Annotated in this window: 56 protein-coding genes, 6 tRNA genes, 3 rRNA genes and 2 pseudogenes (2 of these 67 only partly in view); 34 read left to right on the top strand and 33 right to left on the bottom strand. The window is 41.8% G+C overall.

Annotation, left to right across the window (positions count from 1 at the left end; all coding sequences use genetic code 11):
• Positions 1-188: the final stretch of an alpha/beta fold hydrolase gene (locus tag LXF01_RS02270; RefSeq protein ID WP_233944975.1), read on the top strand. The gene continues 610 nt to the left of window position 1, outside the view; the window shows 188 of its 798 coding nt (coding positions 611-798); the start codon falls outside the window, past its left edge; it ends in the stop codon at positions 186-188.
• Between the two features lie 44 nt (positions 189-232).
• Here the strand turns inward: LXF01_RS02270 and LXF01_RS02275 are convergent, their stop codons facing one another.
• Positions 233-1,405, bottom strand: a complete 1,173-nt coding sequence (locus tag LXF01_RS02275) for an acyl-CoA dehydrogenase family protein (RefSeq protein WP_180173257.1) — start codon at positions 1,403-1,405, stop codon at positions 233-235.
• A 181-nt stretch (positions 1,406-1,586) separates the two neighbouring features.
• Between LXF01_RS02275 and LXF01_RS02280 the strand changes: the two genes are divergently transcribed.
• From LXF01_RS02280 to LXF01_RS02300, 5 genes are all read left to right on the top strand, one after another.
• Complete coding sequence (locus tag LXF01_RS02280) at positions 1,587-1,844, top strand: FAD assembly factor SdhE (RefSeq protein WP_078189264.1); 258 nt, start codon at positions 1,587-1,589, stop codon at positions 1,842-1,844.
• On the top strand, positions 1,837-2,223 hold the full coding sequence (locus LXF01_RS02285; RefSeq protein ID WP_078189263.1) for a hypothetical protein: 387 nt from the start codon (positions 1,837-1,839) through the stop codon (positions 2,221-2,223). Before LXF01_RS02280 ends, LXF01_RS02285 begins: the two co-directional genes overlap by 8 nt.
• A gap of 519 nt (positions 2,224-2,742) precedes the next feature.
• Positions 2,743-3,825, top strand: coding sequence for a hypothetical protein (locus tag LXF01_RS02290; RefSeq protein ID WP_180092976.1), 1,083 nt, complete (start codon positions 2,743-2,745; stop codon positions 3,823-3,825).
• Positions 3,826-3,866: 41 nt separating this feature from the next.
• Positions 3,867-4,439 (top strand): rhombosortase, encoded by a 573-nt coding sequence (gene rrtA / locus LXF01_RS02295; protein WP_180173258.1) that lies wholly within the window; start codon positions 3,867-3,869, stop codon positions 4,437-4,439.
• Positions 4,440-4,630: 191 nt separating this feature from the next.
• Positions 4,631-6,832, top strand: coding sequence for a TRAP transporter large permease subunit (locus LXF01_RS02300; protein ID WP_180103016.1), 2,202 nt, complete (start codon positions 4,631-4,633; stop codon positions 6,830-6,832).
• Between the two features lie 87 nt (positions 6,833-6,919).
• Here LXF01_RS02300 and LXF01_RS02305 read toward each other — a convergent pair whose 3' ends face one another.
• The 7 genes from LXF01_RS02305 to rnr form a co-directional block, all read right to left on the bottom strand.
• Positions 6,920-7,795 carry a DMT family transporter gene (locus LXF01_RS02305; protein WP_180103017.1) on the bottom strand — a complete coding sequence of 292 codons (876 nt, stop codon included), beginning with the start codon at positions 7,793-7,795 and terminating at the stop codon, positions 6,920-6,922.
• Between the two features lie 66 nt (positions 7,796-7,861).
• Entirely contained in the window at positions 7,862-8,299 is a 438-nt protein-coding gene (locus tag LXF01_RS02310) for a hypothetical protein (protein WP_180103018.1), read from the bottom strand.
• Positions 8,300-8,315: 16 nt separating this feature from the next.
• Positions 8,316-8,525: a YheV family putative zinc ribbon protein gene (locus LXF01_RS02315; RefSeq protein WP_171256675.1), complete on the bottom strand. Its 210-nt coding sequence runs from the start codon at positions 8,523-8,525 to the stop codon at positions 8,316-8,318.
• Positions 8,526-8,565: 40 nt separating this feature from the next.
• Complete coding sequence (locus LXF01_RS02320) at positions 8,566-10,605, bottom strand: M3 family metallopeptidase (protein ID WP_180103019.1); 2,040 nt, start codon at positions 10,603-10,605, stop codon at positions 8,566-8,568.
• A 129-nt stretch (positions 10,606-10,734) separates the two neighbouring features.
• Positions 10,735-10,971, bottom strand: a complete 237-nt coding sequence (locus tag LXF01_RS02325) for a hypothetical protein (protein WP_233944976.1) — start codon at positions 10,969-10,971, stop codon at positions 10,735-10,737.
• 6 nt (positions 10,972-10,977) lie between these two features.
• Positions 10,978-11,112, bottom strand: coding sequence for a hypothetical protein (locus LXF01_RS17500; RefSeq protein WP_257223233.1), 135 nt, complete (start codon positions 11,110-11,112; stop codon positions 10,978-10,980).
• A gap of 111 nt (positions 11,113-11,223) precedes the next feature.
• Positions 11,224-13,641: a ribonuclease R gene (gene rnr / locus LXF01_RS02330; protein ID WP_180103020.1), complete on the bottom strand. Its 2,418-nt coding sequence runs from the start codon at positions 13,639-13,641 to the stop codon at positions 11,224-11,226.
• A 268-nt stretch (positions 13,642-13,909) separates the two neighbouring features.
• On the opposite strand from rnr, the gene LXF01_RS02335 reads away from it, so the two are divergent.
• The 4 genes from LXF01_RS02335 to LXF01_RS02350 all read left to right on the top strand — a co-directional run bounded on the left by LXF01_RS02335 (position 13,910) and on the right by LXF01_RS02350 (position 14,771).
• Positions 13,910-13,999, top strand: a tRNA-Ser gene (locus tag LXF01_RS02335).
• Between the two features lie 15 nt (positions 14,000-14,014).
• Positions 14,015-14,091: transfer RNA gene (locus LXF01_RS02340), tRNA-Arg, on the top strand.
• A gap of 45 nt (positions 14,092-14,136) precedes the next feature.
• Positions 14,137-14,213: transfer RNA gene (locus LXF01_RS02345), tRNA-Arg, on the top strand.
• A 481-nt stretch (positions 14,214-14,694) separates the two neighbouring features.
• Positions 14,695-14,771: transfer RNA gene (locus tag LXF01_RS02350), tRNA-Arg, on the top strand.
• A gap of 93 nt (positions 14,772-14,864) precedes the next feature.
• On the opposite strand, the pseudogene LXF01_RS02355 reads toward LXF01_RS02350, so the two are convergent.
• Positions 14,865-16,166: pseudogene (locus LXF01_RS02355) on the bottom strand (SRPBCC family protein).
• A gap of 163 nt (positions 16,167-16,329) precedes the next feature.
• Between LXF01_RS02355 and LXF01_RS02360 the strand changes: the two are divergent.
• Both LXF01_RS02360 and LXF01_RS02365 read left to right on the top strand, forming a co-directional pair.
• Positions 16,330-16,827 (top strand): YcxB family protein, encoded by a 498-nt coding sequence (locus tag LXF01_RS02360; protein ID WP_233944977.1) that lies wholly within the window; start codon positions 16,330-16,332, stop codon positions 16,825-16,827.
• An 8-nt stretch (positions 16,828-16,835) separates the two neighbouring features.
• Positions 16,836-17,501, top strand: a complete 666-nt coding sequence (locus LXF01_RS02365) for a fumarylacetoacetate hydrolase family protein (RefSeq protein ID WP_267967533.1) — start codon at positions 16,836-16,838, stop codon at positions 17,499-17,501.
• A 54-nt stretch (positions 17,502-17,555) separates the two neighbouring features.
• On the opposite strand, the gene LXF01_RS02370 is transcribed toward LXF01_RS02365, so the two are convergent.
• Both LXF01_RS02370 and LXF01_RS02375 read right to left on the bottom strand, forming a co-directional pair.
• Entirely contained in the window at positions 17,556-18,326 is a 771-nt protein-coding gene (locus LXF01_RS02370) for a tetratricopeptide repeat protein (RefSeq protein ID WP_180103021.1), read from the bottom strand.
• Between the two features lie 96 nt (positions 18,327-18,422).
• The gene (locus LXF01_RS02375; RefSeq protein ID WP_111885935.1) at positions 18,423-19,238 is read right to left on the bottom strand and encodes an AraC family transcriptional regulator; all 816 of its coding nucleotides are present in this window, start codon (positions 19,236-19,238) and stop codon (positions 18,423-18,425) included.
• A 103-nt stretch (positions 19,239-19,341) separates the two neighbouring features.
• Between LXF01_RS02375 and LXF01_RS02380 the strand changes: the two genes are divergently transcribed.
• On the top strand, positions 19,342-20,271 hold the full coding sequence (locus tag LXF01_RS02380) for a DMT family transporter (protein ID WP_180103022.1): 930 nt from the start codon (positions 19,342-19,344) through the stop codon (positions 20,269-20,271).
• Between the two features lie 54 nt (positions 20,272-20,325).
• Here the strand turns inward: LXF01_RS02380 and LXF01_RS02385 are convergent, their stop codons facing one another.
• Positions 20,326-21,573: a YihY family inner membrane protein gene (locus tag LXF01_RS02385; RefSeq protein ID WP_180173263.1), complete on the bottom strand. Its 1,248-nt coding sequence runs from the start codon at positions 21,571-21,573 to the stop codon at positions 20,326-20,328.
• Positions 21,574-21,685: 112 nt separating this feature from the next.
• On the opposite strand from LXF01_RS02385, the gene wrbA reads away from it, so the two are divergent.
• Both wrbA and LXF01_RS02395 read left to right on the top strand, forming a co-directional pair.
• On the top strand, positions 21,686-22,279 hold the full coding sequence (gene wrbA, locus LXF01_RS02390; protein ID WP_078192437.1) for an NAD(P)H:quinone oxidoreductase: 594 nt from the start codon (positions 21,686-21,688) through the stop codon (positions 22,277-22,279).
• A 317-nt stretch (positions 22,280-22,596) separates the two neighbouring features.
• A complete protein-coding gene (locus LXF01_RS02395) occupies positions 22,597-22,785 on the top strand; it encodes a hypothetical protein (protein ID WP_180103024.1) in 189 nt (62 codons plus the stop codon).
• 108 nt (positions 22,786-22,893) lie between these two features.
• On the opposite strand, the gene LXF01_RS02400 is transcribed toward LXF01_RS02395, so the two are convergent.
• The 4 genes from LXF01_RS02400 to LXF01_RS02415 all read right to left on the bottom strand — a co-directional run bounded on the left by LXF01_RS02400 (position 22,894) and on the right by LXF01_RS02415 (position 25,782).
• On the bottom strand, positions 22,894-23,292 hold the full coding sequence (locus LXF01_RS02400; protein ID WP_180049320.1) for a hypothetical protein: 399 nt from the start codon (positions 23,290-23,292) through the stop codon (positions 22,894-22,896).
• A gap of 267 nt (positions 23,293-23,559) precedes the next feature.
• On the bottom strand, positions 23,560-24,135 hold the full coding sequence (locus LXF01_RS02405; RefSeq protein ID WP_078189246.1) for a xanthine phosphoribosyltransferase: 576 nt from the start codon (positions 24,133-24,135) through the stop codon (positions 23,560-23,562).
• 91 nt (positions 24,136-24,226) lie between these two features.
• Positions 24,227-24,940, bottom strand: a complete 714-nt coding sequence (locus LXF01_RS02410) for a DUF3108 domain-containing protein (RefSeq protein ID WP_180010540.1) — start codon at positions 24,938-24,940, stop codon at positions 24,227-24,229.
• Between the two features lie 158 nt (positions 24,941-25,098).
• Positions 25,099-25,782, bottom strand: coding sequence for a hypothetical protein (locus LXF01_RS02415; RefSeq protein ID WP_180103025.1), 684 nt, complete (start codon positions 25,780-25,782; stop codon positions 25,099-25,101).
• 258 nt (positions 25,783-26,040) lie between these two features.
• Here LXF01_RS02415 and LXF01_RS02420 point away from each other — a divergent pair, with 258 nt between their 5' ends.
• A complete protein-coding gene (locus LXF01_RS02420) occupies positions 26,041-26,898 on the top strand; it encodes an energy transducer TonB (protein ID WP_218948631.1) in 858 nt (285 codons plus the stop codon).
• Here LXF01_RS02420 and LXF01_RS02425 read toward each other — a convergent pair whose 3' ends face one another.
• The 4 genes from LXF01_RS02425 to miaB all read right to left on the bottom strand — a co-directional run bounded on the left by LXF01_RS02425 (position 26,899) and on the right by miaB (position 30,332).
• Entirely contained in the window at positions 26,899-27,189 is a 291-nt protein-coding gene (locus LXF01_RS02425; protein ID WP_111885943.1) for an antibiotic biosynthesis monooxygenase family protein, read from the bottom strand.
• A 63-nt stretch (positions 27,190-27,252) separates the two neighbouring features.
• Positions 27,253-27,735 (bottom strand): rRNA maturation RNase YbeY, encoded by a 483-nt coding sequence (ybeY, locus tag LXF01_RS02430; protein ID WP_078192431.1) that lies wholly within the window; start codon positions 27,733-27,735, stop codon positions 27,253-27,255.
• Between the two features lie 9 nt (positions 27,736-27,744).
• Positions 27,745-28,836 (bottom strand): PhoH family protein, encoded by a 1,092-nt coding sequence (locus tag LXF01_RS02435; RefSeq protein WP_180103026.1) that lies wholly within the window; start codon positions 28,834-28,836, stop codon positions 27,745-27,747.
• A 38-nt stretch (positions 28,837-28,874) separates the two neighbouring features.
• Positions 28,875-30,332: a tRNA (N6-isopentenyl adenosine(37)-C2)-methylthiotransferase MiaB gene (miaB, locus tag LXF01_RS02440; RefSeq protein WP_180103027.1), complete on the bottom strand. Its 1,458-nt coding sequence runs from the start codon at positions 30,330-30,332 to the stop codon at positions 28,875-28,877.
• Positions 30,333-30,639: 307 nt separating this feature from the next.
• Here miaB and LXF01_RS02445 point away from each other — a divergent pair, with 307 nt between their 5' ends.
• From LXF01_RS02445 to LXF01_RS02465, 5 genes are all read left to right on the top strand, one after another.
• Positions 30,640-32,616, top strand: coding sequence for a lytic transglycosylase domain-containing protein (locus LXF01_RS02445; protein ID WP_180103028.1), 1,977 nt, complete (start codon positions 30,640-30,642; stop codon positions 32,614-32,616).
• A gap of 45 nt (positions 32,617-32,661) precedes the next feature.
• Complete coding sequence (locus tag LXF01_RS02450) at positions 32,662-33,321, top strand: ribonuclease T2 family protein (RefSeq protein ID WP_233944978.1); 660 nt, start codon at positions 32,662-32,664, stop codon at positions 33,319-33,321.
• A 170-nt stretch (positions 33,322-33,491) separates the two neighbouring features.
• Entirely contained in the window at positions 33,492-34,478 is a 987-nt protein-coding gene (locus LXF01_RS02455; RefSeq protein ID WP_180008396.1) for a malate dehydrogenase, read from the top strand.
• 189 nt (positions 34,479-34,667) lie between these two features.
• A complete protein-coding gene (locus LXF01_RS02460) occupies positions 34,668-34,928 on the top strand; it encodes a DUF2789 family protein (protein WP_180103030.1) in 261 nt (86 codons plus the stop codon).
• A gap of 105 nt (positions 34,929-35,033) precedes the next feature.
• Positions 35,034-35,291 (top strand): DUF2789 family protein, encoded by a 258-nt coding sequence (locus LXF01_RS02465; RefSeq protein WP_078189234.1) that lies wholly within the window; start codon positions 35,034-35,036, stop codon positions 35,289-35,291.
• Positions 35,292-35,342: 51 nt separating this feature from the next.
• On the opposite strand, the gene LXF01_RS02470 is transcribed toward LXF01_RS02465, so the two are convergent.
• Together LXF01_RS02470 and LXF01_RS02475 are read right to left on the bottom strand one after the other, a co-directional pair.
• Positions 35,343-35,870, bottom strand: coding sequence for a hypothetical protein (locus LXF01_RS02470; RefSeq protein ID WP_180103031.1), 528 nt, complete (start codon positions 35,868-35,870; stop codon positions 35,343-35,345).
• A gap of 71 nt (positions 35,871-35,941) precedes the next feature.
• Entirely contained in the window at positions 35,942-36,544 is a 603-nt protein-coding gene (locus LXF01_RS02475) for a 2OG-Fe(II) oxygenase (protein ID WP_180103032.1), read from the bottom strand.
• A 114-nt stretch (positions 36,545-36,658) separates the two neighbouring features.
• Between LXF01_RS02475 and LXF01_RS02480 the strand changes: the two genes are divergently transcribed.
• The 8 genes from LXF01_RS02480 to rrf all read left to right on the top strand — a co-directional run bounded on the left by LXF01_RS02480 (position 36,659) and on the right by rrf (position 45,392).
• Positions 36,659-37,516 carry a 23S rRNA (adenine(2030)-N(6))-methyltransferase RlmJ gene (locus LXF01_RS02480; RefSeq protein ID WP_078189232.1) on the top strand — a complete coding sequence of 286 codons (858 nt, stop codon included), beginning with the start codon at positions 36,659-36,661 and terminating at the stop codon, positions 37,514-37,516.
• Positions 37,517-37,557: 41 nt separating this feature from the next.
• A complete protein-coding gene (gene pssA / locus LXF01_RS02485; protein WP_078192422.1) occupies positions 37,558-38,382 on the top strand; it encodes a CDP-diacylglycerol--serine O-phosphatidyltransferase in 825 nt (274 codons plus the stop codon).
• A 36-nt stretch (positions 38,383-38,418) separates the two neighbouring features.
• On the top strand, positions 38,419-39,495 hold the full coding sequence (locus LXF01_RS02490) for a DUF6670 family protein (protein WP_180103033.1): 1,077 nt from the start codon (positions 38,419-38,421) through the stop codon (positions 39,493-39,495).
• A 439-nt stretch (positions 39,496-39,934) separates the two neighbouring features.
• Positions 39,935-41,473 (top strand): 16S ribosomal RNA (locus LXF01_RS02495).
• Positions 41,474-41,534: 61 nt separating this feature from the next.
• Positions 41,535-41,611: transfer RNA gene (locus LXF01_RS02500), tRNA-Ile, on the top strand.
• Between the two features lie 74 nt (positions 41,612-41,685).
• Positions 41,686-41,761, top strand: a tRNA-Ala gene (locus LXF01_RS02505).
• Between the two features lie 413 nt (positions 41,762-42,174).
• A 23S ribosomal RNA gene (locus LXF01_RS02510) occupies positions 42,175-45,068 on the top strand.
• Between the two features lie 209 nt (positions 45,069-45,277).
• Positions 45,278-45,392 (top strand): 5S ribosomal RNA (gene rrf, locus LXF01_RS02515).
• Together the 16S, 23S and 5S rRNA genes with 2 tRNA genes alongside form the textbook arrangement of a ribosomal RNA operon.
• Positions 45,393-45,530: 138 nt before the next feature.
• On the opposite strand, the gene LXF01_RS02520 is transcribed toward rrf, so the two are convergent.
• The 4 genes from LXF01_RS02520 to LXF01_RS02535 form a co-directional block, all read right to left on the bottom strand.
• Positions 45,531-46,904: a dihydrolipoyl dehydrogenase gene (locus LXF01_RS02520; protein ID WP_180128663.1), complete on the bottom strand. Its 1,374-nt coding sequence runs from the start codon at positions 46,902-46,904 to the stop codon at positions 45,531-45,533.
• An 83-nt stretch (positions 46,905-46,987) separates the two neighbouring features.
• Positions 46,988-48,187: a hypothetical protein gene (locus LXF01_RS02525; RefSeq protein WP_180128658.1), complete on the bottom strand. Its 1,200-nt coding sequence runs from the start codon at positions 48,185-48,187 to the stop codon at positions 46,988-46,990.
• A 203-nt stretch (positions 48,188-48,390) separates the two neighbouring features.
• Entirely contained in the window at positions 48,391-48,813 is a 423-nt protein-coding gene (locus LXF01_RS02530; RefSeq protein ID WP_233944979.1) for a beta-lactamase hydrolase domain-containing protein, read from the bottom strand.
• Positions 48,806-49,141, bottom strand: a complete 336-nt coding sequence (locus tag LXF01_RS02535) for a TIGR01244 family sulfur transferase (RefSeq protein WP_111885430.1) — start codon at positions 49,139-49,141, stop codon at positions 48,806-48,808. Before LXF01_RS02535 ends, LXF01_RS02530 begins: the two co-directional genes overlap by 8 nt.
• Positions 49,142-49,265: 124 nt before the next feature.
• Here LXF01_RS02535 and LXF01_RS02540 point away from each other — a divergent pair, with 124 nt between their 5' ends.
• From LXF01_RS02540 to LXF01_RS02550, 3 genes are read left to right on the top strand one after another with little or no spacing between them, the layout of a single operon-like run.
• Positions 49,266-50,162: an alpha/beta hydrolase gene (locus LXF01_RS02540; protein WP_233944980.1), complete on the top strand. Its 897-nt coding sequence runs from the start codon at positions 49,266-49,268 to the stop codon at positions 50,160-50,162.
• Entirely contained in the window at positions 50,163-50,594 is a 432-nt protein-coding gene (gene trxC / locus LXF01_RS02545; protein ID WP_078191319.1) for a thioredoxin TrxC, read from the top strand. It abuts the gene before it with no gap.
• A gap of 21 nt (positions 50,595-50,615) precedes the next feature.
• On the top strand, positions 50,616-51,035 hold the full coding sequence (locus tag LXF01_RS02550; RefSeq protein WP_078191328.1) for an acyl-CoA thioesterase: 420 nt from the start codon (positions 50,616-50,618) through the stop codon (positions 51,033-51,035).
• Positions 51,036-51,099: 64 nt separating this feature from the next.
• Here LXF01_RS02550 and LXF01_RS02555 read toward each other — a convergent pair whose 3' ends face one another.
• From LXF01_RS02555 to LXF01_RS02565, 3 genes are all read right to left on the bottom strand, one after another.
• Positions 51,100-51,600: an ester cyclase gene (locus LXF01_RS02555; protein ID WP_233944981.1), complete on the bottom strand. Its 501-nt coding sequence runs from the start codon at positions 51,598-51,600 to the stop codon at positions 51,100-51,102.
• Positions 51,601-51,732: 132 nt separating this feature from the next.
• Positions 51,733-52,236 carry a DUF4442 domain-containing protein gene (locus LXF01_RS02560; RefSeq protein ID WP_233944982.1) on the bottom strand — a complete coding sequence of 168 codons (504 nt, stop codon included), beginning with the start codon at positions 52,234-52,236 and terminating at the stop codon, positions 51,733-51,735.
• 27 nt (positions 52,237-52,263) lie between these two features.
• Positions 52,264-52,752, bottom strand: coding sequence for a YajQ family cyclic di-GMP-binding protein (locus LXF01_RS02565; protein WP_233944983.1), 489 nt, complete (start codon positions 52,750-52,752; stop codon positions 52,264-52,266).
• Positions 52,753-52,844: 92 nt separating this feature from the next.
• On the opposite strand from LXF01_RS02565, the gene LXF01_RS02570 reads away from it, so the two are divergent.
• On the top strand, positions 52,845-53,159 hold the full coding sequence (locus LXF01_RS02570; protein ID WP_078191315.1) for a rhodanese-like domain-containing protein: 315 nt from the start codon (positions 52,845-52,847) through the stop codon (positions 53,157-53,159).
• A 44-nt stretch (positions 53,160-53,203) separates the two neighbouring features.
• On the opposite strand, the pseudogene mnmC reads toward LXF01_RS02570, so the two are convergent.
• The 4 genes and pseudogenes from mnmC to LXF01_RS02590 form a co-directional block, all read right to left on the bottom strand.
• Positions 53,204-55,151 (bottom strand): annotated as a pseudogene (gene mnmC, locus LXF01_RS02575) (FAD-dependent 5-carboxymethylaminomethyl-2-thiouridine(34) oxidoreductase MnmC).
• Between the two features lie 37 nt (positions 55,152-55,188).
• Positions 55,189-55,704, bottom strand: a complete 516-nt coding sequence (locus LXF01_RS02580; protein ID WP_180183932.1) for a hypothetical protein — start codon at positions 55,702-55,704, stop codon at positions 55,189-55,191.
• Between the two features lie 5 nt (positions 55,705-55,709).
• Positions 55,710-56,012: a YciI family protein gene (locus LXF01_RS02585; RefSeq protein WP_111885436.1), complete on the bottom strand. Its 303-nt coding sequence runs from the start codon at positions 56,010-56,012 to the stop codon at positions 55,710-55,712.
• 28 nt (positions 56,013-56,040) lie between these two features.
• Positions 56,041-56,652 (bottom strand): inner membrane-spanning protein YciB, encoded by a 612-nt coding sequence (locus LXF01_RS02590; RefSeq protein WP_078191311.1) that lies wholly within the window; start codon positions 56,650-56,652, stop codon positions 56,041-56,043.
• Between the two features lie 44 nt (positions 56,653-56,696).
• On the opposite strand from LXF01_RS02590, the gene LXF01_RS02595 reads away from it, so the two are divergent.
• On the top strand, positions 56,697-56,949 hold the beginning of the coding sequence (locus LXF01_RS02595; RefSeq protein ID WP_180183933.1) for a PHP domain-containing protein. 605 nt of this gene lie beyond the right edge of the window; the window shows 253 of its 858 coding nt (coding positions 1-253); the start codon lies at positions 56,697-56,699; its stop codon lies off the right edge, out of view.

Genomic DNA, 56,949 nt, shown 5'->3' on the forward strand with positions numbered 1-56,949 from the left:
GTCCAAGCTTGATCATCCATGGAGAACTGGATGAATACGGGACGACAGCACAAGCTCAGAAACTTTTTTCGGGTATACAAGGTGATGCTGAACTAGAGATTTTGGAAGGGCTTCATCACATGCCGCATAAAGAGCAACCCGCATTGGTCACTGCACTGATCTGTGATTTTGTGAATGATTTAAGTTGATCTCGAAAGAATGAAAAAAGCCCATCAGATGATGGGCTTTGTTGTTATAAAGAGCGGGAAATCAGCTCTTTCATAATTTCATTGGTACCGGCATAGATACGATTGGCGCGGTTGTCGATATAAGCCCGTGCAATTGGATATTCAAGCATATAGCCATAGCCACCATGCAATTGCAGACACTCATCAACGACTTTGGAGAACATCTCTGAAATTTTGTATTTAGCAGCGGCTGCCGCATCAATACCGAGCTGTTCCTCAAGTTGCAGCTCCATACAGCGATCTAGATAAGTTCGACAAAAATCGATTTCAGTGCGCAGCTCTGCCAATTTAAAACGGGTGTTTTGGAAACTAGATACGGTCTTGCCAAATGCCTTACGCTCTTTGGTGTATTGAACAGTGTGCGCAAAGGCTGCTTCTGCACCGGCTTGGCAAATAATCGCGACCAACATACGTTCCCAAGCCAATTCCTTCATCAGCATCATAAAGCCCATACCTTGCATGCCGAGTAAGTTGCTTTTAGGGACGCGGACATTGTCAAAGAACAGTTCACAGGTATCCTGACCTTTCATGCCAATTTTGTTTAAAGGTTTGCCTTTACTAAAACCGACGCGATCTGCCTCGACGATAATTAGCGATAAATTGGCTGAACCTTTTTCATTATTGCCTGTTTTGCAGACCACAATTGCCATGTCACATAAATAGCCATTGGTGATAAAGATTTTTGAACCATTAATAATATAGTCATCACCATCTTCTGTAGCGGTTGTGCGAACTGCCTGTAGGTCTGAACCTGTGCCCGGTTCGGTCATTGCAATGGCAGTCACAGTTTCGCCAGACGCCATTTTCGGCAGCCAATGCAGCTTTTGTTCTTCATTGCCAAAGTTATGAATATAATTGGCCACAATGTCGGAATGCAGTGAAAAGCCGGTAGAGGAGTCCATGGCATAGGCCTGCTCTTCAATCAGAATCATGCTATAAAGCCGGTCTACACCATAGCCGCCATAAGCTTCGGGCATGGTCGGGCAAAGCAAGCCCATGGCACCAGCTTTATTCCATAAGTCACGGTCTACATGTTGTTGTTTTTCATAGTTTTCGATATTGGGCACAACTTCTTTTTCATAAAATTTTCGTACTGTTTCACGAAATGCATCATGTTCTGCATTAAATAATTGACGTGGCAGCATGTTGTTGAGTGGGCGAATCGCTCCAGATTGCATTTTGAATATCCTATTCATTTTTATGGCTTTGTCTCAACTTATAAGATGCAGCGTGTGACTGCAATGTGCAGAACATTCAAAAGCAGTAAATGCGATGAAGCATTCGGTCAATCTTTGAAAACACTCCACTTCAATGCGGTGGATGGGTTACACTAGACGGGTTAAACGATTGGGGAAGACAATGACTGATGAAATCAGCTTAGAAGAGCGTAAAGTGATCTACCGCGCACGTCGTGGTTTAAAAGAGATTGATGTTTATTTTGATCCCTACGTCAAAAATTACTATTTACAAGCCGATGCAGCTGAAAAAGACATGTTTGCAGAACTCGTTGCTGCAGAAGATCCAGATTTGTTGGATTGGTTTATGGAAGTCAGTGAACCACCACGTCCTGAATTAAAAACCTTTATTCAAAAATTAAAACACTACGTTCATGGATAATCGGCAATTCAAACTGAAACGCAGTTTTTTATCGCATGCGTTTCAGTTTTTTATTTTTGCGGTATTGATGACGCTGCTTTATCAGTTACTAACACCCATGCTTTGGGGGATATTTTTCCTCATTGGACTAGTGGTTTATGTACTGTTTTTCCGTAAGCATTTACACGTCACCAGTCTAGATTATTTGGATGGAACTGATTGGTCTTTGCAACGGCTCAACCGTCCAGTGCAACGCGTTCAAATTAGCCATATTTTGGATCATCAAATGTATATCGTGGTGTATTTTATGCATGCGCGTGCAAAACCAGTGATTATTTGGCGCGATCAATTGTCATTGAAACAGTGGAAATCACTCAAAGTATTGGCCAAAATGATCTAATTGTTAGACAGCCTTAATTTTTAAAATTCAATAAAATGAAAATATTTCATTATCTTATATTGCAGGTAAAATAATCTTGTCTGACAGGATTGGATTTTATTGGCAAAATATTTAAATTGTCTGACAATTTTAAGCTATGCGGTGATTCTCTGCCTATATATTAGCCTTACCAACAGCCGTTAAAGGAAATCATCATGATGATGCCAACTTGGATGTTTCTGGTAATAGCGATTGTGTTAGCAATTGTTATAGGACGACGAGGAACAGTGCTGAAGGAACAGTTAACTCAAAAATAAGCAGTCAAACGCTTTCACAGTTAATAAGTAGCATGTGCCGAACCGTCGCTATGCTACTTTTTTTTGCCTAAAATTTAGTCTTTGTAAAAAATCAGTCAATTGCATTCAACGTGATTCGTGGCACAGTGTGTCGTTCAAATTAGAGCAAATACTCTTTTATTCAATTTTTGCTTCTGATATGTTTGTCGTGATGGACATAAACACAATTATAGAGGACAGGAAAATGTCGAGCGTCCAAAAAATATGCCAGGGTGTGGCAGTTGTAGCAATAACAAGTACATTATTCGCGGGTTGTTCGCAGGTTGTAAAAACCGGTGCTAATGTTGCACTCGGATTTACCGAAAAACATATTGTGCCACCAATTTTAGCCATGGAAGATGCTGAAATGGTGTGTAATTCAGGTAATTCATTAACTCCAGCCATTATGGCCACCAAAGATATGGGCGCAGACCCAACACGTGTGGCTGTGTTGATGTATTCAGCAGCAGGGATTTGTGCAGAACAAAAAGCCTTGGACGCAGAGTTACGCTATTTACGTGCATCTAAAGCCAACCAAGTGACCGAAGCACAGGATGCCCGTGTTGAGCAAAAGCGTTGGGCGGCACTTGCGGCACAGCGTCAATATACCGGCTATCAATTATTTCAAGATCGTTTTGAAAAGAAGTATAAGAAAAGTCTAGGTGAAGGCTGTCCAAAAATGAACAGCGACATTGACCAAACAGTGTATATGTTGGGAATGTTAAGTGGCTTACAGGCCATGACCAATGATATTAACTCAGGTGGGGCGGTAAACGTTCCTAAAGACATTGCTGCGATTGTTGAACGCGGTATGGTGTGTCTGAATAATGAAAAATTCTGGGGCGCACCAAATGCAACCCGCGCTGTGATCTGGACGTTATTGCCGGGTGCAGGAGATGGAAAACCTGATCCATACCAAACCTTAAAACAATCGGCGCAAATTGGTGAGCAAAAAGGCGTAAGACTGTCACATGCGTTATATGCAGTTGCTGCACAAGCCAGTGGCGATGATGCGAAAATCCGTGATGCCTTACGTACCTTTGCACAAGCGCGTAGCGATGAAAAACCTGTTAATCCACAATTTAAGCTCATCGATAGTATGGCTGAAAGCATGGTGAAAGGGATTTCAGATCGTTATTGGACTGAACATACAGGCGTTCGTACCAGCGATGATGGTATGGAACATTTCTGGGATGAAAGTGCCAATAGTTCAGAACTCGATGATTTGTTTAGTGGCGATGCTGAAACCAGTAGTGCTACAGAAACGAGTGGCGCTGCAACAAATTAATAAAGCATGTAGTCCAAATGTGAGGTACAGGAGGAGCGAAAATGAAAACACAATTTTTAATTCCGAAAATTGTCTTTCTTGCCGTATTCGTTTCGATCTGTGCCTCGCTACAGGTATTTAAGGACTATTTTATCTACTGGCAAGATGACTTATTTCATGACTTTTGGCGCTTATGGACCGCGCATTGGGTTCACGTCGGTTGGATTCATTTTGCTTTAAATATGTTGGCCTTTATCTGCTTACCGTTTATTTTTCCAAGAGTTTCGACGTGGCATTTTGTTGCCATTTTATTGATTTTATCTCCTTTAATCAGTCTAAGTTTCTATTTTTTCCTCCCCGATATTGAAGCCTATGCAGGATTATCTGGTGTCTTGCATGGCGCTTATGTTGCAGTCGCTTGCGTACATTTAATGTATAAGCGGGAGCGAAATTTTGCAGCCTTTGTTCTCTTGCTGATTTTGGCAAAATTGGTGTGGGAAAATACCGTGAGGAACACCGGAACGGCTGAATTAATAGGAAGCCCCGTTTTAGTCGAAGCTCATTTATTGGGGGTGATTTGGGGCATTGTCATCGCCGTGTTTTATCTTATTGGTAATTATTTCTGGGATCGCTAGCGCACTTTAGGTGATTGGGTTGACAAAAAAAACCGAAAAGAAAATACATATTGTCATTTTAATGTTTTGAATATTGATGCAAATTTAAACGTAATAATAAAACAGTTAGGTCAGGGAAAGGAACTTCTCGAGCCGATAAGGAAAAGGATGCTTGGCCCCGCTAGGCTCCAAAATAAAAAATAGGAAGACTCATGCAAAATGATACACAAAACAGATCCGGCATCGTCGGGCTGTTAAGGTATGTCTGGACAGAATGGATTTCGACTCTAGTCGTGTTGATCTTGCTTCTGCTTACATTGATTATCGGGACAGGGGAGATGATTCATGGTCAGCTTCTGCGTACTGGTGAGCGTTTGTATGGTAATGAAAGCATTGGGATGCAGTATTCATTTTTACGTGCAGAACCGACCAAGCCAGATTGTGACCGCCACCCAGATGTAGAAAAAATGGTGCAAACACAAATGAAAGCCAATGCGGCTGACGAATTTGCTGACATTTTTGGTACAGCATCTGAATCCGATGTACGTGCATCAGTCATGGCAGGTGTACAGCAATGTGAAGAAAAATTCCAATTTTATGACAAAGCAAAAGCTTATTTAGATGAGCATCCAAGTATTCGTACTTATCGTGCGATTGAAACGACATTCTTTGGCATCTTTAAATTTGGTTCTGAAAACCGTGTATTGATTCTTTTATTGATGGTCTTGGTATCTGCCATTACCGCTTCAGTGAAATTTCACCATATCGGTCTACGTGCGCCAACAACACGCTTGGATTATAAAGTCTATGCTTTATTCATGGCGATTGGTAATGGCCTATTAACCTTCTCGGTATATAGCCAATTTAATTCAGTCCTGAATTCTGGGGTGAAATCGACCACAGAAACTTTGGCGGTATATTGGTTGTGGTTAGCCCTGTTTGGTATTGTCACCCTCATCAGTATTTATCAGTTCTTTAAACCACCTGCGGCGAAAGAGCAGGGGGCGGGGAATATTGGTTTTGCGCTATTGAGTGTACCGTTGTATGCCTTTATGGCGATTATTACGGGTGTAGCATTTACCTTCTTTATGGACTACCCAATGGGTCAGGGGATTTACCTCGGACAATTGGTCGAATTCTCTGGGATTTTCCTGAACCTTGCACTGTTTATTTGGGCCGGGATGTTATTGACCCAAACGCGTGTGATGGATTTGTTCTTGGGGATTTTACGTCCATGGAACTTAGCACCTGAGACCTTGACGTGGTTAATTCTGATTGCCGCGGCGATTCCAACCGCTTATACCGGTGCTTCAGGGATTTTCGTTGTGGCAGCCGGTGCAATTATTTATAAAGAAGTGTGGAACTCTGGCTCTCGTCGACAGTTCGCACTCGCTGTATCTGCAATGTCAGGTTCCTTAGGTGTGGTCATTCGTCCGTGTCTATTGATTATCTTGATCTCGATGCTTGATAGCCGCCATGTCACGTCAGATGAACTATTTGATCACGGTATCTATGTGTTCTGGCTAACAGCATTCTTGTTCTTGGGTATTTCACTATTCTTGGCAGAAACACGTTTCCGTGTGGCATCGCCGAAAGTGGCTATTCCGGGCATGCTCAAAGCATTCATTCCCGTGATTCCGTATATTGTACTGACCTTGCTTGTGATTGCTTTCTACAAGTACGGTTTAGATACACAAATGGATGAGTTCACCGCGCCTGTGGTTCTACCGATTATTCTGATTGTTTACATTATGTTTGACCGTTGGTTTGCAGATCGTTTTACTTCGCAAACTGTAGATGCACATGAACAACTCAGCTTACAACATGAGCAAAGTTCTGAGTTCATGCGTGAACATGGTGGACATGGGGCTAACCGTCGTGGTTTCGGTAGTTCAATTTGGTTTGCTTCTTCAGAAACGGTTGGACACATTGGCGCATTAATTATCTTAATGGCCTTGTCGGCAAGTGTCGGCGGTTTGATTGAACGGACAGAGATCGTTGAATTATTACCAACGCATTTGGGCAATATCTATATTTCGTTGGCCTTTATCGCATTGTTGTTGGCGATTATTGGTATGACGACAGATCCATTCGGGGCAGTGATTTTGGTTGCAGCAACGATTGCACCAGTAGCTTATGAAAATGGTATTCATCCGATTCACTTCTGGATGATCGTTTTGGTTGCCTTTGAGCTCGGTTATGTTTCGCCACCTGTAGCGCTGAATCACTTATTGACACGACTCTCCGTCGGGGATGAGGAGGTGCGGGCAGCAGATGCAGAAGCAAAAGCCCAATACACCAATTTCTATTATCGCTATGAACGTTGGATTTTACCGATCCTTGTATTGTTCCCAGCTTTGGTGATCGTGACTTATGCTCCTTATATTCTGAAACTGTTTGGTTGGTACCAATAAATTCGCAGTGAGCTATACAAAAAGCACCTTCGGGTGCTTTTTTATTGAATAAGGGGCTGTGCGATTGATGGTAAGTGAATGAGACTATTATGACTCTTTAAATTTATTTTGTAGGATCGGACTACAAAGCAAAATCGCTAAAAATATAAAAGCAAAGCCGAATAGGCTGTAAATATCTGGCAATTCTTGCCACAGTGTAAAGCCCCAAATACCGGCAAAAATAATCGCGATATAGTTGACGGGACCAATTTGACCTGCGGGTGCAAGCTTATAGGCATTGGACATAAAAATTTGACTGATATTGGCCAAAAGTCCCGCTGTAATCAGAAAAGCTAACTCCTTTAAACTATAAGGACGCCAGAGCCAGAGCATCGGGATCATCGATATGAGCGTGCCAAAAAAGCAGAAATAAAACACGATGCGTTCAGGTGGTTCAGTTGCTGTAAGGGCACGGACAGTGACAAATGCCATGGCTGCCAAGAAGCTTGCGGTCAGTCCGATCAGTGATAACTGATTGAACATTCCTGCATCGGGCTTTGCGACGAAGAGGACGCCAATCAAACCAATGACTGCGGCAATGAGCATACTCAGGGTCATTTTTTCTTTTAAAAATAACCATGCAATTAAGGGGATGAAGATCGGCGAGGAATAGGTGAAGACCATGGCATTGGAGAGTTTTAAGTGGGCAATGGCATAAAAAAAGCCATACATTGCCACCAAGCCTACAATTGAACGCCATGTATGCATCCACAATTTTTCAGTTCTAAAAAATGTGCTGCCCTTTTGTAGGATCAAAGGTAGAAAGATCAATAAGCCAACCGCATTGCGAAAAAAAACGATGGTGGCATTATCTACTGTGTGAGATGCGAAGCGTATACAAACCCCCATAATGGAAAAAAGCAGCGCTGATAGCATGAGAAAGCCAATTGCTTTGGGGATATTTTGTGGTGTAGTAGTGGACATAACAAAAAGGCTAGAATATCTGATGATATTCTAGCCTATAAGTACGCATGGTGTAGCAGAGGTCGGTTATTTTGCTTGTTGTGCTAACTGTGCTTCGAGTAATTTAATTTGTTCTTCTTTCAGTTTAATCAGCTCATCTGCATCTGAATGTTGCTGTTTTAAGCTTTGCTCCTGATCATTCAATTGTTGTTGAATGTCATCTAATTTGGCAATTTCCTCTTTGGCTAAAGAGGCATTTTCAGGTACAGCTGCATCTAAAATGTCTTCTTCGACCAATTTAAGGGTTTCAGTCTCTGCGACAGGGACTGATGCTTCAGTCTCAGATTGGACAGGGGTTGCAACAGGCGGTTTAGCCGGTGCAGCGACCAGTTCTTCTTGAAGTGCAGATTTATCTGCTGTACTGCTGCTTAACCATTGATATGCAAAAAAGATAGCAATCAATAACGTTAAGCCCCCAATGATTCCAACTAACAATTTTGGATTATGTCTTTGATCTTCTGTCATTGCTTGACCTTAATTTTTATTTAGGCTGACGTGGCTTAAATTGGATCACACCGATATCGTCTGGCACGGCAGGTTGTTCAGGTTGATCGACATGAGTCGGTCGATTTTCACTGTAACCACAATCAATGCATTCGATCCATTCGTCTTCGCCAGAGGTCAGCATGACAACCCGGTCCATCGCTTGGCATTTTGGACATTTTGCACCTGCAATGAAGCGTCGTTTAATGGTCATCATACTTACCTTGAATCTAACTAAGGTCTCTAGTTTAAGCGTTTTTAGATGCGTTCGTCCAACCTTGATGACGCAGCAAAGCATCTATTTTTGGCTCGCGTCCGCGGAAATTGATAAATGCGTCAAGTGCCGTATCTTTTCCGCCAACTGCTAGAATAAATTGTCTAAACGACTTGCCAGTCGAAGTATTAAAAATTCCTTCATTTTCGAATCGGTCGAAGGCATCACTTGCCAAAACCTCTGCCCATTTGTATGAATAATAACCAGCAGCGTAACCACCTGCAAAGATATGACTGAAACCATGTTGGAAACGGTTGTACGAAGTAGTGGGTGCAACTGCATATTTTTGACGAATATCGTCTAAGGTTTGTTGGATGCCTGCAGCGTCCAAAGCAGGGTTGGCCTTATGGATATTTAAGTCAAACATGGCAAATTCAATTTGACGTAATGTTTGCATCCCAGACTGGAAGAAACGTGCATCTTGCAGTGCTTTTAGCAGATCGGCTGGTAAAGTTTGTTTTGATTCGATATGTTCACTGAGTAAATCTAAACTTTCTTGATCCCAAGTCCAAAATTCCATGAATTGACTTGGTAGCTCTACTGCATCCCACGCCACGCCATGTGTACCAGCCACAGCAATATTATCGACTTCAGTGAGCATGTGATGTAAGCCATGACCAAATTCGTGGAACAACGTCGTTACTTCATCATGGGTAAGTAAAGCAGCTTGCTCACCGACAGGTGGGGTAAAGTTGCAGACCATGTAGCAAATTGGTTTTTGCAGACCATTTTCAGTTTGCATGCGTGAACGGAAGCCGCTCATCCATGCGCCGCCACGTTTACCGCTTCGTGCATACAGGTCAAAGTAAAAACCGCCAATCACGCTGCCTTGATCTTCAAGTTCAAAATAACGTGCATCAGGATGCCAAACAGGCGCTTCACGCTCGATTACATTGATGCCATAGAGACGATTTACAATGCTGAACAAGCCTTGAATAATTTTAGGTGCAGGGAAGTAGGGCTTCAGGTCTTCTTGTGACAAATTAAACTGTTTAACTTTGAGTTTTTCTGAATAGAAAGTGGCATCCCACGGTTGCAACTCAGTGATACCGTCTTGCGCTGCAATGGCTTTCAGTTCAGCGATTTCTTTCTCTGCTGGTGCACGCGCATGTTCTGCCAATTCAATCAGGAACTGATCTACTGTTGCCACATCGGGTGCCATTTTGCTTGCTAAAGACAATTCGGCGTAGTTGTTAAAACCAAGCAGGCTAGCCATTTCCTGACGTAGTTTCAAGATTTCTTCCATGACCGCTGTATTATCAAATTCAGCAGAGTCTGCCTGATCAGAAGCACGTGTGGTATAGGCTTTATAGAGTGCTTCACGCACTTCGCGGTCTTCTGCATAGGTCATAATGGCAATATAAGACGGGAAGTCGAGTGTGGCTACAGCCTGTTCGAGTTCGCGTTGCTGACCATATTGTTTCAGAAGTTCAATACTGCCTTGAGGTAGTCCTTTGAGCTGCGCTTCAGTTAAAGGTTTGAAGTAGGCTTGGGTGGCATCCAATACGTGATTGGAAAAGTCTGATGATAACTGTGAAAGTCGTGCAGATATTTCTGCATAGCGTTTTTTCGCTTCACCTTCTAAGGCTACGCCTGAAAGTTTAAAATCTCGTAACGCAAGTTTAATCGCGCTTTGCTGTGCTGCAGGAAGCGTGTCGAATACACTGTTGTCATGTACATGCTGATACGTTTGATACAACACTGTATGTTGACCTAGCTGCGTATAGTACTCACTCAGGCCAGGTAATAAAGATTGATAGAGTTCACGAGTTTCAGCATTATTCATCACAGCATTTAGATGCGAGAGCACACCCCAAGCTTCACTCATATTATTTTCAAGGTCATCGACCTGTTCTAACGTATTCAGTTGTTTTTGTACCGAATCTGGAACAACCGTCAGTTCATTTAGAAATTGTTGACCGTGTTGAATCGCATTTTGAATTTTTTCTTTGAGTTGATCTAAGGTAATTTGATCAAATTGAGGAACGGGCAAAGTTGCCTTTTCTAAAGTCATATTTTCTACTTCATATAAATCCTGAGTTATTTATAGATGTAGGGTTTGTTGCAGGTTAAATCAAGGTTTATATTTTTATTCTTTATTATGAAATAAAAAGCCTACATGTAATGCAGGCTTAATGATGAATTAACAATCAGGATCAATCACAAAATTTGTTTGATTGAATTTCTGCCACGAGCCTGTTGCCGCACCATCAACCACTAAAATAGAAATAATTCCCCAGTCGACTAAAACCCCGAGAAGGGTTGTAGGGTCAAACGTTTTTGTAGGAACGACTGTAGTCGTTTTACAGCCTGTTTTTTCAGCCTTTAAAACATAGTTTTCTTTCTTTTTAAAAGTATAAACAGCATTGTTTTTACCCATATACTATTAATTTACATAGAGTTTTGCATCGGCATCGTTACTACGAATGTTGACCGTTTGAGATGAACCATTAAACATGGTTGCACACCCTGTGCTGAATAAAATTGAACATGTTAGTAGTACAGTAAATATTGTTTTCATAATAACTGCCGTTAAAAGACGGCTAAAAGATAGTAATATTAGTTGAAATATCAAGCATTTAATTTTAATTTAAGAATCAAAAAGAGCGCCGAAGCGCTCTTGATTTAAACCTTAATCCGCAGATGATTTTGCATTGGATTTTTTCTTTTTCGGTTTAGATTTTTTCTTCACTTTATCTTTAGCCTTCGCTTCAGATTTGCTTGCAGATTTTTTAGCAGGCTTTTTACCGAATGAACTGGGCTTAGATTTCGATTTTTTGCGTCGTATGGGCTGTTCTCCATCTTCAGCAGCGTTGGTTTTACGCTCTGAAAAGACTTCTTCTTTGGCTGTAGGCTTTGCAACACGAGGGGCACGCGCTCGAATAGCACGACCTGCATGACTCAATTGTTGAATCAATTCAAAGTCGATTTTGCGCTCTTCTAGATTTACACCAGCGACTTTAATTTTCACTTCATCGCCGAGACTGAAAACTTGACCTCGAGATTGACCAATTAAGCTCTGACTCGGTTGGTCATAGATAAAGAAGTCATCACCCAATTGGCTGACGTGGATCATGCCATCAACATATAAGTCTTTGAGCGTTACAAATAGGCCGAATTCAGCAGTCGCACTGATGGTGCCGACAAACTCTTCACCTAAATGCTGCTGCATGTAATGGCACTTCAACCATGTAGTGACAGAACGAGAAGCTTCATCTGCACGGCGCTCGGTCGCAGAGAAGTGTTCACCTGCATCATCCAGCGAAGCGCCAGAAATTGGGTAAGGTTTTTTCTTCAATTGTGCTTTGATGGCACGGTGAAGTAACAAGTCTGGATAACGACGGATTGGAGATGTGAAATGCGTATACGCTTCATAAGCCAAGCCAAAGTGACCTGCATTGTTCGCGCCATAATAAGCTTGCATCATTGAGCGGAGTAAAACGGCATGAATGCTTGGAGCATCAATACGGTCTTTGGTGGCATCAATCACGGCTTGATAGTCAGCTTGAGTCGGCTGTTCAGGGAATGGTAGCCCCAATAACTTCACAAAATCACGAACCTTTTGAATGCGTGAAAACTCAGGTGGCTCATGCACACGGTACAGCATTGGAATTTCATTTTTTAATGCATATTCTGCCGCTGCGACGTTTGCCAGCAACATACATTCTTCAATCAGTTTGTGTGCATCATTACGGCTACGCGGTAGGATTTCGTTAATACCGCCTAGCTCATCAAAGGTCATATAAGTTTCAACGGTTTCAAATTCCATCGCGTGGCGTTCAGCACGTAAGCCTTTCAACACTTGATACAATTGGAATAAGGTATTGACCGATTTACGTACATCACGGTCTTCAGGAATGGCTTGACTATTACCCTCAAAATATTCGGCCACTTGAGTATAGGTCAAACGAGCTTTTGAATGCATTACACCCGGATAGAACTCAAACTTAGTGACACGACCCGCGCGAGATAAGTTTAAATCACAGACCATACATAAACGGTCTACGTGTGGGTTCAAAGAACATAAACCATTCGACAGCGCCTCAGGCAACATCGGCAATACAAAATGAGGGAAGTACACCGATGTACCGCGCTCTTGAGCTTCGTCATCGAGCGGTTTACCCGGACGTACATAATGGCTGACATCGGCAATTGCCACCACAACACGATAACCACCACCCGGACGTTTTTCCGCATACACGGCATCATCGAAGTCACGGGCATCTTCACCATCAATGGTGACAAGTGCTAAATCACGTAAATCGACACGACCTTCACGGTCTTGTTCTGACGGTTCTTTAAAGCTGTCGGCTTCTTGTTGTACTGCTTCAGGGAATTCGTAAGGTAAACCAAATTCTAAAATGGTTTGCGGAATAATAATTTCAGTGTCTGCTTTATCAGCCATCGACTGAACAATATGACCTGTCGCAAATTCTTCTTTGGTTGGGTAGCTGTCAATCGCAATACGTACAGAGTCACCGAGTTTGACTTTGGCATGCTCGATTAATTCTCTTTCTAACGTAATCGGTTGGTGTGCATTGGGATTTGCCGGCTGAATAAAATATTCACCTTCATACTCAGACACTTTACCAATAATTTCTTTGACACGATGCTGTAGAACTTCAGTAATAAAGCCCCATGCTTTGCCTTTACGGTCTACCGAAGTTTGGCGGACTTTAACACGGTCACCATTAAACACCTGACGTAACTCACGCTCAGGAAGTAAAAGGTCATCTTCACCGCTAATATTGGCTGTGCCTAAACCTTTTGAGTTGATATAAACCGTTGCTTCATGAGTCGGTTGCTCAGCTGCAAGCTGGAACTTAAATCCATCTTTCATCAACTGACCATCTCGAACCATCGCAATCAGACGATGACTCAGTGCATCAATACTTTTTTGATCGGCAATTTCAAAATGTTCTACAAGATCGGCATGCGACATTGCAGTTTTCAGTTGTTCAATCGTCTCTTGAATCAGAGTACGGCTTGGAATTGGATTGTCATAACGTTCGGCTTCAGCTTTTGCTTCAGGGTCGACCCAGTTTTTCATATGTATTTGGCTTCAAATCAGAAGATTAGGATTAGCATAAGTCATGCAAGCAGATACTGCACGCAATTGATTGCAATAAAGTGTTTTATGCCGATATTTTATAAGGTTTAAAGCTGAAATGTAGGGGACAGCAGTGTGCGCTGAACTAATTTTGCACTAATTTTTTGAAAATCGTTTAAAAAATATCTAATTGAGTAAAAAAATGAAAAAAATATAACGACTGTGCTTGCAGTCGTATCATGATCTTTGTATTATGGCGGCACGTTACGGTGAGATGGGTGAGTGGCTGAAACCACATCCCTGCTAAGGATGCATACGGGCAACTGTATCGAGGGTTCGAATCCCTCTCTCACCGCCACGATTTACTTATGTCGCGCTCATAGCTCAGCTGGATAGAGCACTTGGCTACGAACTAAGGGGTCGGGAGTTCGAATCTCTCTGAGCGCACCAATAAGTAAATCTGAAAACGTAGTCTTTTAAGACGACACAAGTTACGCGCTCATAGCTCAGCTGGATAGAGCACTTGGCTACGAACTAAGGGGTCGGGAGTTCGAATCTCTCTGAGCGCACCAACTTGAACAAATTACCGCACATGTTGCGGTTTTTTTGTGCCTGTGATTTATCGTTTTGATGCAGCCTGTCTTTTGTCTTTTGTCTTTTGTCTTTTGTCTTTTGTCTTTTGTCTTTTGTCTTTTGTCTTTTGCTTTTATAAAGCGTTCTATTCCATTTGCTTTCTTCAACAGATTAACGCTTATTTCAGATGTTCATGGTGATGCATTTTTTTTAAAGCTAAGATAAAGAAAAGTTGGGTGAGTTAAAGCCGTGATTCAATGAGGGCAATATATTTTTTATCCATTTTGAGCATTTATACGTGAGTATTGCTAAGTTTAAATTTCAAACTTGTGATTCAAAAGCCATTAAAAAAGTAAATCTAGCTGATTTTTAGCGTGTTTAAAGGGTAATTGTTTATTTGCTGTGCGTTTGGTTAAATTTATATGAAAAAGCTCTTAACAAAAAATAAAAATCACGTATAATGAGCCTCATCAAGACGTCGCGCTCATAGCTCAGCTGGATAGAGCACTTGGCTACGAACTAAGGGGTCGGGAGTTCGAATCTCTCTGAGCGCACCAACTTGATCAAGATTGAAAAAACCGCACATGTTGCGGTTTTTTTGTGTCTGAAATATAGCTAAAAACAATAAATTCAGCTCATCACTCGAGGTTCTAACTTAACTTCTGTTTAACTTTGAGTGCAAAGACCGTATTTCCGCCTAAAGCCGGCAACATGTCGTGATACGGCATACTGCGCATAGCACGAAGTAAAAACGGTGCTTTGTCATCAATCTTCACCGCACTGGTCAATTGTAATAACGACCCTTGTTGTAAGGGGCGAATATGCATTGCACCTCGGACAAACTTTAGGTCTCCACCGGTTGCGGTATATTGATTTTGCAGTAAGTCGGGATAGTTAAAACGCATCTTAAAATCAAAGGGAATATTGATCACACCTAAACCCACCGAAATTTTATAGTCGGCATCCATGAGGTGCGGATTAATTTTCTGTACTTGCATATGTTTGACTTGTCTTGGAAATAAGTGCTTGAACGAAGACACATTAATCCAACGCTGTAAGCTCGAAGGCTCTTGTGCATAATATTGAAAACTGGTGCTAAAGCGCATCAATTCATAATTTTGCCCAAAGGGAACGCGCTGCGCTGTCAAAATAAAGGACACAGGTTCTTTCGAGCTTTGACTTAATTGGGTGACTTTGTCGAGTTGAGAGGCATTTAATTTGAGTTCAGGCAATTGATTTGCAGCGAGAGTTTCGCTGCTAAAGGCTTTAAATCGGCGCTGTAATGATTCGAGTAAAAAACCATTGGTTCCCGCAGGAATCCCTAATTTAGCATCGGGTAAGGCATTTAATATTTTGCTAAACAAAAACCTTTGGGCTGATTTAAATCGCCCCATTGGGTCACACTAATCAAGGTGTGTTGCATCGATCTCAAACCATTCAATTTTTCCTGCACCAAAGGGCACCGGTGCTTGCAGAACCAAACTATTAATGCTGTTGTGATCAATTTGGTGCTGCATCACCACGGTTTCTTTAAAGTTTAAAACCGGAATTGGTGTTGGAATATGGATGCGATATTCAACTTGGCTGGTTGAACCTTGCTGTTGCAAAACCTCAGCAGATTTTAGCGTGGGAAATAAGCCGGCATAGTTTGGATAATTACTGAGTAATCTCGCCACATTTTTGCTGTTGGTGGGGATAACCACGGCGGCACTTTGAAATTTACCAATGACTTTTTGGCCTCCTTTCATCGTGGGCAGACTAATCTGCTGTGAGGGATGTGCAAAAATCACGATGTGATCACCGGCAAGATTTGCCAAGGCTTTGGCATTGCCATTAAACAAGTCCAAACTACTAGGAATCTGGGGTTGCCATTGAACGAATTTGGCCCAACTGGTCGATATGCTCAGTCCACTCAGAAACACCAGTACCATGATTATTTTTGTTATCTGCATGTCACATCCTGCGTATGCAATCTTTTATTTGTTGCTGTTTTTAACGTATTTCTAGGTGGAAGGGAAGTAGTGAAGTGTTACAACCGACCATTAAAAAGCATGAAGCAAGTTTGAATTGTGGTGTAGTATTTAGCGCAATTCATTTTTAAATATTCATAAGCTTATGTCTGAGAATCTACCTGCATTATCGCTGCGCTATTTTTTAAATCTAGAAGAATCACAGGATGGTTTTGCACTAGCTACTTTTGGCAAAAAGCAATTTACGCGTTTTTTAACGCCAGCCATTAGCCTTGGGATTATCATCTGGGGTTTTTACTTAGGTGTAGATGGTGTCGGTGCCTACTATGTTGGGCTGGGTGCTTTCTTTTTACTTCTTCAGGGTATCATGCGTTATTGGTTTTTACCGATGATGTTTAAACGTCAGTTTGTAAAATACCAATTAGGCAAAAGTGAACAAGGTATTGATTTATTTCAAGACTATGCAGAAATTTATGCCAATGGGCGTAAGAATGTCTTTCATTATGCTGAAGTGGCAAATTTTGCTGAAGGCAAATTGACCTATATGCTTGAGCTGAAAAATAAAACCGTGATTATTGTGCCGAAAAGTGCATTTAAAGATACTGCGGACCAAGCGATTTTTAGCAATACTTTTCAGCACTAAAACAATCTATTCATAACAAAAGAGGGAGTAGTATGCAGTCACGTCCATCTAAAATTGTTTGCGTCGGTCGTAGTTATGCAGATCATGCCAAAGAATTAGGCAATGCAATTCCTGACCGTCCTGTACTTTTTATGAAGCCGCCAAGTGCATTAACCGCATTAGACCAAGGCATCTCATGGAATCCTGCATGGGGCAGTTGCCACTATGAGTGCGAATTAAGTTTACGTATTGATCGTCCTTTATCGGCTGAAACTGATCCACGCAAAGCCTTAGAAGCAGTCGGAGCTGTGACTTTAGGGCTAGACCTGACCTTGCGTGATCTACAAGATGACTTAAAGAAAAAAGGTCAGCCGTGGGAACGTGCCAAAGCTTATGATGGTTCTTGTATCCTTGCGGATTGGGTCGATGTCCAAGAGGTGGTTCAAGATTGGAAAAATGTGCATTACACCTTGCATGTCAATGATGAACTGCGTCAGAACGGTGATACTGCATTGCTGATTTTTGATGTGGGTACTTTGTTGGCAGATATTAGCCAAGTGTTTAGTCTTGAAGCAGGTGATGTGGTCATGACCGGTACGCCTGCAGGTGTCGCGGCACTACAGTCAGGTGAGCAGTTGAAAATGACGCTGAAAGGAAAAAATCAGGATTATATCTGGACAACCTTTGTCAAATAATCTGTGGGCTAAATATAAATAAAAGGCTGCTTAATGCAGCCTTTTTTGATTGACCTATTCATGACTGCTTGGCGGTGGTTCATTGGGTTGTATAGGGCCTGTCTCTTTCCATGCTTCATAGGTCTCGGCCATATACTTTGAGTCGGTGTCTCCCAATGCACCTGCTTTGGCATACCATTGTCGCGCTTTTTCACCATCACGAATGTCATAATGATAATAATGTGCCATTTTCATCGCCGCGTCAGCATCTTGCCCTTGTTCTGCGGCATAGCTTAAATATTCAGCTGCTTTGTCGGGTGTTGACGAAGGATGTTCAGAAAAATAGTGTTGATTTCCCAAGACTTTGATCGCTTCGACATTCTTTTGTTTGGCTGCTTTTTCATACCAAATTTGCGCTTGGTGCTTATCTTGAATTAAGCCTTTTCCAGTGTCGTACATCCAACCAACGGTATATTCAGCAGCAGGATCATGAGTCTTTTTTGCAAGGTCTAGCACCCAGTGTGCAAGGAAAATATTGCCATCTTGCTGCATCTTTCGAATCACTTGATCTGCATGCGGGTTACCTTGATAAGCTTGGGTCATCAACCATGCGAATGCGTCCGTAGTGCCTTGATCCGAAGCAGCTTTGTACCAATGTACACTTTGTTCGATATTTTGTTCTGTGCCTGTTCCACTGAGGTATAAATCACCCACTTTCATTTGTGCGGTCGCATCACCACTTTGAGCTATTTTGAGCGCGGATTTAAATTCACGCTGTTCTTTGGAACTACAAGCCATTAAAAATACGGCAGATAAACACAGCGCTAAAATGGTTTTTTTATTCATTCGAAATGGAGTCTTTATCATTCTTCGTGGATTTTTTGATCTTAACGGATTGTTGAATCACTTTATAGAGACCCTTATAGCTAAATTTAAACACATTTAGGGCTTTAAAGCGGATTTCCTAAACTGATCTGGGGTGCAAAGCATCCATTTTTTAAACATATTTATAAACGCTGAGGCATTGGCATAGCCAAGTTCTAAGGCAATATTTTCGACGGTTTGGCCTGCGTTGAGCATGGACATGGCTTTCATGACTTTGAGACGTTGTCGCCATTCATGCAGGGACATCCCAAGTTCTTTTTGACAATAACGCGCTAGAGTACGTTCCGTCATATTTATCCGCTTTGCCAATTGCTCAAGCGCGCTCTGATCCGCAGGATGTTGATGTAAATAATCAAGCAGCTGTTTGAGGGCAGGGTGATCCGAATGCGGTAAATAACTACTGACTAGTTTGGCTTGATGCAGTTGATCTAAGATCACATGGAGTAAGCGTTGATATTCGGCCGTATTTTCCATGAGATCGGCTTGTTGATGCAACAGACGCAAATGGCTGAATATCGCTGTAACTAAAGGTGAGCTGAGTAAAATCCCCGGTTGTTTCGGTAAGTGAGTACATAGCGATTCATGTACATATAAGGTTCCATGTGAAACCGCTGTACGATTTAAACCACTATGTTCTAAATGTGGGGGAAGCCAGATGCCATAAGGCGGTGGGGTAATATAGTCAATCTGATTGATATTCACTTCCATTACGCCATTAAAGGCATAGACAAACTCGCCCCAAGCATGTCCATGAACGGGATAAACAGACAGTGCAGGATCGTCACGAAAACTGATCCACAGTGCTGCTTGAATTTCATCGTTGGTGGGAAGTTGTTGCAACTGCGTATGATCTGCACGAGCTTTATGACGCATGAGAAATTTTGCCTGAATAAGAAGATCACTTGTCTATTTTGAAGTATATATTTTATTTCTGACAGTTCTATAGTGTTGCTTATCGTATTGTCGAGTAAATAGTGTGGAACAGCATAAGGCGCTAGATGCAAAAGCTTCTGGTTTGATGATTATTTTGTGCATGATTTTAGGGATTCAACAGGTCATTTTGAAATTGGCCGCGGTTGATATTGCGCCGATCATGCAAATTGCCATCCGATCGGGTTTGGCTGCGCTGTTGGTCTTTCCACTGATTCGTCTTAAGCCGGGGACACATTTATATACTCGAGAATACTTGCTGCCGGGTATCTGGTTGGCGTTTTTATTTTCAGCCGAATTTATTTTAGTGGCAGAATCCCTGCGCTATACCTCTGCATCACATACCGTTGTCTTGCTCTATACCGCACCGATATTCGTGGCACTAGGTTTACATTGGAAGTTGCCTGAAGAAAAGCTTACAGCGATCCAATGGGTCGGTATTTTTATTGCCTTTTCAGGAATAGTACTGTCGTTTATGGGACGTGAAAGTAGTACTACAGTCAACACTCAAGCCCTGTTGGGTGATGCGATGGCATTACTTGCTGGGGTGATGTGGGCCTTAACCACTATTTCATTAAGACTCACCAAACTCTCTAATGCACCTCCGACTCAGACCTTGTTTTATCAGCTAGTTGGTGGTTGCGTGTTTTTATTACCCGTGGCGTGGCTGACAGGACAAATGACTGTACATTGGACGGTGTTGTCCATCAGCAGTATGATTTTTCATGTGCTCATTATTTCATTTTTTAGCCTGATGCTTTGGTTTTGGCTGTTAAGTAAATATCTGGCCAATGGTTTGGGCGTTTTTTCATTCCTTACTCCAATCTTTGGTCTAGTCTTTGGCGTATTGATCTTAAACGAAACGATTGAACTGAACTTTATTTTGGGAACGGCCTTAGTAATGGTTGGAGTGATGACGGTAACCTTGCATCGGTGGTTGTCTAAATTGATGGGACATCAGTGCACAGCGATCTAATATCATGTATAAATTAAAAGGGAGAACTGCAGTTCTCCCTTTTAATTTATACGGTTATTTTTCTTCAAAAATAGTCGCAAGCGGTATCGAGAGTTTGGCCGCAAGATAATCATCCGATTCGACCAATTGCGGCCCAATTTTTTCCATCCAAACATCATCTGGATCGACGCGACCTAAATCTTGCCGTTTAGGGAGCGGATAGGGCAGCTTACTGTAAAAACTCCAAAAGTCCACTTGGGTTAAATTACGAACTAAAACATAATGATCATCATCTGTACGTTTAATCAGGTGTTGCTCTTCAAACAATAAAATATAGCTTGGCAGGCGGCCGATTTCATCACGCCCTAAAACCTCAAGCGCTTCTTTTTCTGTCACGCTCTGACCGAGTTTTTGCTTTTTATAAAATAATTCAAGCAAATCCATCAACATAATAACAGGATGACGTTTTTGGTCGTTGCCCGAATTGAAAGCTGTCAGTGCATAACTAATTTCTACCCCAATCAGTACGATATTCCATGAAAGGAATATCCAAAGCAGGAAAATTGGCACTGCAGCAAAAGCACCGTAAACGATTTGATAACTGGTGAAATTTGACATGACAAAACCAAAGAGGTTTTTGAGTAATTCAAATACCACGGCACTAAAGACACCCGCGATCAGCGCCGCCTTAATCGGCACACTGCGGTTGGGAATCGTCCAATACAGAATGAAAAAACCTAAAATGGTCAATGAAAAAGACAAGATCCACAGCAGAAAAGCCCCATCCAGTTCATAGCCGGCAAAATTATTGCTGAGGACATTCATAGAGGCCAAGGTAGATGACACAACAAATGCGCTACCCAGTAAGATTGGGCCTAATGAGATAATAGTCCAATAGCGCATGAAGCCAATTATGCCGCCACGTGTCTCACGCACCCGCCAAATTCGGTTAAATACCGTCTCAATACTGGTCAGCATCATGACTGTGGTAATGAATAAAAACAGCACACCTATCACGGTCAAGTTACTGGATTTATCGGTGAATGCATTCAGTGCTTTATCAAAAGCAATTGTCGTTTTCGGTAGAAAATTACTATAAATCAATTGTTGAAGCTGTTGACGAGCAGGCTCTAAGGCATTGATTGATGAGATGATGACCAAAAATACGGTCAACATGGGTACCACTGCAAACAAGGTGGTATAGGTCAATGATCCTGCTTGTTCACGGCAGCGATCGGCTTCAAAACGTCGAATGACAAATAAAACAAACTGAAACCATTTCTTGTCGTAAAAGGGAAGTTTTTTTAAAAATGCTTCGATCATGCTTTCAAGTCTCGAGTTATTTTAGTCATGTTTATGCAATTTTCATCACTTAGCTTAACCAAAAAATAGGAAAAATACCGTATAGTTTTCTTTTTTCATTGAATTTATAAAAATGACGCAAGCTTATGTACTGGTGCTGTATTACAGCAAATATGGTTCAACACGTGAGATGGCACATTTGATTGCCAATGGAATTGAAGCTTCTGGGATGGCGGTAAAAATACGTACCGTTCCAAATTTATCCACCGTGGTGACTGACGTACAGCCCAGTATTCCTGCCGAAGGCGATATTTACTGTAGCTTAGATGACTTAGCGCATTGTTCAGGTTTAGCCCTTGGTTCACCGACACGTTTTGGCAATATGGCGTCGGAAATGAAATATTTCTGGGATCAAACCACAGCGCTTTGGCTCAATGGCGCATTGCATGGTAAACCTGCCTGTGTGTTTACCAGTTCAGGTTCAATGCATGGCGGACAGGAAAGTACTTTGCTGACCATGCTGCCGCCTTTGTTCCATCATGGAATGATGGTTATGGGTTTAAGTAATGCCCATCCTGCATTATCGAATACCAAAACGGGTGGTACGCCCTATGGTGCAAGCCATGTCAGTGGTCCGCGCCATGATCAGTCATTGAGTCAAGATGAGCGAAACTTATGTGAAGAGCAGGGTAAACGCCTAGGCGAAGTGGTCAAAAAGTTGATTTGATACTTACTTGTTCTAGGAAGTTACGCAGACTTTGTAGCGAACGAGCAAGAAAAGGTTTAAATATTGCACTTTTCTTGCTTTTTTACGTGTGATTTCTTTTATTTACGATATTGTATTTGCGCCCAAAAATATAAAAATAAATCTGTCGAACTATTCTTAAAATACCCAAAATAAGTGATATCAATAACATATTGAAAGTTTTTAAATACAGCCTGCTCAGTGATGGCCTTGAATCGATTTTTGCTGTCTTTTTGGGCGCGTTATTTTTATTTTTTGATTACATGATTTGTATTTAAATTTCTTCTTTGGGGTGTGTGATGTCTATTATTAATTTTCGAATGATTTTCCTGTGTTCCGTATTGGCTGCATCTTCCTTGTGTACGGCAATGCCAGTTTTGCACAGTATGGATTTCCCGCAAGAGAAAAAAGCTGAAGAAAAAGAATTTTTGGCGAAACAAGATCAAGTCAAAGCAGAATCAAAATCTTTAGCCGATGCTTCAAAATAGTCTATTAACCATGGTTTCGAATAGCATTTCAATAGACTAGAAATACATATTAGAAAAACAATAACCTATTAAAAAAGAGCGCTGATGCGCTCTTTTTTAATATCGAAATTAGTCTTGATCCGAAGTCTTTGCAGCGTCTTCAGGCTGTTGCTCAACTTCAAAGCGCTGTTTGCAATCTAAACATTGGTAGTCGAGAAAAATATTTTGATCGACGATCACGCCGGCTTTTTTACCAAAACGGTGTCCGAGAAAACCGCCTGTAATACCGACGCTAATTGCACCAACAAAAGTCCCGATGGTTCCGCCCATAATCACGCCAAGTGGGCCAGCAGTCACGCCACCAATCGCAGCACCAATAGATGCGCCAGATGCCGCACCACCGACAGTCCCTGCAGCAGTTCCTGCACCACTGAGTAAGACACCACCAATTTTTTGTAAGTTTTGTTCATGGTTACGCTTTTCAATATGGGTTGATCCACATTTTGGACATTTAACTGTCGTTTCCATGTTTTGATCTTCTGTATTCATAACTTTCCATAGCCTTAAAAAATAAAGTGGCCGAATTTATGGTGCAGCATAATGTAATTTGACAGATGAGTAGTTGACCCATTCGATCAAATGTGACGATTTTCCTGAATTTTATCGAGTTTTGCACACCGATGTTTTGTCTGCTTGTAACTAAGGCGTTAAAAAGTGCGCTTTATGTCACCTTAATGGCAAATTTTTAGCAAAAAAAAGAACACCTGATGTGTTCTTTTTTCTTTTGAACCCAAACTAGTCACGTACAAATTCAACTGTACCATTCGCCAGCGATTTCACACGTGCCAATGATTCAACGCGATAGCCTTTTTCAAGCAAAATATCACGACCAGGTTGGAATGATTTTTCAATCACGATACCGATACCCAATACTTCAGCACTTGCTTGATGAATAAGATCTGCAAGACCTAAAGCCGCTTGACCATTGGCCAAAAAGTCATCAATCACTAAAACTTTATCTTCAGCATTGATGTGCTTTTTAGAAATCGCGATCGTGCTTTCAGTTTGTTTTGTGAAAGAAAACACTTTTGAGCGATACAAATCATCTTTTAAGGTTAAAGATTGATATTTACGTGCAAAAATCACAGGAACACCAAGTTCAAGACCAGCCATTACCGCAGGTGCAATACCTGATGCTTCAATCGTAATGATTTTTGTGATGCCAGCATCTTTAAAAAGACGGGCAAATTCTTGACCAATTTGTTGCATCATCACAGGGTCAATTTGGTGGTTCAGGAAAGAATCGACTTTCAGAACTTCTTCAGAGAGAACGATACCTTCAGCTAAGATTTTCTGTTCCAGAGCGTGCACGGGAGAATCCTCGAGGGGGCAGGTGCTTTTTAAAGCAAAAGCGTATTTTAAAAAGCACCGTGAAAAATGCAAGCGAAATTGATCAAATCAATTAATTTGTTGCACCTTTATAGCCCGTTAACAATAAACCGTAAGAGGTTTTATTGTCTTGGTGGGAAACTTTGACAGGTAGGTAATCTAGTTTTGGTGCTAACCAGAAGGTGGTTTGACGGCCAGGTTTGTCATGGCGCATCACGACTTTCACGGTGTCAAAAGTCCCGTAAGTGGTTTTCACTTTTTCAGTGCCTTGTTTCACGAACTTACGAGCTTCAACCTCTTTGGCATCGGCAATGTAGTAATTCGATTTCAAACCACCATTTTTTAAATCTTCACGAATTTGCAATTCAGCATTGAGTTCATCTAACACACCTGATTTCCACGCAAATGAACGCGCTTTATCATCTTTTTTGGTATTAATGGTTTTTGCGCCAGCATTAAAATTAATATTCATGGTGTTGTTGTGCACCAAAATTTTGCTGCTGCGGCTAAAGCTGTTCGAGTGAATTTGGCTGCCATTTAAACTAAAACGACTGGTTTCAGTTGCAGAGGCCATCGCACCAGCTTTTGCTGCGAAAACATACGTCCAGTTATTCCCAGATTGTTTTAGTGTACGTGTTGCAGAACCCAAGTTTTTGCCGTTGTAATTAAACTGGTAGCTTGCTTGGAATGGACTCATGGCAAATGACTGACTTGAGAAACCAGTCAAAAGCAGTGTAGTCGATACCCCAGCAACAAGACCTAAATTTTTCAAAACTGAATGTGCCATAAGTATGGTTTTCCTATTCAATAGAAATGCGGTGGGCTAAACCACCTGATATGTTTATTATGCGGCTGGATTGTGGAGAATCACGTCACAAATCCGTGCCTAATGTATATATTGTGTAGCGTTTTTATAGGTTCAAGATGTCTAAGTACAGGATAAGTCTAGTTTTCCTTTTGCTTTATAGGCGTGACTTCATCGTCTTTTAAATTTGAGTCATCCCAGTCTTCTATCCGTTCTTGCGACATCTTGGTGAACAATGCGGTTAAATTAACATTACCAATCACCACCAATTCGGCCTCACGTAAAACAGCATGGTTGACATGGACTTTGCCCAGTGTGTCGATAATCGATCGACTTTTACCGAGCCAGCGATTCAGGTCTAAATACAGTAAATCATCTTTAACTTTGATCACATTGAGCTTTTCCAAAATCATACCCAATGGATCTTGGTTGAGTACTTTTTGATAGAACCATAACGCCATGCGCACGCCCATCTTATACAGAACATTTGGATACTTCGCTTCAATCACTTGTGTATCACTAATTTGTTCAAATACGATCAATTGCGTTTGTTTGTTGAGTTCCATCTGTACCAGTTTTAAATCAACAGAGAGTGTTATGATCAGCCCGTTATAATCCAATGTGGCATACAGTCGAAGCCAGTCATCATGCAGGTCAGCATGCAAGTCTTTGAGCATTTTCACATTATCGGTCACAAAGCGCTGAAATGTCGCATTTAAAAACACTTGAGACATTGGGAATTCACGCTCATCTTCAATAAATCCTTCAGCTTTTTGGTACACTTGGCGTATACGTTTAGCGATATTGGAAACTAGCGTTTGCATAAGAAGTGCATCCTGACAAATTATGTTTTTTAACGATGTTTATCTTGTCGATTTCTATAAAAACACAAGGTTTTGATCTTGCAGTTTAGCAAAATAAATTGCACCATTTTCATGATTTTAATTGTGCATTATCTATGTGTTGATGGATTTCTCGTTTTCATCAAAAAATGAATACGAGTTTTATTTTATACTGTTTTAAGCAGTTTGGGGAACGCGGCAAATTGTCGGTTTAATGTGATGCTGAAAAAAATAACGTTCATGCCCTTGATGAAAGAGTGGTGGAAAGATCCCATATTTGCAACTGCATTAGTGTTTGCTGCTGTGTTGCATTTGGCTTTTTTAACCATGCAATTTTCCATGCCCCAAGAGGCGGATTATAACACCAAAGAAATTGCAGTTTCTTTACGTTCTACGACGGAAAAAATTGAACATGCAGACTTTTTAGCACAAGCCGATCAGCAGGGCTCGGGGACATTCCGTGAGTCGCATCGTATGTCGAGTGACATGCCTGCACCGATGATCGAACAAAAAGCCGGTGAGCAAAAAAGTGAAGCTTTAGAACAACTGCAACAAAAGAAAGAACTCAGCTTTGAAGACAAAGTGTTGATGACAACCTTGAGTTGGCAAAAACAAGCGGAAGAAAACAGTCGTAAAAAAGCCGTTGAGGAGTTGAATAGTCAGTTTCAGGCCAAGGCTGCGATGGTGGCGAGTATTGAAGCTCAATATTTACAACGTCAGCAAAACTTTAGCCGTCAGCAAAAAATTAAAACCATTGATGGCATTCAAGCCAAGCAAGATGTTTCTGCTGCTTACATGGAAAAATTTCGCGAAAAAGTCGAATTTTACGGTAACCGTTATTATCCTGAAGCGGCAAAACAGCAACAGCTACGCGGTGAAGTACGTTTAATGGTTATTTTGAACAGTAATGGCGGGATTCGTGCCATTCGTTTGATCGAAAGTTCAGGTTCAAGCTTATTGGATGAAGCAGCAAAAACCTCTGTGCGTAAGGCGGCACCTTTTGGTTTGTTTGATGCCAAAATGAAAGACATCTCAGAACTTCGTATTGTGCGTACTTGGCGCTTTGATCCTGCAGAAGCAGAGTTTGAGGTGCGTTAATCAGTTGTGATTGCGTCGCAAAACTTCGCAGATTTCGACGCTAAAACTCGCATACCATTGGTTTTTCCCCAATTGCTGCGCGACCAGATGTTGTGCATCTTGTTGCCAAGCTCGAATGTCTTCTAATGTATTCCAGTAGGAAAGGGCGATTTCATGCTCACCCTCTGTCAGCGCTTCAAAATGTTGACAGTTAAAGTGTGTCAAGGCTTTGTCTCTAAGCTGCTGTGCAGTCGAAAAATACAGCTCATCAAGCGTACGAATGCGTGCTTTAAAAATCACGACATATTGCATATCTTTCCTTCCTTGTTTTTTATGACGATAAAAAAAGCGAGCCGGAGCTCGCTTTTTTGGTTCTTAATCTCTTTCCAGATAAGGGTTATCAAACCCTAATTTGGCTAAAATCTCGATCTCCAATGCTTCCATTTCTTCAGCATCTTCATCAGAGGTTTCATGGTCGTAACCCATGAGGTGCAACGTACCGTGTACCAGCATATGCGTAAAGTGGGTCAGGGGTGCTTTGCTTTGTTCTTGTGCTTCACGAAGAACCACAGGAATACAAATCACCAAGTCGCCAATCGGAAATGAGTCTAAAACTGCAGCCATTTCATCGGGGAGATCGCTCGGAAAAGACAACACATTAGTCGGTTTGTCTTTACCACGATATTCCAAGTTCAATTTGTGGCTTTCGTCATTGTCCACACATGCAATACCGATCTCACAATCACTTTGTGTATCGATATGACGTAAAGCCGTTTCCACGACTTTTTTGATATGCGCACGTTTCACCACCAATTCAGGTGACTGAAAATTTTGCTGCAAAGAGAGATTAAGTTTCAAAATGAATCCTTAAATGTTTTCGTCTTGATGCTGCCCATCAGCTTTAGCATCATTGTCCGCCACCAAGGCTTCCTGACGTGCTTTACGTTCCGCACGTTGTTCAGCTGTGAGGCGATGTTGTTCGCTGTCCCATCCCTCATAGGCTTCAACAATTTTTTGAACCAATTGATGACGTACCACGTCACGAGAGTGGAAGCGAGTAATATGAATTTCTTTAATTTTTTCAATCACACGTAAGGCATGTGCCAAACCAGATTGTTGACCACGAGGTAAATCGACCTGTGTAATGTCGCCCGTGATCACCGCTCGAGAACCAAAGCCTAAACGGGTGAGGAACATTTTCATCTGTTCAGGGGTAGTGTTCTGTGCTTCATCTAAAATCACAAAAGAATGATTTAAGGTACGACCACGCATGTAGGCGAGTGGTGCAACTTCAATCACTTGACGTTCAATCAGTTTTGCGACTTTTTCAAAACCCAGCATTTCATACAAAGCGTCGTAGAGAGGACGTAAGTAAGGGTCAATTTTTTGGCTCAAATCACCGGGTAAAAAACCCAGTTTTTCACCTGCTTCAACCGCAGGGCGAACCAATAAAATACGCTGAATTTCATTACGTTCTAGCATATCTACAGCAGCGGCGACCGCGAGATAAGTTTTACCTGTACCCGCTGGGCCGATACCAAATGAAATATCGCTTTGTAAAATACGCTGTACATAGCGTTTTTGATTGGCACCACGTGGATTGATCCGACCTTTACGGGTTTGTAGATAAACATTGTCTAAACCGGTATGCTCATTTTCAGAAAAATCTTCCTGAATTTCGCGGTCAGTCTGACTGCCTTGAATCATCATGTGTAAAATGTCCGCACTAATCTGTAGATTGGTTTCGGACTCTTCATAAAGACGGTGAAGGAGACTTTCGGCTCTCTCTACCGCATCGATTTCCCCATCGATAAAAAAAGCATCTGCACGATGAGAAATTTTGACATCTAAACGTTGTTCAATTTGTTTGAGATGACCGTTATAGGCACCGAGCATGCTTTGTAAACGGTCAAGTGGAATACCAGCAAAAGTTACAGTACGTCGAATCGCTGCAGTCAAGAGAATTCCTTTAAATTGGTCTGACGATTAAGCTTACATTACGCCACGTCAGGCTCAAGATTCAAGAGTTCACCGTAAACAAACTTCAAAGTTTTAATATCTGTCACTTCAATCTCTGCAAAACGCCCAACCCATGCAGGATCACCGATAAAGCTAACCAAACGTGTATTGTCTGCAGTACCAATCAGCAAGTTCGGATCTTTGTCTGAAACAGACTCAATCAAGACACGTTGAATGGTCCCTAGCATTGCATCAGTTTTATCGATACTGGATTGTTTAATCCATTGTTGAACTTTTGCAAGACGTTCTTTTTTCACATCTTCAGGGGTCGTGTCTTCAAGTTCTGAAGCAGGAGTACCCGGACGTTTTGAGTAGATGAAACTGTATGAATGATCGAAATCCATATCTTGGATAAATTGATAAGTTTCTTCGAAGTTTTCGTCAGTCTCACCCGGAAAGCCAATAATAAAGTCGCTAGATAAATGCATATCAGGGCGAACTTGACGTAATTTAGCAATTTTATCGATATATACATCAATCGTGTGGTTACGTTTCATGGCTTGTAGAACGTCATTCGAACCACTTTGAACTGGTAGATGCAAGTGAGAAACCATTTGCGGTAAGTCACGGTAGCATTGAATCAAGTCATCATTAAATTCAAGCGGGTGCGATGTGGTGTAACGAATACGTCCAATGCCCGGAATTTCGGCCACTAAACGTAATAAGTCTGCAAAGGTACAGATTTCCCCTTCAAAAGTTTCACCACGGTAGCCATTCACGTTTTGGCCGAGTAATGAAATTTCACGTACGCCTTTTTCAGCTAAAGTGGCAATTTCAGCCAATACGTCATCGAGTGGGCGAGAAACCTCTTCACCACGGGTATAAGGAACTACGCAGAATGAACAGTATTTAGAACAGCCTTCCATAATCGAGACAAAGGCTTTAAACCCTTCTACACGCGGTTCAGGTAAAAAGTCGAATTTTTCAATATCAGGGAATGAAATATCCACCAACTGAATTTTTTCTTTTTTGGGTTTGACCACTTGCTCAGTATGCTGATCAAGCATTTGTGGTAAACGGTGTAAGGTTTGCGGACCAAACACCATATCTACATACGGTGCGCGTTTTTGAATGTTGTCACCTTCCTGAGAAGCAACACAACCACCAACACCAATCACCAAGTCTGGATTTTTTTCTTTCAGTTTGCGCCAGCGACCTAACTCTGAAAATACTTTTTCTTGTGCTTTTTCACGAATAGAACAGGTATTCATCAGGAGAATATCCGCTTCTTTTGGATCGTTTGTCAGCACATAGCCGTGAGAATCACCTAAAAGGTCGCCCATACGTTGACTGTCATACTCATTCATCTGACACCCTTGCGTTTCGATGTACAGTTTTTTCACTGTTCCATCTTGAGCTGGGGTGTGCTGTGGCTGGGTAACAGTGTTATCTGGGGCAGCTTGGGCACTATTGGGGATGAAGGTTTGAACCGTCATGTAGGCTCCTAAAGGAATTTTATGAAAATCAATAACCATACGTGGCTGACAGACAATTCAATCAATTGAATTGTGCAGCTGCGGAGGTCAAAAAGGGGATTTTAAGAATGGGCAATATTTTAGCAGTAATTCACTAGAAACTTACAGCCTAAAATTACAACTCTGCCATATTGATTTATGAAGTAAAAATGTTTGAAAATTAATATTGGCTAATCATAAGGTTACATAACAGAACACAATGCAGAGTTTAGAATTATTAAACTAATTCCTAAACAAAGTTCGATGTGCTGTAACTGAGCAGAATGACATGAAAGAAGGCAAGTGGATGTTAAAACATAATTTTAAACAGAAAAATTACGCTAAATTACTTGCTTTGAGTGTCGGGCTCTCCGGAATTTCTGCGTTTGCCCAAGCCGCAGATGAGCAGTTTAACGATGCTTTACGTGCTGCGAATGCAGGCAATATTAGTTTATTACAACAATACCAATCATCCATGCAAAATGATGTTTTGGGCTATTATCCAGAATATTGGTTACTGAATAACAATTTGGCTTCACAACCTGCAAGTGCCATTATTAATTTTGCACAGCGCTATCCAAACTCGGCAATGGCAGAAAAATTAGCCGCAGATTATGTTGAAGAAAAAGTCAAACAAGCTGATTTCGCTACAGCACAGCCTGTCTTGCAATATGTGACTAATGCTGACCGTGCTGAAACATGTGCCATGGCTCAAGTCCGCGCAAAGTCGGGCGACCCTCTGGTTTACGCAGAATTTAAAGATGTATGGTTGACCACAAACTCACAACCTGATTCGTGTACGGGCTTGGGCCGTATGATGCTGTCGAGTCCTTTAATGACTCAAGATGACCGCCATCAACGGATGTGGGGACAGTTAAGAGCGGGTCAGTCAGGACAAGCGATTGCGACTGCGCAAACCATTGGCGTAAATATTAATTTGTCACAACTCAACACCATTCAAGCCAATCCACTGAATTATTTATGGTCTGCACCCAAAGCCACAGCTGAAGATCATGCATACCTGATTTATGCGATGGGTCGCTTGGCCGATAGCGACTTAAATGGTGCGATTTCTTCGGTGAAACGTGCAGCAGAAGGCACACCAGCCGATGTACAAAAAGCCCTATACCGTAGTGTCGGGTATATCGGTGGTACAACGGTAATGAAAAATAATTTCAACCGTGAAGTTCTAAATTATCTTGATTTGAGTTATGGACTGCCTTTTAGTGCAGAAGAAGCCGAGATTTATGCGCGACAAGCCATTCGTTTTGGCGCATGGGAAAGTGTCATTCGTGCAATTGATGCGATGAGCGTTTCGCAAAAGCAGGAAGACCGTTGGCAATATTGGTTAGCACGAGCATCTGAACAACGTGGCGATGCCTCATCTAAACATGCGGCAAAAGAAATTTATCGTAAGCTTGCCATTGGCGATGATTACCATAATTTGTTAGCACGTGACAAAATTGGTCAGTCTTATAACAATATTCCGTCAAATGTGCAGCCTTCGTCACAAGATGCGCAGCGTCTCAGTCAGGATATTCACTTCCGTCGTGCCTTTGCATTGCGCAATATTAATGCATCTGACAGCTATATTAACCGTGAATGGAACTGGGCAGTGCGTCAAGCCTACTTAAAGCATGATGATGGCATGATTCTTGCCGCAGCTAAACGTGCAACCGATATGGGGTGGTATGATCGGGCGATTTATGCAGCAGATCGAACCACTAAACAGCACAATTATGCTTTACGTTATGCTATGCCGCATCAAAATTACGTGGTGAGTCATAGTCGTAATGCAGGGATTGACCCAGCATGGGCTTATGGTTTGATGCGTCAAGAAAGTCGGTTTGTTACTAGCGCACGTTCACATGTCGGTGCTGGTGGTTTAATGCAAATTATGCCAGACACCGCAAAATTGGTGGCTCGTCAGATGGGGGAGAGTTATAACCCCGCTGCATTAACGGATATGAATACCAATATCCGTTATGGCACTTTCTATTTATCGATGATTCAACGTCAATTGAGTAATAGTCCAGTATTAGCGACTGCAGGCTACAATGCGGGTCCAAATCGTGCTCGACGCTGGCAGCCTGAGTATCAAGCGATTGCAGCGGACCAATATACGGAATCGATTCCATTAACGGAAACTCGAGACTATGTAAAACATGTGATGACCAATGCAACCCATTACGGCCTTTTATTGGGTCAGGGGCCGCAATCGATTGAAAAACGAATGCAAATGATTCCATTACGGAATGCGCAATAAGCATTGAAGCAACGCGCCTGTTTTGAGGCGCAATATGGGTAAATAATGAATGCCGAATTGAACATTAGACCTGTTTATCGAATACTGACATCACTGCTCATCGGCAGTGGTGCTGGCTTTGGTGTGTCTGTGCTTTCGGCAGCACCCGTGGTTAATGGCTATGTGATGGATGTGCAAATGGTGCCAGCTGTTTGCGCCTATGACCCTTTAAAAAGTAAAAAACGTAAATGTCTGGAAGGGTATTCACTCAATATCACGGGACTATATCCAGAAACTTCTACCCGTGATTGCACCACCAATAGTTCAGCTAAACTTTCTCCGTTGCAAGCCAAAGTGGTTGCACGGATTATGCCTGATGAAAATGCTCGTATGGCGCTTTGGCACACTACCGGCGGCTGTGTCCCAATGAATGCCAGCCAGTATTTCAGAACCATTATTAATCATGCAGATAAGCTAAAAATTCCAGATGAATTGACTAGCCAAGAAACCCAATCCATTCAAGCCAATGTCTTGCGTAATAAAATGTTGCGTATGAACAGTGGATTGGTATCCCAAAGTATTGAATTTAACTGTATGCAAACCCGTGGTGGCAGTTTACTGACCGAGATTAAAATTTGCTATAAAAACAATGGGCAGTATAAAAGTTGCCCTACGACTATTGTCGGAAATTGTCCTGCAACTTTCATAATTAAAGGTTCTTTCTAAGCTTTTTTCGGCATTTTATTTATATTTCCTATCATACTTTTGTTGAAAAGCATTCTCTTTTACATGCAAGCGTCAAAAGATTGGAGTACAATCTTTGCCGTTTATGATTATTAAGATTAGATAGAACAGCTATTTAATCATTATGACCTTCCTCAATTGGAGATAATTACATGAAGCAAGCAGTTCGTGTTGCCGTTACTGGCGCAGCTGGTCAAATCGGTTATAGCTTATTATTCCGTATCGCAAGCGGTGAAATGTTGGGTAAAGACCAACCAGTTATCCTTCAATTATTAGAAATTCCAGTTGAGAAAGCTCAACAAGCGCTTAAAGGCGTAATGATGGAACTTGATGACTGCGCATTCCCTCTTTTAGAAGGTATGATCGGTACTGATGATCCTAAAGTTGCATTCAAAGATGCTGACTACGCTCTTCTTGTAGGTTCACGTCCACGTGGTCCTGGTATGGAACGTGCTGACCTTCTTAAAGTAAACGGTGAAATCTTCATCGGTCAAGGCCAAGCACTTAACGAAGTTGCTAGCCGTGACGTTAAAGTTCTTGTTGTAGGTAACCCTGCAAATACTAACGCTTACATCGCAATGAAATCTGCTCCAGATCTTCCAGCGAAAAACTTCACAGCAATGTTACGTCTTGACCACAACCGTGCGTTAACTCAACTTGCTCAAAAAGCGGGTGTTGCAGTTTCTGACATCGAAAACATGACAGTTTGGGGTAACCACTCTCCAACAATGTATGCTGACTACCGTTTTGCAAATGTAAACGGCGAAAGCTTAAAAGACAAAATCAACGATGCTGCTTGGAACAAAGACGTATTCCTTCCAACTGTTGGTAAACGTGGTGCTGCGATCATCGAAGCGCGTGGTCTTTCTTCTGCTGCTTCTGCTGCAAACGCTGCAATCGACCATATGCGCGATTGGGCTCTTGGCACAAACGGCAAATGGGTAACTATGGGTATTCCTTCTGACGGTTCTTATGGTATTCCTGAAGGCGTAATGTTCGGTTTCCCTGTAACAACTGAAAACGGCGAATACAAAATCGTTCAAGGTCTTGAAATCGACGAATTCAGCCGTGAACGTATCAACGTCACTCTAAACGAGCTTGAAGAAGAACGTGCAGCAGTTGCTGACATGGTTAAATAATTTAATTTTTTAAATTAAATTATAAAAAAAAGCACTCCATTTGGGGTGCTTTTTTATGGCCTGCGAAAAATACCAAGCTTAAGTTTTGAACAAAAAATAACACGTTGAGATGCTGTTGCAACTGACAAAGTCAAATAAACAGATAACTATAAAGATAGGAGAAATGTTATTGGCTTGAGGAGAACGGCAATGTTTGATCAACAACCGACGTTGGAACTATTTTTTGAACAATTGGGGTTGGATGCAACTCCGGAAGGCATCGATCAATTTATCGAAACGCATCAAATCACCATGGATGTTCCATTGCATGAAGCGCCATTTTGGACGAAGTCACAGCGTGACTTTATTATCAGTCATTGGAAAAAAGATGATGACTGGGCCATGGTGGTCGATATTTTAAATGAACAATTGCATACAGAACATAAGCTTTCCGGATCATGCAAAATCTAAATACAATTTGAAACAACAAACCTAGTTTTAACGCTAGGTTTTTTTATCGGCATCATATAAGTTAATTAAATAATAAATGACAGATTAGTTGATAAGGAGGGCGAGATGCTCAATCAAAATAAACCATCCTTAGCTTTATTGTTTTCTCAATTGGGGTTAGCCAGCAGTCCAGCTGCGATCGAGTTATACGTGCGTACGCATCAGCTTGCTGCAAGTGAAAATTTACATGATGCGCCGTTTTGGAATAAAGCGCAGCGTGATTTTCTAATCAGTCATTTAGTACAAGATGATGATTGGGCTATTTGGATTGATGAGCTGAATCAACAGTTGCATATGGATGCATATAAGCTGCAGCCAGCATAGATTTCATTTCTCCACAAATAAAAAAACACCTCCTCGGAGGTGTTTTTTTATTTAGTGCAATTTGCTTTGGCGTAATTCTGAAAACCAGTCTTCTTGGCGATAAGGATTAAATGCAGGATGCTCAAGTAAAGTGGTCAGTTTGAATTCTTGAGATTTGCAGTATTTATTTAACCAGTGGCGGGTTAACGCAGGTTCCTGTTTTACCGCAGAGGCATAGGCCAAGTAGAAGTAAATGTCGCCATGTTCAGCTTTTGACATCGGTTTCATAATCTGCTGGGTAATCAAGGCATAGCGCTGCTCTTGGGTGATTTCAAAAAATACCATATAGGCTTTGGCTAAATGTACAGACAAATTGATGTATAGCTCAATCGGCATTTCTTCAAATTCAATCCGGCTTTGCTCAAGTAGAACAATGGCTTCTTGCAGAAAATACACTTGTTCTTGATGGTTCTTACTTAAATTAACCAATTGCAGGCGTAAGTCTGCGCGCTCAAGAGCAAGTTCAGGGCTGTTGCCTTGTAGAAATAATTGATCGGTTTCGCCAATACGCTGAATAATTTTATGACTGTTTTGACGCATCGGGTACATCCTCATCTATGCATGACTCATATATGAGGATAGTTTAAGGGATTTAAAGGAGGAATCTCGAATTACCACATCGAGTTGTCATTACGTAGCCAAGCCGTAATCGATAAACGTTGATGTTTAGCTTCGAGTACCTCGTGTAATAGGTCACTTTGGAATAACGCAATGCGATTCGGTTTAGGTTCTAAAATATGCCAAACATCATTCTTATCTTGTAAGCGCAATTCACCGCCCCAGTCGGCTTGCCAATATTCATGCAAATAATAAACCGCTGAAATGACACGTCCATTTTTGCCTTGAGGATTATCTTTGTGTAGTGCATAAAACTCACCTGCGTTATAACAAGCAAAATGTGCTTCGATTTCGTGAATGTTAGAAAAAAATGCGCGATTAAATTGTTCTGATAAATGTTCTAAGGCTTGAACGTGTTCTTGTGCGACATCTAATGTGTCGTTAATCCATAAAATATGATCACTTCTAATTTTACTGATGACTCCATTTTGTACGGCTGCATCCCTAAATTTATTTAAATTTGACATACATTCTTCAACAAGTGCATGTATATATTCAGCAGGATAAGCGTCATCAATAATGCTAAACCCGTGTTGATCTAAATCATCGAGGATTTGATCAACCGGCCAAGACTTTGGGAGAAAGGCTGTTTCCATATACGATCCATAAAGTTGTGGAAAAAAAGGTGACGTATTCTAGAGCAAGAATAGCATCGGAATGAAACTATTTTTCATGCTAAAATGTCCGTTGATATTAGGAATTAAAGAAACATGAATTACCGTCACCATTTCCATGCAGGCAACTTTGCCGACGTGATGAAGCACGTTTTGCTGCTTCAGTTATTAAGTCGACTGAATGCAAAAGATAAACCTTATCGCTATGTAGATACACATGGTGGTGCAGGTAAATATGATCTTTCGACCTCTGAAGCACAGAAATCAGGTGAGTTTTTAAATGGTATTCATCGTTTAGTTAAGCTCGATGATTCAATTAAACGCAATGCGCCTGAAGGTGTTCAACAATATTTAAAAGTTGTTGAAAAAATGCGTGAAAACTTTGGTAAAGGCGCTTATCCAGGTTCTCCGTGGTTCGCACTTGAAGGCATGCGTGAAACTGATAAGGCAACGATTTTTGAAATGCAGCGCGATGTATTCCAACAATTGCGCCACAATATTTTTGATAAACGTGCAGGCTTGCATGAGCGTGATGCTTACGAAGGTTTACTGGGTGTAATTCCACCAAAAGAAAAACGTGGTTTGGTCATGATTGACCCACCTTACGAATTAGAACGTAAAGATTTTCCACAGCTTGTAGAATTGTTGGTAGCTGCTTATAAAAAATGGCCGACAGGCGTTTTTGCGGTATGGTATCCAATTAAAGACCGCGCGATGATTGAACGTTTTGAAAAGAAAATGTACAAAACTGGTATTCGTCGTCAGTTGGTTTGCGAAATTTGTGTGTGGCCTGATGACACTCCAGTTGGTTTGAATGGTTGTGGTTTATTGGTGATTAACCCACCTTGGAAATTCTCTGAAGATGCGGACGAAGCATTACAATGGTTGTTCCCACATCTTCGTATGAATGAAAATGGTGGTCATGCAGCCGTACGTTGGTTGGTTGGCGAATAATTTTAAACTTGAAAAAGAAAGGTCACAGTTAGGATCGAACAATGACAAATACAAATAAACCTGAGCGGGAAATTTCTTCAAAGGATGAAAATGCATTTGATGGCATTACATTTGAAGTTGAAGAAGAGGAGCATACCCATGAAGGGCATAAAGTGAAACGTCGTGGGATCTATCTGTGGCCAAACTTGATTACAACTGCAGCGTTGTTATCCGGCTTTTATTCAATAATTGCCAGTATGAATGGTGAGTTTCAACAAGCCATTTATGCCATTTTCCTTGCAGCATTATTTGATGGTTTGGATGGACGTGTCGCACGTGCTATCGGCGCACAAAGTCCTTTTGGTGAACAGTTTGACTCGTTGTCGGACTTGCTAGCATTTGGTGTTGCACCTGCCATTTTAATGTATAGCTGGAGTCTAAATGACTTAGGCCGTATTGGCCTGGCAGCATGTTTTGTTTACACAGCATGTGCAGCCTTCCGTTTGGCACGTTTTAACGTACAAATTGGGGTTGTCGATAAACGTTATTTTATTGGTGTTGCAAGTCCACTCGCAGCCGTTATGATTATTTCATTGGTATGGGTAGGTATGGATATCCCTGCGGTCTTCGACTTACGCGAAACAGGTATTCAGATTTTTAATGCGGTAGTGATTATTGCAGTGGGTCTATTGATGATCTCAAATGTAAAATACTATTCATTTAAAACTGTGGATCGTCGCCGTGTTCCATTTGCGGTGTTGCCAATCATAGTCTTCATTTTAGCTGCTGTAACGTATAATATTCCAATGGGTATTTTAATTATTTCAGTAATTTATGCATTGTCTGGCTTTGTCACAACCTTAATGGCAAAAAAGGCTGAAGCATGAGATAAAACATGAAATAAAAATGAAAAGGAGCTTGATATGCAGATATTTCAAGATTTCTTGGATCAATCAAGACGATTGAATCAAGCTCCAGATTTACAACATAAAAAAATAAATTTACATGCGCCGAATACGCCTTATCCTTCAGTCCATTATGGACTTTGTCTACCGAATCTTCCTGCGCCCTTACATTATCTTAACTTTATGAGTTGGCTTGGGCAGCCTCAGATTCCCGCTTTTCAAAATCCTGCGTCCATTCAACAAGACGAACTCAATACAGCCACAGTATTGACCAGTGTGAGCGGTCATATGGTTGGGCAATTACAATCATATTCCATCAAAGACGACTGTAGTCTGAGTGATACCGTCTTTAAATTTAGAGATAAAGAGCAGATTGGTTGGGATGGAGCGGTATTTCAAATCCATCGAGAAGATACTGAACTCAGTTTATATTTGTCCGTGCAAACTACCGATATTTCTTCGTGTTTAATTAAGTTGAGATTAGGTCTTGCTGAATATTGGTCGGTGATGTGCCAATGTGAAGGGCAAATCAAATTTCAGGGCCAGATGTATGATGTAAATCAGTTGGCGGTTTTGTCTTATGCACAAATACGCAAGTTTCCATATTTACCATTAGCGTTTTATACCCACCAGGTAATCAACCTCAGCCGACAGCGTCAAATCATCTTTATGCAAACGCGAGACCGTTATAACAATATTTTGAGTTCACGTTTATATCTAAGAGATTTAAATCAGCAGCAAGTGTTCATGGCGGATCAAGGCGTGTTCTTTAAAGTCATGCGCGTTTATCCTGTGGTTAAAACACCGAATTTGCAAAAAATGTATTTGCCACGTGAATTTGAATGGATTTACCAAAATGACAAAATGAAAATACATGTACAAGCGCAGAGTCGTGGAGATTTTAAATTTGGACTAGGGGCGGGCTATGCAGGAAGCTTTAACTATCAAATCAAAATCAACGACGAAATCGAGTGTGGAGAGGGTGGCTACTGTGAATATGTAGATTGTCGAGCTTTAAAATGGCAAGAAAAGAATGAAAAAGATAAATTAACGGACAAATATGGAAATATTGTCCCTTTTATGCTCAAAAAATAGTAAAAAAAACTTAATTTAGTAGAATAAATAAACAAACGTAATGAAAAATTAAAAATAAATGGAAAAGGGTGTTGCGTTGGATCAGAAATGCTGTAGAATGCACATCCATCGGCGGTGATGAAGATTAAAACTTCTGATAAAACAATGACTTGGTTGAATTGATTAAGTTGGGTTTTAGAAAGAAAGTTTAAAAATAATTTGAATTACTGGTTGACTCTTTAGAAATAAAGAGTAATATAGCCGACCTAGCTTGTTGGTGACGAACCAACAAGAAGATCATTAAGAGATTATGAAGAACAACTTGTGTGGATTTTTACTGATTGATCGATCGAAATTATTTTCATTGATTGATGGTAGAAATTACTCGAAGTTTATTTGAGCAAATTTTTGTCAGTAATTGATGAGCCAAGATTGGTACACTATATGTACTATTGATTTTAAACTGAAGAGTTTGATCATGGCTCAGATTGAACGCTGGCGGCAGGCTTAACACATGCAAGTCGAGCGGGAATAGGTAGCTTGCTACCGATTTCTAGCGGCGGACGGGTGAGTAATGCTTAGGAATCTGCCTATTAGTGGGGGACAACATTTCGAAAGGGATGCTAATACCGCATACGTCCTACGGGAGAAAGCAGGGGATCTTCGGACCTTGCGCTAATAGATGAGCCTAAGTCGGATTAGCTAGTTGGTGGGGTAAAGGCCTACCAAGGCGACGATCTGTAGCGGGTCTGAGAGGATGATCCGCCACACTGGGACTGAGACACGGCCCAGACTCCTACGGGAGGCAGCAGTGGGGAATATTGGACAATGGGGGGAACCCTGATCCAGCCATGCCGCGTGTGTGAAGAAGGCCTTTTGGTTGTAAAGCACTTTAAGCGAGGAGGAGGCTACTTTGGTTAATACCCAGAGATAGTGGACGTTACTCGCAGAATAAGCACCGGCTAACTCTGTGCCAGCAGCCGCGGTAATACAGAGGGTGCGAGCGTTAATCGGATTTACTGGGCGTAAAGCGTGCGTAGGCGGCTTTTTAAGTCGGATGTGAAATCCCCGAGCTTAACTTGGGAATTGCATTCGATACTGGGAAGCTAGAGTATGGGAGAGGATGGTAGAATTCCAGGTGTAGCGGTGAAATGCGTAGAGATCTGGAGGAATACCGATGGCGAAGGCAGCCATCTGGCCTAATACTGACGCTGAGGCACGAAAGCATGGGGAGCAAACAGGATTAGATACCCTGGTAGTCCATGCCGTAAACGATGTCTACTAGCCGTTGGGGCCTTTGAGGCTTTAGTGGCGCAGCTAACGCGATAAGTAGACCGCCTGGGGAGTACGGTCGCAAGACTAAAACTCAAATGAATTGACGGGGGCCCGCACAAGCGGTGGAGCATGTGGTTTAATTCGATGCAACGCGAAGAACCTTACCTGGTCTTGACATAGTAAGAACTTTCCAGAGATGGATTGGTGCCTTCGGGAACTTACATACAGGTGCTGCATGGCTGTCGTCAGCTCGTGTCGTGAGATGTTGGGTTAAGTCCCGCAACGAGCGCAACCCTTTTCCTTATTTGCCAGCGGGTTAAGCCGGGAACTTTAAGGATACTGCCAGTGACAAACTGGAGGAAGGCGGGGACGACGTCAAGTCATCATGGCCCTTACGACCAGGGCTACACACGTGCTACAATGGTCGGTACAAAGGGTTGCTACTCCGCGAGGAGATGCTAATCTCAAAAAGCCGATCGTAGTCCGGATTGGAGTCTGCAACTCGACTCCATGAAGTCGGAATCGCTAGTAATCGCGGATCAGAATGCCGCGGTGAATACGTTCCCGGGCCTTGTACACACCGCCCGTCACACCATGGGAGTTTGTTGCACCAGAAGTAGGTAGTCTAACCGTAAGGAGGACGCTTACCACGGTGTGGCCGATGACTGGGGTGAAGTCGTAACAAGGTAGCCGTAGGGGAACCTGCGGCTGGATCACCTCCTTAACGAAAGATTGACGATTGGTAAGAATCCACAACAAGTTGTTCTTCATGACGATGTATCTGAGGGTCTGTAGCTCAGTTGGTTAGAGCACACGCTTGATAAGCGTGGGGTCACAAGTTCAAGTCTTGTCAGACCCACCATTCTGACTAATGAAGTATTTGAATAAAATACGGAAGCAAACAGAGAATCAGAGACATTGACTTATTGATAAGCTGGGGACTTAGCTTAGTTGGTAGAGCGCCTGCTTTGCACGCAGGAGGTCAGGAGTTCGACTCTCCTAGTCTCCACCATACATTGCTACGCAATGTATAGAGAACGAAGCTAAAATAAACAATCAAACGATTGTTAGCTTAGTCCTTAAGCGATCAAGTGTTTAGGTTATAGAGCTTAGCAACAAAGTGGCGTATGATTCGCTCCATTGTTATTAAGCTCTGTGATTTATCACAGTTTCCTGACCTGACGAAGGCTGGAAAAATCATTAACAGAATATATTTGAGTTGAAATAATTTGTTCATACTCGTTTGATTTAACTTAACAAGCAATTGTGAAAGTTGAATGAAATGAGTTACTAGCGAAATTAACTGAATCAAGCGTTTTGGTATATGAATCTAATTGAAGCTGTACAGTGATTAAATTCACGAAGCTCTAAACTGTAATGTTGGTTGATCTACTTGTAGGATCAAACGACTGTTTGGGGTTGTATAGTCAAGTAATTAAGTGCATGTGGTGGATGCCTTGGCAGTCAGAGGCGATGAAAGACGTAATAGCCTGCGATAAGCTCCGGGGAGGCGGCAAATATCCTGTGATCCGGAGATTTCTGAATGGGGAAACCCACCCGCTATAAGGCGGGTATCATAAACTGAATACATAGGTTTATGAGGCGAACGAGGGGAAGTGAAACATCTCAGTACCCTTAGGAAAAGAAATCAATTGAGATTCCCTCAGTAGCGGCGAGCGAACGGGGAAAAGCCCATTAAGTTATCTAAGCTTTAGTGGAACGCTCTGGGAAGTGCGACCATAGTAGGTGATAGTCCTGTACACGAAAGGGCTTAGATAATGATGTCGAGTAGGGCGAGGCACGTGAAACCTTGTCTGAATATGGGGGGACCATCCTCCAAGGCTAAATACTCCTGACTGACCGATAGTGAACCAGTACCGTGAGGGAAAGGCGAAAAGAACCCCTGTGAGGGGAGTGAAATAGATCCTGAAACCGCATGCATACAAGCAGTGGGAGCCAACTTGTTTGGTGACTGCGTACCTTTTGTATAATGGGTCAGCGACTTACATTCAGTAGCAAGGTTAACCGATTAGGGGAGCCGTAGAGAAATCGAGTCTTAATAGGGCGTTTAGTTGCTGGGTGTAGACCCGAAACCGGGTGATCTATCCATGAGCAGGTTGAAGGTTGGGTAACACTAACTGGAGGACCGAACCCACTGTCGTTGAAAAGCCAGGGGATGACTTGTGGATAGGGGTGAAAGGCTAATCAAACTCGGTGATAGCTGGTTCTCCCCGAAAGCTATTTAGGTAGCGCCTCGGACGAATACCATTGGGGGTAGAGCACTGTTTCGGCTAGGGGGTCATCCCGACTTACCAAACCGATGCAAACTCCGAATACCAATGAGTACTATCCGGGAGACAGACTGCGGGTGCTAACGTCCGTAGTCAAGAGGAAAACAATCCAGACCGCCAGCTAAGGCCCCAAAATTATAGTTAAGTGGGAAACGATGTGGGAAGGCATAGACAGCTAGGAGGTTGGCTTAGAAGCAGCCACCCTTTAAAGAAAGCGTAATAGCTCACTAGTCGAGTCGGCCTGCGCGGAAGATGTAACGGGGCTAAAACTATATGCCGAAGCTGCGGATTTACACATAAGTGTAAGTGGTAGGGGAGCGTTCTGTAAGCCGATGAAGGTGGATTGAGAAGTCTGCTGGAGGTATCAGAAGTGCGAATGCTGACGTGAGTAACGACAAAACGGGTGAAAAACCCGTTCGCTGAAAGACCAAGGGTTCCAGTCCAACGTTAATCGGGGCTGGGTGAGTCGACCCCTAAGGCGAGGCCGAGAGGCGTAGTCGATGGGAAATTGGTTAATATTCCAATACTTCAGTGTAATGCGATGAGAGGACGGAGAAGGTTAAGTCAGCCTGGCGTTGGTTGTCCAGGTGAAAGGAAGTAGGCATGTATCTTAGGCAAATCCGGGGTACTCTATGCTGAGATCTGACAGCAAGCTGTACTTGTACAGTGAAGTGGCTGATACCATACTTCCAGGAAAAGTCTCTAAGCTTCAGTTACACTGGAATCGTACCCGAAACCGACACAGGTGGTCAGGTCGAGTAGACCAAAGCGCTTGAGAGAACTCTGCTGAAGGAACTAGGCAAAATGGTACCGTAACTTCGGGAGAAGGTACGCTGCTTTTGGTGATGGAACTTGCTTCCTGAGCTGAGAGCAGCCACAGAAACCAGGCCCCTGCAACTGTTTATTAAAAACATAGCACTCTGCAAACACGAAAGTGGACGTATAGGGTGTGATGCCTGCCCGGTGCTGGAAGGTTAATTGATGGGGTTAGCGTAAGCGAAGCTCTTGATCGAAGCCCCAGTAAACGGCGGCCGTAACTATAACGGTCCTAAGGTAGCGAAATTCCTTGTCGGGTAAGTTCCGACCTGCACGAATGGCATAATGATGGGGGCGCTGTCTCCAGCAGAGGCTCAGTGAAATCGAAATCGCCGTGAAGATGCGGTGTACCCGCGGCTAGACGGAAAGACCCCGTGAACCTTTACTGCAGCTTGACATTGAACTTTGATCTTACTTGTGTAGGATAGGTGGGAGGCTTTGAAACCGAGACGCTAGTTTCGGTGGAGCCAATCTTGAAATACCACCCTGGTAATATTGAGGTTCTAACTCTGCTCCATGATCTGGAGCGAGGACCATGTCTGGTGGGTAGTTTGACTGGGGCGGTCTCCTCCTAAAGAGTAACGGAGGAGTACGAAGGTGCGCTCAGCGTGGTCGGAAATCACGCGTAGAGTATAAAGGCAAAAGCGCGCTTAACTGCGAGACCCACAAGTCGAGCAGGTACGAAAGTAGGTCTTAGTGATCCGGTGGTTCTGTATGGAAGGGCCATCGCTCAACGGATAAAAGGTACTCTGGGGATAACAGGCTGATACCGCCCAAGAGTTCATATCGACGGCGGTGTTTGGCACCTCGATGTCGGCTCATCTCATCCTGGGGCTGAAGCAGGTCCCAAGGGTATGGCTGTTCGCCATTTAAAGAGGTACGCGAGCTGGGTTTAGAACGTCGTGAGACAGTTCGGTCCCTATCTACCGTGGGCGCTGGAAATTTGAGAGGATCTGCTCCTAGTACGAGAGGACCAGAGTGGACGAACCTCTGGTGTACCGGTTGTGACGCCAGTCGCATCGCCGGGTAGCTATGTTCGGAAGGGATAACCGCTGAAAGCATCTAAGCGGGAAGCCTACCTCAAGATAAGATTTCCCTTGGACTTTATGTCCACTAAAGAGCCGTTGAAGACTACGACGTTGATAGGTTGGATGTGGAAGTGCGGTGACGCATGAAGCTGACCAATACTAATTGCTCGTGAGGCTTGACTATACAACACCCAAACAGTTGTATGTAAAGCATCAATTGATTCGATATTAAGCAAAATAACTTGATTTAGTTAACGCTTAAGAACAAATGAGAGTATAATTAAGCACTGCTTAGTTCTACTCGCAAGAACTCAGATATGATCTGTTAATAACTCATTTGACCAAGCAACGGCACTGAAAAGATAAGACCAAATGCAAAGTCATAACAGTTGTGCTGGCGACAATAGCAAGAGTGAACCACCTGATCCCTTCCCGAACTCAGAAGTGAAACCTCTTAGCGCTGATGGTAGTGTGGGGTTACCCATGTGAGAGTAAGTCATCGCCAGCTCATTATTCGAAACACCCCCTGATATCTCAGGGGGTGTTTTTTTATGCGGGAAGAAAAAGGGAAAGGAAAAAGATAGAGGGGGATACGGAAATTAAGCGTTGGATATCCAACGCTATAAGTTTACATAGAACGATAAAATTATCTTAACTGACGTCGTGCATGCTTTAATGCTGTTCTTAACCCTTCTTCTAACGTTGGATGATAGAAAGGCTTATCCAAAATTTCATGTATGCTTAGTTCTTCTGAAATCATCCAAGCTAATAAATGTGCCAAATGTTCAGCTTCCGCGCAGAATAGCTCAGCTCCTAATAGTTTATGGCTGATTGTATCCACATATACTTCAGTAGCCCCTTTGTTTTTAGCAGCAACAATCGCACGACCTTGTTTTTCATAAGAAACAAAACCAATGACAAATTCTGTGTTTTTATCTTGTAGTTGCTTATAGCTTTGCCCAATGGTTGCCATTTGTGGTGTAGAAAATAAGATGCCTAGAGGTGTTAGCGTCTTGATGGGTTTAATTTGTGGAAAGTTTAAACAGTTTTGTACTGCAAACTTACCTTCATGAGCTGCTTCATGTTGGATAGGGGTACTGGTATGTGCATCGCCGACAATAAAAATAGGATAATCTGCAAGTTGCTTTGTATGTGGGTTAATTGGCAAATTTTTAATATCTTTAAATTCCGCACTTACACGTTCTAAACCTAATGTATTTAATAATGTACGTCTGCCAGTTGCAGCTAAGACATAGTCAACTTGTAGCGACTTTTGTACGTTTTCTTCAGTATAGGTTAAATGAACTAGATCGCTTTCAATAGCATAATGTTCAGGTAAAATTTCAAACTTTAGCTTTAACTCTTTACTTAATTCTTCCTGTGCGAGCTTTTGCAATATAGGGCTACTCAGTGAGCCAATTTTTCGACTACGTGCAAAAACTGTGGTGTTTACATTGAGGCGTGTTAAAGCCTGCGCTAATTCCAAAGCGATGACACCACTTCCAATAACTGCGACTGATTTAGGGAGTTGTTCTAATTCAAATATCTGATCTGATGTAATTAATTTATCGCCTAATATTTGTTTTTGTTCAGCATCTATAGCAGGAGTTGTACCTACAGCAAGGATAAATGACTTGGCTTTAAATGTTTGGTTGTTTACTTGAATGGTATTTGAATCAATAAATTCAGCTTTACCTGAAATTTTATGTTGGCTTGGCCAACTTTCAACATCTTTTAACGTGGCTCTTGTAAAACGATCACGTAAGGTTTGAACATGTTGCATGACGCTAGAGGTATCAATTTCACTTTTGACATCTAGTCCTAAATTATCTGCATGTCTTATTTCGTACATACGGTTGGCAGTAGAGATAAGTATTTTACTTGGCATACAACCAACGCGTGCACAGGTAGTATCCCAAGGCCCATCATTAATGATAAGAAGATTTTGTGTTTTTTTAATTGCTTCTTTATAGGCTGAAATGCCTGCTGTTCCTGAACCGATAATGATGATGTCGTACATTTGGATATGCTTCATTTCATGAGTTTAGATCTAATATATAAAAAAACCCTCAGTATAGAGGGTTTAATTGCATTTTTTTACACTTAAAATTTAATACCAGAAGGTAATGTTAAACTTGTACTTACAGTTCCTGCATTATTAGTAGATGAACCTTTGAATGTTATTCCATTAATAGCATGTTCAAAACTAAGACTACCACTTGTAGCTTGTTTAAATTTCAAAATATTCGTCCCTGTTAATTTAATGCTTCCAGTAAATGTCTGGCTATTTAAACTAGAGGCTTCATTCTCAACTCGAGTCCCATCGATTGTTGTGATGCTAGGTAAAATTAGTTCTTGTTCACCTGAAGCTTTCACACGATAACTTGCTGAACTTGTGGTACCTGGTGTTGAGTTTAATACGAATGAAATTGGTTCTGCAAAAGGAATATTTGGGTTATCGTTAATTAATACATTAAATCCTGATCCAGATTGAATATTGTATAAATCTCCATCGAGAGAAGAGAGATCTTTGTAAATACTGATAGCACCTGTTGTTACTTCACGTTCAATATCATCACCAGTTTCTGGATCCGTAACTATTGCTGTTGTTGTAATTTTATAGTCGCTTGTATTGCCATTTATTAAAACAAACCTTTTTTGTTGAGTTTGTTGTATTCCCCAAGACTGTTGAAATGGATAAGCAAATGCACCAGTAATTGTTACATCATGGAAATTTTTATCTCCATTTTCATTTTCAAATACGTAAATGCGAGTATTGGATTCATATTCTTCTAAGTTTGGTGTCACTTCATCATGTTGTAATTTGATGTTTTTTAGATCATTAGCTGTAATATCGAAATCCCAGTTGTCATAACCCGGTAAGATATTTTTAATATCTTCGCCAATAAAAACATAACATGCTCTATAGTCAGTTTTACTTAAATAGAAACATTTATCTCTGTAGTGATAAGTATTTTTATATGAGTTTAAGTTTATTTTTCTAATATCTAAACTTAATTGTAATGGGCCTTGTGCAAATGTATCCATTGAATGATCAATATAGCCTTTTGCTGTTGATGCATCGTTAGGATCATAATTACCGAATAAATATTGCCCTTCACGTTTTAAAATTTCTAACTGTGCTTTTGCTGTTTCAGCTGGGGTTGTTGTACCACCATTGTTATTGTTTTGATTAGAAGAATCTGTTCCTTCGTTATTAAAATATCCATCACTACCGCCACCACCACAAGCAGTAAGTATCGTTGCTAAAGTAAGTACAAGTGTCCCTTGAACGAATTTCATGAAGTACCCCAAAATAGTTATTTATGTATAGAAAAAGTTATATTGCGTAAAGATACCACACATAAAAAATGGCGCAAATAGCGCCATCTTTATATTCGTCATTTTATAGTGCAGTCCCGACACTTACACCAACGGTTGGACGTACATTCATAGAATTACACCCTGTTAGCAACAACGTTGTAAATAAAACGGTAAACACGAATTTATTCATTGAGCAAACCTTGAGCCTTAGCTTGATTGAAAAGAGATGTCGAACGAGAACCGCTACGACAAATCATCAAAATGGGTTTAGGAAGCTCATTATAATATTTAGCAAATTCTTTCACGTCTGTTTGAGAAATTTTACCGCTTTGCACAGGTTGATACACAACACTCACATGAGACTTTTCAGCAATGCCTCGTAACTGTAAAACAGTCACTTCATTGCCCGCCTCACTATCTGGTCGGTTTACAATCACAGATTTAAATTTAAGTTGTTTGAGTAAACTTGAAAACTTATCTGTGGTCATTTGTCCAGAGACACTTAAATTTGCATTTAAGGGCTGACTGTTATTATCAGCAAATGTGGGTGCCGAAAAGATGCATGTTGCGATCAATAAAGCTTTTTGAATGAAAGCCTTAGTCATCCAAAAGATCCATCTGTTTTGCTAGTTGATATAGGTTATTTGAACGGTTACCTGTACGGCAGAACATTAGAACTGGCTTTGGCAATTCATTAAAATGATTCGCAAAGTTACGGACATCTAGCTCAGAAATTTGACCCGCAACAACCGGTTGATGAACATAGTCTAAACCAGCGGTACGAGCTGCTTCTTCAATTTGAGCACTGGTTGGTTGCTCAGGACCACCTTCCATGTCAGGGCGGTTATTGATAATCGATTTAAAGCCTTTTTCAACCACTTGCGCTACATGTTCTGGGCCGATTTGACCTGCAAAACCAACATTTTCGCTCATTGAGTCACTCCATAATTTAATTCATAGATTTATGCTTTATGATAGCATTAAGCACAAACTTGAGCAGAATGTTCTTAAATTTTTATAAGCGATTACAACCATAAAATAACGCAATGGAGCGCGTATGCACGCCTATACAGTCGAACCACTGTATGTCAAAAGCGGACAAGATGTTATAGCTGCTGACTTTTATCGTCCAAAATCTGTTGAAAAACCTGCAGTCATTCTCATGGCGCATGGTTTGGCTGCATTACGCCAATTTAAATTAGTGCAATATGCCAAGCGCTTTGTACAAGCGGGCTATGCTGTTGTGTTGTTTGATTATCGCTATTGGGGGGGTAGCACAGGGCGTCCGAGAGAGTTGGTGAATCTTAAAGCTCAACTTGAAGATTGGCGGACCATGATCGATCATTTACAGCAGCGTAAATCGATTGATTCGAGACGCATTGTATTATGGGGAACATCGCTGAGTGGTGGCTATGTACTTAGTTTGGCGGCAGAGCTTAAAAATATTAAAGCGCTGATGGTACAAGTCCCATTTGTCGACGGCGCTGAAAGTGCAAAATTGTATCCCTTACAGCAATTACCTAAAGCGTTAAAATTATCGAGTCAGGACTATATGGGGTCTAAAGTTGGGATGAGTCCAACGACTTTACCTGTAGTTCATCCACATCGATTGTGTTTTTTACAGTCTGAAGACAGTTATGCGGGCTACTTGTCGATTGTAAATCCTGATTTTTATTGGAGTGGCGAAATTCCGGCTCGGGCCTTTTTTAAGTTAATCCGTTATCGCCCAATATTGGATGTCCGTAAAATTAACATACCGGTACTTTTTATTGCAGCCAAAGAAGATAGTTTGATTCCCATTGAATCAAGCCGAGAAACTGCGACCAATATTGCACCGTATGTGCAGTATTATGAGTGGGAAATGCAACATTTTGATATTTATCACGGGCAATGGTTTGAAAAAGCCATGGCAACCCAATTAGAATTTTTACATCAACATGTTGGAGTCAGCTAAATGATCGTTGTGTGTCCTGAATGTGGTGCAAAAAACCGTGTGCCTGAAGAAAAACTCGAAGTTGGACCTGCATGTGGTCAATGTCATCAAGCATTGATTCCATTGGCGCCCATCGAGTTGAATGAAAAGAACTTTGCAAATTTTATTAGCAATAGTGATTTACCTGTGCTGATCGATTTATGGGCTGAATGGTGTGGACCATGTAAGATGATGGCGCCACACTTTGCACAAGTTGCAAAATCTAATCCGAAGGTGGTTTTTGCCAAAATTGATACCGAAGCAAACCCTCGATTGAGTGGTGCATTTAATGTTCGTAGTATTCCTACACTGGTTTTGATGAATAAAACCAACGAAATTGCTAGAATAAGTGGTGCAATGCGTGCGGGTGAGTTACAACAATGGCTCAACCAGCAGTTAAATCTACCTCAATAAATGTCAGCGCCAGGAGCTAAAGTGTCAGAAACTCATGTAAAACCTGAAGGAACGCTTTCCCTACAAACCATCGCGATGCCTGCAGACACCAACTGGAGTGGTGATGTTTTCGGTGGTTGGATCGTGTCACAAATGGACTTGGCCGGTGCAATTCACGCAGAGCGTTTCAGTCAAGGACGCTGTGCAACGATTTCAATTAACCAAATGACCTTCCTCGTTCCAGTGAAAGTCGGGGATGTCATCAGTGTATATACCAAAATTTTAAAAGTGGGTAATACCTCTATCCAAATGCAGATTGAAGTTTGGGATAGTCATGACAGCTCACGAGATCCTATTCGCGTAACCGAAGGTGTGTTTACATTTGTCGCTGTGGATGTGAAAGGTGCTAAGCGTCAAATTCCTGCGGATGCAAAAGCTAAATTTGCAGCAGATCAAGCTTAATTAAAGTAAGACGAAAAAAAAGCCGCTCAAACGAGTGGCTTTTTTATTAATCACGAATTAAAACTTAGAACATTGTATTTGAATTGGCACTGGTTTCAGGAATGCTTTGTTGCACATCCCAATGTTCGACGATCTTGCCATTTTCAACACGGAAGATATCAATAATGGCTTCTCCATGGTCTTGCTTATTTGGCGTAGAATGCACATGTAAATAGACCAAATCACCTTCGGCAGCAGCACGTTTGATCTGGTTTTTTGCTTCAGGATTTTGTTTAAAATACTGGGTGAAATAATCGACAAATGGCGCTTTGCCATCAGGTACATGCGGATTATGTTGAATATATTGATTACCAATATATCGGTCAGCATATGTCTTAACCTGATGTTTAAGAAAGACACCTTCATAAAAATCAATCACGATTTTCTTATTTTCCGCTGCTTGGCTGGTTTTAATATTGCTATCAGCCGCTTGATTTGGAGTCGTTGGCGTTGCAGGAATATTACTTTGACATGCAGTTAAAAAAACCGCCATGCTGATGAATGAAAGGGGAATGATTTTTTTCATAAAGTGCTCAATATATTTGTGTCGTGCAAGCATATTGAGCGGAATTACGGCGTATAAATAGTAAAAAACAGTCTTGATTTTGCTGAAATTTGGTAAAACTTATACTTGCTTAAAAGTAAGTTTTATTTACATTTATTTATTTTTCAGAGCGGATTTTTCCACCCAAGCCCAAAGCATTTCACATTGAATAGGTGCTTCACTAGATTCATCGGTGACTAAGACCTGTACTAAAGTTTCACCTTTTTCTGTGCTTTGCATTTGTCGTTGCTGTTCGGGTGTAAGCGTTGCGATGGCTGTCATCCCACCTTGGGTTGGACGCTTAAAATCAACTTTGAAGCTTTTAATCAGGACAATGGCGCTATCAGGGACGTTCATTGCTGTGACAAAACCTGTGGCTGTTTCTGCGATCAGCGCCATGGCACAGGCATGTACTTGCCCGATATGGTTTTGCATCGCCTTATGATTGGCGATGCTCACCTCAACACGCTCAGGGCTGACATGTTTATACTGGATTTTAGCTGTTCCAACCATGGGTACGACACGACCAAAAGCTCGACTGAGCAAACGACTTTGAATACCTTTGGGTAATTTAGAGCTTGCTTTGACCAGTTTATTTAGACGATTTGGACGTGCCATATTGACCTCAATGGCAGTTGTACTGCCTTAATCTTTAAAGTTGTTAAATTGAAGCGGCACACCAAACTGTTGCTCTTTTAAGAACGCCATCACTTGTTGCAAAGTGTCACGCTTCTTGTCAGTCACACGAATTTTGTCGCCTTGAATAGAAGATTGCACTTTAATGCCGCTTTCTTTAATGGCTTTATTGATTTTTTTTGCAGTATCAGAGTCAAGACCGTCTTTTAGTTTGATCACTTGAATGACGTTTTTACCAGAAGCGGTCATTTTTTGTGGATCGAGTGCTTGAATGTCAACTTTACGTTTGAAGAAATGATTTTCGAGCATGGTATACACTTGCTCACATTGGAAATCGCTTTCTGTTGAGATTTTGATTTCCTTATTTTTCTCATTGAACTCAATTGAAACGTCTTGACCACGGAAGTCAAAACGCGTCGCAATTTCTTTTTGCGTGTTTTGAACTGCATGATTTACTTCAAAAACTTCTAATTCGGAAACAATATCAAAAGAAGGCATAGATTAGACCTTTACAAAGGGAAAGAATATCTGAGATGCTAGGGATGTTTTCTTCATTTGCCAAGTGTTGTTTACATCAAAAGGAGTGTGCAATGATCCGTAAACAAGAAATTACAACATTTGAGTTCCCAGAAGACTCGATTATCTGGGATGTTCGCGATGCAAGTGCTTATGCTGAGGCACATGTGAAAGGTGCGGTTAACCAACCGATCACCGCTTTGTCATCAGATGCACTGACTCAGGTGTCAACGGATCAACCCATTTACATTTTATGTGGTGGCGGAAGTAAAGCTCCACGTGCAGCAGAGTTATTAGAGGGTTTTGACAGCTCACGTGAATATGTAATCTTAATGGGCGGCACGCGTGCTGCTCGTGATGCCGGTCTTCCTTTGGAACAAGGGAAATAAGATCGAATCAAAAAAAGCGCCGAAAGGCGCTTTTTTACTGCGCGTTATTTTTCTTGAGGTGGTGCTGAGGGCACCTGACCTTGAAAATAAGGCTTCTTGGTTTTTTGTTTCGCTTTGGTGCGGCGTATAAAACGTGCTGCATGAATTTTATCGAGTAGCTGTGTTGGAATAGGGCAGGCTTCTTTTAAGACCAACGCGGCAATGATTTCACTACAGAGCGGGGCATACAGGAAACCTTTAGAACCGAGTCCACTACAGCTATAAATGTGCTGATCTTCATGGACTGCACCAATTACCGGGAAAAAGTCTTTTGTCTGTGCGCGAATTGCGGCACGTCCTTGCCATTGCTCAATCGGTGCTAAGGTTTTGGCAAAGTCGGGGAATACACTGTGGATAAGTTCATAGTTATGCACATGATCTTCTGTGAGAACGTCGGTGTCATCACGGCCGGGATAAAATGACGCGCCCATAATCATTTGTTCGGCATCCAGTTGCATACAATAGCCCCCATAACTATAGGCTGTATGCATATCCATTTGTTGAGCGGGGTTGTTCAACCAACTGACTTGTCCACGAATGGCACGCAGCTCTGGATAATCTGTTTGTAGCTGCATACTGTCACGTGCCGCACAGAGAATGACATGCTCGGCAGATGGAAGCTGCTGATCCTGTGTAAATAGCGCAACGCCATTTTGTTGTTGCTCAATGCGTTGAATATCTGCTTGTAACAATTCAATGTGTGGATGTGCCAAGATTTGGTCACGAAGCTGATGTGGACTGACTGCGCCTGCTTGTTTGAGGAGCAGGGTTGGATATGTTGAGGCTAATTGATTTAGCGTGCCTTCTTCAGCAGCTAATACCTCTGAAGGATAACTTTGAGCTAAATCAAGGTGTTCTGCTTTATTTTTTAAAATAGATTGGTGAATCTGTAAGGGACGAAATGCCTTGAAGTTTTGATAATGCTTGAGTGCATATAACCAGCTCAAGGTCATCAAATGTTCAGCACTTTGTTCAATTGGACAGAGTTTAGGGTTGAGTAGGGCAAGAGGATTACCCGATCCACCGCTGAGTGGTGCTGATTTCTCGTAAATACGCACTTGATGCCCGCGTTGAGCAAATGCCCAAGCACAGCTCAAACCAGCTATGCCAGCGCCAATAATCGCGATTTGACGGGGCTTATGACCTACAGTGATTTCAGAATTTTTTTTTTTCGTCTAAAGAGGGTATGTCAGCAACTTCAGATTGATCATCTGAACTTTCAGGTGCGAGCCAAAAGGCTTTGAGCATTTCACGTTTATGTGCAAAGCCTCGTGGTCGTGTAATGGTAATGCCATGTTCACGTAAGCCGCGTTTGAGTACACCTGCCACACTAAATGAGGCGAAGGTCGTCCCAATGTCCGATAGACGTACGATATTTTTGAGTACGTTTTCTTCCCACATGTCAGGATTACAGGCGGGTGCAAAACCGTCCAAGAACCATGCATTGACCGTAGCAGTTTTTGCCACGACCGGAAAAACGTCGTGTGCATCGCCTAACCAAAGATCAATTGAAAAACGTTCTTCTGGAAAATTGAGTCGATGACATCCCGCAATAGGTTCAGGATATTGCGCAATCAGTTGCTGTGCCAAAGGTTGTAATTCAGGCCATGCATTTAATGCACGAATGAGGTCTACTTTAGATAAAGGGAATTTTTCTACAGAAATAGCATGCAGATGACTGTGATTATCTGGACGAACCTGTTGCCATAATTGCCACAGGGCCAAAATATTTAATCCTGTACCAAAACCTGTTTCACCGACGCTGAAATATTCAAAATCAGTCAGAGCCGCGAGGCGAGTGTCGAGGTCATTCCCTTTTAAAAACACATGACGTGTTTCGAGTAGGCCATTGTCCTTCGAAAAATATACATCACCAAACTGTTTAGACACTGGTATATCAATGCCATCGATCATTTGCCAATCGAGATCGGCAGTCTGAATTGCACCTGACAAAACTCAAGCAACCTTTAAATTGAAGTAGAAAAACGAATTACCATTGACGACGACGTTTGGTATAGACGTAACTGGCCAATAAAAAACCTAAAATCACGCCAACACCGAGTGTGGTCCCGCCGTATAAAAACATCTGCGCGCTACGTTCACTTTGCAGCACTTGTACTTGTACGCCCAAGCTATCATTTTTAAGTTGTAATTCTTGGTTTTGCGCCAAGGCTTCAAGGTTAGCTTTTTCTAACTGTTGTAAGCGTACAGATTGGTCTTTGATCATTGCTTTGACTTTGGCATCTTGTAGCGCTTTATTTTTTGCCAATTGCTCAATGGTCAATGGATTTGCATCTTGAGGTTGACCATTGGGATTGACGGTTGCCGCCACTTTAATGATGCCCGGTTTATTGGCAGGAATGGTATGCGGCACAGGATTGGGAGGAGGTGTTGCAGTCGTTGCTTGAGCAGCAGGGGCTACAGTAGGTGCAGGTACCGGTTCTTCAGCCCATGCAGTTGAACAAATGAAAGATAAGCCCAGTAAACTAGAAACAACGACGCGCATGAACCTTATCCTTTAGGAAATGCTTTGTTAAATGGTTTGACATCAATTTGGCCATAAACCCCTTCTTTGAGGAAAGGTTCATCTGCCAACCATTGGTCTAAGTCTTCACGACTATCAAAATCGACAATGATCGTACTGCCATAAAAACCAGCTTGTGGGTTTGCCGGATCTTTAGGCATCGCACCTGCAACAATCAGACGACCTTCATCATCAAGTTTTTGTAGACGTTCAAGATGTTGAGGGCGAACTGCAAGGCGCTTTTCTACTGTACCTTCATTATCTGTACAGCTTACGACGAATAATGGCATGACTTTTCCTGATTTTTGACCGAATGGATTATTCTGAGGTCTTAAAGTATTTACGTAATACAATAAACTGAATAATGATAAAGGAAAACATCACGATCATGTCACCAAAAGCAGTGAATTCACCCCAATATTTTCCGTCTGCAAACAAATAAGCGAAAAAGGTGTGTAAACATGACATCACCACGAACATTGCAGCCCATGCATAGTTCAATCGTTTCCAACCGACAGCGGTTAAATTTAAGACTGGACCAAATAAACGTTCGATGAGTGGTTTCTTATCTTTACTAAACAGTGGAGAAAGTAAAAACGCCCCAGCAAACACTAAGTTTAGTAAAACGGCTTTTAACCGAATATAAAAATCATCGCTTAGCATCAGGGTAATACCACCAAAAATCACGGTCATGAACAACACAATCCATTGTTGTTTATCTAGACGGAATTTTTGCATCACAAACAATGCACCATAAACCACAAGCATGGAAATGATGAGACCTGATGTTGCCACAAGAATGTTATTGTTATCGACACCCCCAGCAGAACCAATTAATTGTAATAATGGGTGCTGCGTATCTTTTGGATCTACAGTTTTATATAAATAAAAGAAAATAATGAGTGGCACAAAGTCTAAAAGTGCTTTCATGTTAGAGTATCTAAATCTGATCAAATAAATGACATAGTATAGAGATGCAAGGCGTAGATTTACATACACACAGTAATATTTCTGATGGTACTTTGTCACCAGAGGCTTTGGTGCAGGCCGCAAGTGCTATTGGAATTCATACGCTGGCTTTGACTGATCACGATACGATGGACGGATTGTTGGCAGCAGAGCAGGTCGCGCATGAATTAAAGCTGCAATTAATCTCTGGCGTGGAGATTTCCAGCCAGTGGTCGAGACCTGCGACCAAAAAAAGTTATGGTGTGCATATCGTCGCTT

Source organism: Acinetobacter sp. SH20PTE14 (assembly GCF_021391555.1).
GTDB lineage: Bacteria > Pseudomonadota > Gammaproteobacteria > Pseudomonadales > Moraxellaceae > Acinetobacter > Acinetobacter amyesii.

What these genes read in the sequence shown, in the direction of transcription:
- LXF01_RS02310 (WP_180103018.1), bottom strand. Translation starts at nt 8,299, where the DNA reads ATGACAGAAGATCAAAGACATAATCCAAAATTGTTAGTTGGAATCATT.
- LXF01_RS02490 (WP_180103033.1), top strand. Translation starts at nt 38,419, where the DNA reads ATGCAGATATTTCAAGATTTCTTGGATCAATCAAGACGATTGAATCAA.
- LXF01_RS02465 (WP_078189234.1), top strand. Translation starts at nt 35,034, where the DNA reads ATGCTCAATCAAAATAAACCATCCTTAGCTTTATTGTTTTCTCAATTG.
- LXF01_RS02480 (WP_078189232.1), top strand. Translation starts at nt 36,659, where the DNA reads ATGAATTACCGTCACCATTTCCATGCAGGCAACTTTGCCGACGTGATG.
- LXF01_RS02325 (WP_233944976.1), bottom strand. Translation starts at nt 10,971, where the DNA reads ATGGGTAAAAACAATGCTGTTTATACTTTTAAAAAGAAAGAAAACTAT.
- LXF01_RS02535 (WP_111885430.1), bottom strand. Translation starts at nt 49,141, where the DNA reads ATGAGCGAAAATGTTGGTTTTGCAGGTCAAATCGGCCCAGAACATGTA.
- LXF01_RS02525 (WP_180128658.1), bottom strand. Translation starts at nt 48,187, where the DNA reads ATGAAATTCGTTCAAGGGACACTTGTACTTACTTTAGCAACGATACTT.
- LXF01_RS02570 (WP_078191315.1), top strand. Translation starts at nt 52,845, where the DNA reads ATGATCCGTAAACAAGAAATTACAACATTTGAGTTCCCAGAAGACTCG.
- LXF01_RS02425 (WP_111885943.1), bottom strand. Translation starts at nt 27,189, where the DNA reads ATGCAATATGTCGTGATTTTTAAAGCACGCATTCGTACGCTTGATGAG.
- LXF01_RS02580 (WP_180183932.1), bottom strand. Translation starts at nt 55,704, where the DNA reads ATGCGCGTCGTTGTTTCTAGTTTACTGGGCTTATCTTTCATTTGTTCA.
- LXF01_RS02530 (WP_233944979.1), bottom strand. Translation starts at nt 48,813, where the DNA reads ATGACTAAGGCTTTCATTCAAAAAGCTTTATTGATCGCAACATGCATC.
- miaB (WP_180103027.1), bottom strand. Translation starts at nt 30,332, where the DNA reads ATGACGGTTCAAACCTTCATCCCCAATAGTGCCCAAGCTGCCCCAGAT.
- LXF01_RS02460 (WP_180103030.1), top strand. Translation starts at nt 34,668, where the DNA reads ATGTTTGATCAACAACCGACGTTGGAACTATTTTTTGAACAATTGGGG.
- LXF01_RS02450 (WP_233944978.1), top strand. Translation starts at nt 32,662, where the DNA reads ATGAATGCCGAATTGAACATTAGACCTGTTTATCGAATACTGACATCA.
- LXF01_RS02375 (WP_111885935.1), bottom strand. Translation starts at nt 19,238, where the DNA reads ATGCGTCATAAAGCTCGTGCAGATCATACGCAGTTGCAACAACTTCCC.
- LXF01_RS02305 (WP_180103017.1), bottom strand. Translation starts at nt 7,795, where the DNA reads ATGTCCACTACTACACCACAAAATATCCCCAAAGCAATTGGCTTTCTC.
- rrtA (WP_180173258.1), top strand. Translation starts at nt 3,867, where the DNA reads ATGAAAACACAATTTTTAATTCCGAAAATTGTCTTTCTTGCCGTATTC.
- LXF01_RS02475 (WP_180103032.1), bottom strand. Translation starts at nt 36,544, where the DNA reads ATGGAAACAGCCTTTCTCCCAAAGTCTTGGCCGGTTGATCAAATCCTC.
- LXF01_RS02520 (WP_180128663.1), bottom strand. Translation starts at nt 46,904, where the DNA reads ATGTACGACATCATCATTATCGGTTCAGGAACAGCAGGCATTTCAGCC.
- pssA (WP_078192422.1), top strand. Translation starts at nt 37,558, where the DNA reads ATGACAAATACAAATAAACCTGAGCGGGAAATTTCTTCAAAGGATGAA.
- LXF01_RS02370 (WP_180103021.1), bottom strand. Translation starts at nt 18,326, where the DNA reads ATGAATAAAAAAACCATTTTAGCGCTGTGTTTATCTGCCGTATTTTTA.
- LXF01_RS02300 (WP_180103016.1), top strand. Translation starts at nt 4,631, where the DNA reads ATGCAAAATGATACACAAAACAGATCCGGCATCGTCGGGCTGTTAAGG.
- LXF01_RS02560 (WP_233944982.1), bottom strand. Translation starts at nt 52,236, where the DNA reads ATGGCACGTCCAAATCGTCTAAATAAACTGGTCAAAGCAAGCTCTAAA.
- LXF01_RS02470 (WP_180103031.1), bottom strand. Translation starts at nt 35,870, where the DNA reads ATGCGTCAAAACAGTCATAAAATTATTCAGCGTATTGGCGAAACCGAT.
- LXF01_RS02445 (WP_180103028.1), top strand. Translation starts at nt 30,640, where the DNA reads ATGAAAGAAGGCAAGTGGATGTTAAAACATAATTTTAAACAGAAAAAT.
- LXF01_RS02275 (WP_180173257.1), bottom strand. Translation starts at nt 1,405, where the DNA reads ATGCAATCTGGAGCGATTCGCCCACTCAACAACATGCTGCCACGTCAA.
- LXF01_RS02395 (WP_180103024.1), top strand. Translation starts at nt 22,597, where the DNA reads ATGTCTATTATTAATTTTCGAATGATTTTCCTGTGTTCCGTATTGGCT.
- LXF01_RS02565 (WP_233944983.1), bottom strand. Translation starts at nt 52,752, where the DNA reads ATGCCTTCTTTTGATATTGTTTCCGAATTAGAAGTTTTTGAAGTAAAT.
- LXF01_RS02585 (WP_111885436.1), bottom strand. Translation starts at nt 56,012, where the DNA reads ATGCCATTATTCGTCGTAAGCTGTACAGATAATGAAGGTACAGTAGAA.
- LXF01_RS02415 (WP_180103025.1), bottom strand. Translation starts at nt 25,782, where the DNA reads ATGCAAACGCTAGTTTCCAATATCGCTAAACGTATACGCCAAGTGTAC.
- LXF01_RS02360 (WP_233944977.1), top strand. Translation starts at nt 16,330, where the DNA reads ATGTCTGAGAATCTACCTGCATTATCGCTGCGCTATTTTTTAAATCTA.
- LXF01_RS02420 (WP_218948631.1), top strand. Translation starts at nt 26,041, where the DNA reads ATGCCCTTGATGAAAGAGTGGTGGAAAGATCCCATATTTGCAACTGCA.
- LXF01_RS02400 (WP_180049320.1), bottom strand. Translation starts at nt 23,292, where the DNA reads ATGGAAACGACAGTTAAATGTCCAAAATGTGGATCAACCCATATTGAA.
- LXF01_RS02290 (WP_180092976.1), top strand. Translation starts at nt 2,743, where the DNA reads ATGTCGAGCGTCCAAAAAATATGCCAGGGTGTGGCAGTTGTAGCAATA.
- LXF01_RS02285 (WP_078189263.1), top strand. Translation starts at nt 1,837, where the DNA reads ATGGATAATCGGCAATTCAAACTGAAACGCAGTTTTTTATCGCATGCG.
- LXF01_RS02280 (WP_078189264.1), top strand. Translation starts at nt 1,587, where the DNA reads ATGACTGATGAAATCAGCTTAGAAGAGCGTAAAGTGATCTACCGCGCA.
- LXF01_RS17500 (WP_257223233.1), bottom strand. Translation starts at nt 11,112, where the DNA reads ATGAAAACAATATTTACTGTACTACTAACATGTTCAATTTTATTCAGC.
- LXF01_RS02410 (WP_180010540.1), bottom strand. Translation starts at nt 24,940, where the DNA reads ATGGCACATTCAGTTTTGAAAAATTTAGGTCTTGTTGCTGGGGTATCG.
- rnr (WP_180103020.1), bottom strand. Translation starts at nt 13,641, where the DNA reads ATGAAAAACTGGGTCGACCCTGAAGCAAAAGCTGAAGCCGAACGTTAT.
- LXF01_RS02590 (WP_078191311.1), bottom strand. Translation starts at nt 56,652, where the DNA reads ATGAAAGCACTTTTAGACTTTGTGCCACTCATTATTTTCTTTTATTTA.
- LXF01_RS02555 (WP_233944981.1), bottom strand. Translation starts at nt 51,600, where the DNA reads ATGAAAAAAATCATTCCCCTTTCATTCATCAGCATGGCGGTTTTTTTA.
- LXF01_RS02455 (WP_180008396.1), top strand. Translation starts at nt 33,492, where the DNA reads ATGAAGCAAGCAGTTCGTGTTGCCGTTACTGGCGCAGCTGGTCAAATC.
- trxC (WP_078191319.1), top strand. Translation starts at nt 50,163, where the DNA reads ATGATCGTTGTGTGTCCTGAATGTGGTGCAAAAAACCGTGTGCCTGAA.
- LXF01_RS02385 (WP_180173263.1), bottom strand. Translation starts at nt 21,573, where the DNA reads ATGATCGAAGCATTTTTAAAAAAACTTCCCTTTTACGACAAGAAATGG.
- LXF01_RS02320 (WP_180103019.1), bottom strand. Translation starts at nt 10,605, where the DNA reads ATGACTTTAGAAAAGGCAACTTTGCCCGTTCCTCAATTTGATCAAATT.
- LXF01_RS02540 (WP_233944980.1), top strand. Translation starts at nt 49,266, where the DNA reads ATGCACGCCTATACAGTCGAACCACTGTATGTCAAAAGCGGACAAGAT.
- wrbA (WP_078192437.1), top strand. Translation starts at nt 21,686, where the DNA reads ATGACGCAAGCTTATGTACTGGTGCTGTATTACAGCAAATATGGTTCA.